This is a genomic window from Rhodococcus ruber, assembly GCF_027270735.1.
GTDB classification, from domain to species: Bacteria; Actinomycetota; Actinomycetes; order Mycobacteriales; family Mycobacteriaceae; genus Rhodococcoides; species Rhodococcoides rubrum_A.
In genome coordinates, this window is sequence record NZ_JAPWIJ010000005.1 from 287,634 (window position 1) to 344,383 (window position 56,750).

The following is a 56,750-nucleotide window of genomic DNA, read 5'->3' on the forward strand; positions in this document are numbered from 1 at the left end:
CTTCGAGCAGATCACGCCCATGCGGCCCGTCCCGACCGGACCAACCGATCGACGACGGTTCCCTGCACTTCACCGGAGGTGATCGCGACGAGCTTGTGATCGCGCCATTCACCGTCGACGTCCAGGTACTTGTAGAGCAGACCTTCTTCGCGGAAACCGACATTGCGGAGCACTGCCTGACTGGCGAGATTTTCCGGTCTCACCGTGGCTTCGACGCGATGCAAGCCGACGGGGCCGAAGCAGTGGTCGAGTCCGAGCGCGAGTGCCGCCGTAGCGACGCCCTTACCGTTGACGTCCTTGGACACCCAGTAGCCGATCCACGCGGACCGCAACGCGCCGCGCACGATGTTTCCGGTGGTGATCTGACCACAGAACTCGCCGTCGACCTCGATGACCATGGGCAGCATGTGCCCTTTGCGCGCCTCGGATTTGAGACCCGAACACAGGGTGGGCCAGGACGAGATGTGGTGCCGGGAATTCCAGCTGCCCTCGCCACTGGGCTCCCAGGGTTCGAGGTGGGCGCGGTCTTCGGTGCGAATCCGGCTCCACGCTGCCGCGTCTCGCATCCGTACAGGCCGTAGCGTGACGGTTCCGCCGGCCACTCTCACAGGACCCAATTTCGCCGGCCAACCTGGGTGGCTCGACCACGTTCGCGGCATCCGTCGATCGTATGCGCTACGCGCAGTGGTGCGCTTATGCGCCCCAGGCAGCACCTGCCCACGCCACTGGTGTCAGCCACGTTGAGCGAGGAACGAGACCTTCACTTCTTCGCCGGTACGGATTTCGGTGACCTCGGGATCGATGACGACCAGGCAGTTCGCCTCGGCGAGTGTCGCGAGAAGGTGTGACGACGATCCGGGCGCTCCCCCGAGCGCCTGAACCAGATACTCGCCGGTGCCCTCGTCGCGCATGAGTTGCCCGCGCAGGAATCCTTTGCGGTCCTCGATCGAGGTGATCGGCGCTACGGTTCGCGCCGTGACGGTCCGACGCATCGGCTGTCGTCGCCCGAGGGCGATGCGAATCAACGGACGCACCATCACCTCGAACACCACCAGGGCACTGACGGGGTTCGCCGGCAGCAAGAATGTGGGTACCTCGTCGCGTCCGAGTTGCCCGAACCCCTGGACCGACCCGGGGTGCATGGCGACTCGTTCGACCTCCATGTCGCCGAGCTCACCGAGCGCCTCCCGCACACCGTCCGACGCACCGCCGCCCACTGCCCCGGCGATGACGACGATCTCGGACCGAATCAGTTGGCCCTCGACCACCTCGCGCAGACGCTTGGGATCGGTGCTGACGATCCCGACGCGGTTGACGTCGGCTCCGGCGTCACGCGCTGCGGCGGCGAGTGCATAGGAGTTGACGTCGTACACCTGGCCGGGCCCGGGGGTCCGATCGGTGTCGACCAGTTCGCCGCCCACGGAAATCACCGACAAACGGGGACGCGGATGTACCAGCACCTTGTCGCGGCCGACCGCTGCGAGTAGCCCGACCTGAGCTGCGCCGATGATCGTGCCTGCACGAACAGCCACGTCGCCGGGTTGGACGTCGTCGCCGATCTTGCGGACGTAGTCACCCGAACGCACCGGGCGGAACACTTTGACGCGGGCTCGACCACTGTCGGTGCGATCCAGCGGCAACACCGCATCGGCCAATGTCGGCAGGGGCGCGCCGGTGTCGACGCGCACTGCTTGCCGTGGTTGCAGACGGATGGGTTGACGTGATCCCGCCGAGACCTCGCCGACGACGGGCAGGGTCAGGTCGATGCGCTCGTCGTCCTCGTTGCGCAGATCCGTACCGGCCGCTGCCACGTCCACGCTGCGCACTGCGTAGCCGTCGATCGCCGCCTGATCGAAACCGGGAAGGGGACGCTCGGTCACCACTTCTTCGGCACACAGCAGGCCCTGTGCTTCCGAGATGGCGACCCGAACAGGCCGTGGAGCCACCGCCGCGGCGGTCACTCTGGTCTGCTGATCTTCGACCGAGCGCATCTGGCCCTTCCTCTAATACATCGACCCGCGATGCTATTCGTACGTTGTCAGTTCCGGTGCCCAGCTGTCGCTCAAGCGTTCGTTCAGCCATTCACGCAGCGCTGGACCGTAGTCGTCACGTTGCAAGGCAAAGTCAACCGCAGCGCGCAGGTATCCCCCGGGATTTCCGAGGTCGTGTCTCGATCCACGGTGCACCACCACGTGGACGGGGTGGCCTTCTGCGATCAGCAACGCGATGGCGTCGGTGAGTTGCAGCTCGCCGCCTGCACCGGGTTCGATCCGACGCAGAGCGTCGAAGATGGCGCGGTCGAGCAGGTACCGGCCCGCAGCAACCAGGTTGGACGGTGCGTCCTCCTGCTTCGGCTTCTCGACCATCCCGGTGACCTTGAGAACGTTCGGGTTGACCGCATCGGGCACGATCTCGACGGAGAAGACGCCGTAGGACGAGACCTTGTCGTCGGGAACCTCGATGGCGCACAGCACCGTGCCGCCGCGCTTGGCGCGCACGCGAGCCATGACGTCGAGCACGCCCCGCGGCATCACCAGATCGTCGGGAAGCAGCACTGCGACCGAATCCTCGTCGTCGTCGAGGGCTTCTTCGGCACAGGCGACGGCGTGTCCGAGCCCGAGAGGTTCGTGCTGGATGACCGACTGCACGTCGAGGAGTTTGGGGGCGACGCGCACCTTTTCGAGCATTTCGAGCTTGCCGCTCGCTTCGAGCTTCTTTTCGAGAACGAGGTCCTCGACGAAGTGGGCGACGACACCGTCCTTGCCGGGCGACGTGACGATGACCAACCTTTGTGCACCGGAATCTGCCGCTTCTCCGGCGACGAGTTCGATACCGGGTGTGTCGACGACCGGAAGCAGTTCCTTCGGAACGGTTTTCGTGGCCGGCAGGAACCGGGTACCCATGCCTGCGGCAGGAACGATGGCCGTGCGGAAATGCACTGGCGTGGCGGCGGTCGTCGCGGTAACGGCTTCTGTCATGGTGCTCACCCTATCCATGGTTTCTGGTGATCTGCTCGCCGTGTGCTGCGTTTTACCCCCGAGTGCATATCGTTGAACGACTGCACACGAAGGGTGAGTGAACCGTTGTGAACGTTCCCGAATTTTCGGAGAACACGCCCAAGGATCGTTGGCGGGCACATGTCCTCGCCGAACGCCGACTGCTCGACGATGCGCAGCGCGCGGTGGAGTCCTCCGCACTCTGCCATGCCGTGGCCGAGTTGGCGGCCGAACACCCGTCGGTAGCGGCGTACGTGCCGGTCGGCAGGGAGCCGGGTTCGATCGAGATGCTCGACGCGATGGCCGCGGCCGGCTCCACCGTCCTTCTTCCGAGTGCGCACGAGCCGGGCCCCTTGCGGTGGGTGGCGTACTCAGGGAGCGAATCGTTGGTGACTGCCCCCTTCGGCCTGCGCGAGCCGTCCGGACCGATTCTCGATCCCGAGACCGTTGCGGCCTGCTCGCTGGTGCTGATTCCAGCGCTGGCCGTCGATCGGCGCGGCGTCAGACTCGGACGCGGTGCCGGCTACTACGACCGAACACTCGACCTGTGCGGCCCCGACGCGATGCTGGTTGCGGTGGTGCGAGACACCGAAGTGGTGGATCGACTACCGGACGAACCGCACGACAGAAGGGTGACGCACGCATTGTCCCCCGTCGGCGGACTCGTACGCTTGGGTACGGAATAACGTTCCGATTCGATTGGTTGGCACTCCTGACTGTAGAGTGCTAATGCTCTCCCCAGTTTCGACGAACAGATAAGACACCGGCGGTGTTCGGCCTCGGCTCGCAGAGCAGCCAATCTCCTCGGTGACCAGCGCGGAGGAAACACGATGCCCACATACTCATACGCCTGCACCGAGTGCGACAACCGCTTCGACATCGTCCAGTCCTTCACCGACGACACGTTGACGGTGTGCCCGGCATGCTCCGGCAAGCTTCGGAAGCTGTTCAATTCCGTCGGCATCGTCTTCAAGGGCAGCGGCTTTTACCGCACCGACAGTCGCGGTGGCTCCAGCACCTCGAGCGAGGGCGCAGGCGAGAAGAAGTCCGATGCGGCCGCCGCGAAGTCGGACTCGAAGTCCGAGTCCAAGTCCGACTCCAAGCCTGCCGAGAAAAAATCTTCCGATTCGTCCTCGTCGAGCTCCTCGCCTTCCTCGTCCACCACGAAAGCTGCTGCAAGCCAGTAGTTTTCCGCTTCATCCACAGGCCGGGCCGTTATCCACAGCCCGGCCTTTTCGGCGTTCGATGTGCCTTCGCCGGCGATAGCGTTCCAGCATGGCTGCTCGCAAGAACCGACTCGACTCGACTCTGCTCGATCGCATCACCCTGCGGCCGGCATGGGTCGGCTCCCCCAAGTTCCGGCGAGTGGCGGCAGGCGCATTGGTGGCACTTGCAGCGGTCTTGTTCGTCGACGACGCCGCGGGCGACGACCGAGTGGAAGTGATCACCGCCGGACGCGATCTGACACCCGGGACGGTACTCACGCCGGCCGATGTGGTCGTCAGCGACTGGGACTCCGGCAGTGTCCCGGAGGGCGCATTGATCGACACGGGCGCAGTGGACGGCCAGACGCTCACCGGGCCGGTGAGAGCGGGCGAATTGCTCACCGACGTACGCCTACTCGGATCTCGGACCGCCACGACGGCACTGGGGACCGATGCACGCGTCGTACCTGTGCATCTCGCGGACGCCGGAGTGAGCGACCTGCTGCGTGAAGGTGACCAGGTCGACGTGTTGACCGTCGAGGTGCAGGAAGACCCGAACGCCGTCCCCGCGGCCCGAGTGCTGGCGTCGGGCGCGGTGGTCGTGCTCGTCTCCGCCGACGCCGGGGGCAGCAGACAGCGAGATCGGGTGGTGCTGCTCGCGCTACCGACCGACGATGCGACGACGGTGGCCGCCGCGTCATTGGTCAGTGCACTGACGGTCACGCTGCACTGAAAGGCCCCGTTACTGGCGATTCACACCGGCTGCAGTACGACGATCTGGGTTAACGTCTGTCGAGACAGAACATACCGAGCGTTGGGAGAAGGGCTCATGCTGAAGGGCTTCAAAGACTTTCTATTGCGCGGCAACGTCGTGGACCTCGCAGTTGCAGTGGTCGTCGGCGCGGCATTCACCGCCATCGTCACCGCATTCACCACCAACATCATCAACCCCCTCATTGCCGCGGTAGGTGGCAGCAATGAACTCGGTTGGGGCATCAAGATCTTGTCGGAAAACGATGCGACGTTCATCAACATCGGCGCAGTCATCACGGCGATCATCAACTTCATCATCATCGCGGCGGTGGTCTACTTCGTGCTGATCCTGCCGGTGAACACCGCGAAGAAGCGTTTCGTGAGCAAAGCGGAGAAGGAGCTGAGCGACGTCGACGTGCTGGTCCAGATTCGCGACATCCTCGCCGGCGGAACCGCAGCGGGACAGAAACTGTCGACTGCCGCCGACACCACCGGTGGTAGCGGCGAGGCCAGTGACGCCACCCCGGACTTGGGCAAGCACTCGAAGGACTGACTCGCTCGCCCTCGCTTGGGCGGGCACCCATCGAATGAATGTGCCAGTCACGCACTCTGAGTGCGTGACTGGCACATTCATTCGTTGGTGGGGGTAGTGATGGGACAGGCCGAGAGGGCCCTCGGGCGATCAGTTGGTGAACGTCGACAGCGGAAGCGCGTCGAGAGTGATCGTGGTGCCGTCCGCCTCGCAGGCAGACTTCACGGCAGCGCCGTTATCGACAAATGCCTTACCGGATTGGCCATCGGGGGCAGACAGCTCGAGGGTGTCCGCGGGCAACGCGTCGGTGAACGTCGTCAGCGAGCTTGCAACGTCACCTGACGCAGTGCTGGGCAATGCTTTTACCTTGTCGATCGCGGCTTGCTTGTCAGTAGTCCACTTCTCGACGTTCTCGGCTGACCCTGGTCCAGCCGCAACCAGCTCGACGAAGGCGTTGTGGTCGGTGGCGAATGTGTTGCAGACGTCGGTGTTTTCACCGGATGCTGCAGCATCGTCGCTGCTACAACCGGCGGCGAGGCCGAGAGCAAGGACCGCTCCTGCGGCGACAACAATGGAACGGGCTTTGGAGTGCATCTCTTGTTCAGTGCCTCTCTGGAAAAGTCGATAGATACGTGCCGAACATAGTTCAGGCCCGTACGGAGTGATCCGTACGGGCCTGAACTGGTCTGAATCTTGGCGGGTAAAACTATCTCACCCAGCTACTCCTGATCGAAGATCAGTTGAAGCGAACCGGGACGCCGTAGGTGACTGCGACATCGCCCTGTGCGCTGGTGACTGCGACGTACGGACGAACCGAGACGTTGCCCAGGATGCCGGTGGCGGTGCCGTGCAGGTTCGCGACCTGGATGGAGCCGGAGTTGCCGACACCCTCGGAGCCGGAGCCGGTGACGCCGTCGTTGATCGGCAGTGCAGCGGACTCGGACTGCACGATTCCGGGGCCGTTCTCGAGGGCGATTGCACCCTTGGCCTGAGGAATGAGGTCAGCGTGGAAACCGAGGCCGGAGGTCGAGGTTCCGACTCCACCGAGGCTGACGGACGGCGGGTTCAGGACTGGTCCGCCGCCGGGGCCTCCTGGAATGGTGTTTCCATCGCCGTCGTCCTTCGGATCGATCAGCTTGATCTCTCCGGTCGACTCGTTGCCTGAGCCGATATCGAGGCCGAGGGTGGGCGATGCCCACTCGATGGAGACGGTGCCACCGATGCTGAGCGGGTAACCGATCTGGTAACCGATCTTGACGTCGCCCTCGAAGTCATCAGCAGACGGTCCGGTGACGTCCCAGCTTGCCTTGCCGTTGGCGAACCACTCACGGGTGAGCGGGTTTCCGTCGAGCGAAGGAACGCCCTGGATGAAGGTGTCGGACAGCGTCACCGTGATGGTGTTGCCGTCACGGTCGACGACCGTGTTGGAGCTGTCGACAGCGGCGGAAGCGGTTCCGGTACCGAGTACCAGGCCGACTACCGAAGCGCTGGCAGCAACTGCGACGCTCATGGACTTGAGTCCCCGGCTGCGCCGCGACTTCTGGATCTCCGTCATTTATTCCTCATCATGTTCAGTCCCAGCGCGGTGTCGCACGGGGAAGCTTGTGGCTTTCACCCTCGAACTAGATCGGCCGCAACGATGCGAACGAGCCCGAGCCGGATGGAGCCGTGAAGGCCACATCCTCGTTCAACTGTTCCGAGATGAAGGGCGCGGCACCGGTTGGTCCCACGCCCTGAATTCTTGGAAGCTGAGGGGAACATTAGAGGAGATGCCTGACCGTGACAATCCCTACGATCGGCCTTCAAACGTTGCCGACTCGTGATGTGTTTCGGCGGCGTGAACAACTTTCACAGCCGTGTTAGCGATAACCCGAGTCACACCATCTCGCGGAAGCATCAAACCGTTACATCCGTCTCATTCCAGTAAACCCACCCTGATGTGGGAATACTCCGACACGGCGATGTCCCGATCAGCCGAATAGTCCAGTCCGCCCAACGTCCGCAACGTCCGTTTTGGGCGTTGCCACCCGGAGCTACTACCGGGTAGCTCGCTAACGCTAGGTAAACGAGTAACTAACAGACTTGTCATTCCAGCCAACAAAATGTGTTGTGGATCACATCAAAAGTAATGAGGTGGTCGCTGCTGTTCCAACCATTCGTCCGACTTCGAACCGCTCGACCCCGCATCCGGACCGTCGTTTCGCTCGTCCCCGGTCGTCTCCGGCAGCACCTCACCGAAGATGCGAGCGAGCCGGGCCCGTTCTGCTCGGGCCCGGCTCGCTTCGTCTTCGGCCGATCGATCGTCGTTCGGCTCGTTCATCGGTGTCGCTACGCGTCCAGCCCCGACAGCTCGGCGATGACCTGGCTCGCCAGTGGCGTCAGCGTGGCCATGCCGTCGCGAATGGCCGCCCGCGACGAGGCCAGGTTGACCACCAGGGTGCTGCCGGAGACGCCGACCAAGCCTCTGGACAGGCCCGCATCCAGTGAGCCGGCTGCCAGACCCGACGAACGCAGCGCCTCGCTGATACCCGGGATCTCGCGATCGAGTACCTCCGCGGTGACATCGGGCGTCACATCGCGCGGCGAGACTCCGGTGCCACCGATGGACACCACCAGATCGACACCGCCGATCACCGCTGTGTTGAGCGCGTTTCGCACGTCCACTTCGTCGGCGGTCACTGCAACAACGCCGTCGACGAGAAAACCTGCCTCGGTCAACAGTTCGGTGACGAGAGGTCCCGTCGAATCCTTCTCGGTGCTGTGCGCAGTCCGGTCGTCCACGATGACGACCAACGCGCGCCCTGCCAGTGGTGCGTCGAGTTCCATACCGCTCACCGTAGTAGTAAGGCCTCCACCCGGCTCACGCTGTGCATAAATCGTTGCAACCGTCCCGTGCCTGCCCGCTTCCCGCAACATCAGCGACCGCCCGGGAACGACGGGATCTGGAAGGGCAACTGCTGTTCCTGCTGCTGCGTCTGAGGCTGCTGCTGAGCCGCGGCGGGATCTGCGGTTCCGAGCGTCACCTTCGCCGTCTTCTCGCTGCCGCCGTCGGTGTAGGTGACAGTGACCGAGTCTCCGGGGGCGTGCGAGCGGACCGCCGCGATCAACGCGTCACCGCTCGAGATGATCCGATCATCGAGCTTGGTGATCACCGCACCCTTCGGAATTCCCGCCGATGCCGCCGGTCCACCCTCGGTGGCCTCGACGACGGTCGCGCCGTTTGCATCGTCCTTCGACGGCACCTGGACCCCGATCATGGCCTGGGTCGCCTTGCCGGTGGTGGTCAACTCGTCGGCGATGCGCTTGGCCTGATCCACCGGGATTGCGAACCCGAGCCCGATCGAGCCGCTCTGCGCACCGGATCCCTCGCTGCCGCCGAGTGTGGCGATTGCGGTGTTGATACCGATCAGCTGGCCGTCGGTGTTGACGAGCGCACCACCGGAGTTACCCGGGTTGATCGCAGCGTCGGTCTGGATGGCGTCGATCACCGAGTTCTGATTGCCCGACTCACCGGAGGTCGACACCGGCCGGTTGAGAGAGGACACGATGCCCGTGGTGACGGTGCCCGCCAGGCCGAGCGGTGAACCGATCGCGACAACCTGCTGTCCCACTTCGAGATTCGACGACGAACCGAGTTCGATGGGCGTCAGGTTGGATTTGCCCTCGGCCTTGATGACGGCCATGTCCGACACCGAATCGGCACCGACGATCGTGGCGTCGGCCACCGAGCCGTCCGAGAATGCAACGGTGAGTTTGCCGTTGGCTCCCGCGCCCGTCGCAACGTGGTTGTTGGTGAGAATCAAGCCGTCGCTGCTGAGGATGACGCCCGAGCCCTCACCCTCTTCCTGCGAGCCCTTGACCTGAATCTGGACCACGCTCGGGAGCACCTTGTTCGCGACGGCCTGAACAGAGCCGTCGGGGAAGTTCGCAGCCGGTTGCGCGGCCGTGACAGTGGAGTTCAACGAGTTGCTGACTGCGCCACCGTTGCCGTTGGCGTTGTTGGTCGCGATCGCACCGACCGCGCCGCCGATTCCTCCGCCGACCAGGACGAGCGCGATGGCTCCGGCCACCAGCGCGGAGCGACCGGGCCGGGCCTTCACGGCACCCTGCGCCGAATTCGACTGCGGTGCAACGTGCTGCGGCTGAGCGTGGGCCTGTGTGGACGCCTGGGGATGACCTTGCTGGCCGTACGGGCCGTAGCCGGGCTGGTAGGCCCCCTGCCCGTAGCCGGCGTACTGCTGCGGGTAACCCTGCTGCGGCGGTTGCGCCCCTGCGTTGTGGGGTTGAGTCTGCTGGGACGGGAACTGCTGCGTCGGGTGCTGAGTGGAATCCTGCTGAACCGGATTCTGCTGGGTCGGATGCTGCTGGGCCGAGTAGTTCTGCTCGTCGCCGCCCGTAGCCCGGTTCGCCGGATGCTGCTCGGACCCGGCACCCTGTCCGGGCTGTTCGGATTCGTTACGGTCGTCACTCATCGTTGCTGCTTCCTTCAGTAGGGACCCAGAGGTCCGCCCGCCTTCTTGCTACTCACTGTGCAGGGCGGTACTGAGAGCGCGCTGAGATCCGGCTATCAGTTTGCCGAGAGTGCTGTCAGTTTTCCGAGAGTGCTGTCAGTTTTCCGAGAGTGACTGCGGATCCGGGGCACCTTCGCCCGGCAGCACGATCCGAATGAGCGCACCGCCGCGTTCGGATACCTCGACCCCGATGGTGCCGCCGTGCTTGACGACGACCTGTCGCACGATGGCGAGCCCCAGGCCACTTCCGGGCATCGAGCGCGACGCCGTAGAGCGGTAGAAGCGCTCGAACACCAACTCGCGATCTTCCTCGGGGATACCCGGGCCTGCGTCGTCCACCGTCAACTCGAGCAGACCATCACCGATCTGCCGCATGGCGATTCGCACCTCGCCGCCACTCGGACTCCATTTCGCCGCGTTGTCCAGCACGTTCAGCACTGCCCGCGACAGTCCTGCCTGGTCGCCGTAGACGAACCACGGCATCAGCGTTGCGTCGAAGTCGATCTCGTTGCGGCGTCGGCGTGCTCGTTCGAGGCTGCGTTCGACGGCATCGGCCAGGTCGACGCGTTCGAACACTGTCTCCGGTGCGTCCTCACGCGCCAGATCGACCAGATCTCCTACCAGCGTGGACAGTTCCTGAATCTGCGCCACCACGTCGGTGCGCAGCTCGGCCATGTCATCGTCCGGAATGGACGGCGCACCGGGGCGACCGGCCGCGATGAGCAATTCCATGTTGGTCCGGAGCGATGTCAACGGTGTCCGAAGTTCGTGGCCTGCGTCGGCGACCAATCTGCTCTGCCTGCCCCGAGATTCGGCGAGCGCACGGAGCATCGTGTTAAAACTCTCTGTCAGTCGTGCCAATTCGTCGTCACCGGTCACCGGGATCGGCGTCAGATCGTCGGTACGCGCCACTCGTTCGGCGGCGGCTGTCAGTCGTGCGATCGGTCGTAAACCGGTGCGGCCCACGGCCATGCCCGCTCCCGCAGCCAACACCACTCCACAGCCACCGACGATCAACAGAACCCACGCCAGACGATCGAGCACTTCTCCGGTGGGGAGCAGTCGTTGCGCGACGACGAGGGTGCTGCCGTCCTTGGTGCGGATGGCCAAGACTCGCTGATCGTCGAGCGTTCGCAGCGACGATTCCTGATCTCCGCGCACCACGGCGAGTTCGGCGTCGCCGATCGGGACCTTCGGCCCGGGCGGGTTGTAGCTGGACATGTCCGGATAGATCAGCGCCACACTCACGTCCGTGCTGTACAACGTGGCACCGGCAACGAAGCGAGGATCGTACGACACCAGGCTCGACTCCGCCAAAGCCGAAGCACGAGAACGCAATTGAGTGTCCACATCGCCGTACAGCGCCCGCGACACAACCGTGTACGCGGCAATGGCCATGACTGCCACCGCAATTGCCACGACCGACGCGGCAAGCAGCGTCACCCGCCAGCGCAACGACACCGACCGAGTCAGAGGAGTCGGCGGCCGCATTGCTGTCGGTGGCCGCATCGCGGTAGGGGAGCTGCCGCTGACGTCGGCCGTCTTGCGTCCGAAAGGAGCGCCCATCACGGGGGCGTTTCGCGTAGGACGTACCCGACACCGCGAACGGTGTGGATCAGCCGCGACTCCCCCTCCGCCTCGGTCTTACGGCGTAGATACCCGACATACACCTCGAGCGCGTTGCCCGACGTCGGAAAGTCGTAGCCCCAGACTTCTTCGAGTATTCGACTTCTGGTGAGCACTCGGCGTGGATTCGTCATCAGCATCTCGAGCAACGAGAATTCGGTTCGGGTGAGGCTGATGGAGCGTTCGGCACGCGAAACCTCCCGGGTGACCGGGTCCAGAGACAGGTCCGCGAACGTCATGGTTTCCGAGTCGATGCCCGCTTCCATCGCGGTACGCCGCAACAGCGCCCGCAGCCGGGCCAGTAGTTCTTCGAGCGCGAACGGCTTGGGCAGGTAGTCGTCGGCACCCGCATCGAGACCCGCGACGCGCTCGGACACAGAATCCCGAGCCGTCAGCACGAGAATCGGCAGGTCGTCGCCCACGCTGCGCAATCGCCTGCACACTTCGAGGCCGTCGAGCCGAGGCATCATCACGTCGAGTACCAACGCATCCGGCCGCCCCGCCGCCACCTGCTCGAGCGCGTCGAGACCGTCGACCGCCAGGTCCACGGTGTAACCGTTGAACGTCAGCGACCTGCGCAACGACTCACGCACCGCTCGATCGTCGTCGACCACCAATATCCGCATTCGTACAGTTTGTCCTGGTCGACTGAGATCTGTCTGAGAGGGGTACCAACTCCCCCTAGAGCACAGGAAGGTTCCGTGCGAGCGGGAGGTTCCACTTCCGCCACAGCGCAAGCAGACGCAACCCCGTCGCGAGCACTGTTCCCACGACGAGTCCCACGTTCTCCGGCAGTGCCAGAGCATCGGCGAACACGACCGTCGACGCACCGAGCAACGCCGGCAGGGCGTACAGATCCCGATGCAGCAGCAGGGGTACTTCGTTGACCAGCACGTCACGGATCACGCCGCCGGCCACCGCCGTGGTGGTCCCGATGAGGGCTCCCGACAGGGCGCTCCCGCCTGCACCCAACGCGATCGTCGCACCGGTCGACGCGAACAGTCCCATCCCGAACGCGTCGAGCACCAACACGCCGCGTCGTACCTTGCCCATCTGTCGATGAGCCACGAAGACGGCCAACGACGCAAAGAAGCCGACGGTGACGTTCGGCCACGTGTCCAACGACGTCGGCGGGTGGATGCCGAGAAGCAGATCGCGAATGATCCCACCGCCGATGCCCGTCGTGATTCCGACGACGCAGACCCCGAACAGATCCAACCGGCGGTGCACTCCGACCAACGCACCTGACGCCGCGAAGACTGCGATACCGATGTAGCCGAGGAGGTCGAGAAGCATCGGATCAGCATGTCATGGGGTTCAGTAGGGAAATTGTCGCGTGCGTCAGTGACCACTAGATAACGATTACGCACGGTGCTACTGCTAAGTAAAGGCATCGATATGCATCCGTAACCAACTGTCCGATCCGAAACGCGCACAGCCGCGACTCCGAAGCGAAATATGAGTGTGTCGGGCCACCTCGATCCAGGAGTCGAACATGCGCACATCGATCCGCAGATCAGCCCTAGTCTTTGCCGCTGTATCCGCATTGAGCGTGGGGTTGGTGGCACCAGCCAACGCTGGGACGGCACCCAACGTAATAGGACTACCAGGCACAGAAGCTCTCGCGGCATTCCAGGACGAAGGCTTTACGAACGTCTACCTCAGCATTCCCGGATCCGATAATCCGGTCCTGAGCACAAGCCTCCACCGTGGCTTCAGCGCACCCGACGACACCCACATTCTGATCCTGCTGAAATACATCCCGAGTTGGCAGGCGGACGACGAGTAGAGATCCACGAGTACTCAACCTGAACCGCACGGTTCTATCGCCGTCCCGTTTCGAGCAGCGGTGGGAGCCGTCCCAAGATCGATATGCTGGGCGATGAGCGGGACGTAATTTAACTTATGAACCAGAGGATTCGTTAGGCGGAGAAGTAGAAACAGCCCAGCGAGTAATACAATTTCTTCTTGGGCCACCGCGCCCGGAGACAGGGACGCTCGAGCACCGCCTCGCCGCCCGACCTCTGCGCAAGGAGCACGCCCATGAGCGAGGCCATGAAGTTCGGACGCATTGCGGCCACGATCCCCGTCACCGACATCCAGCGATCGATCGGGTTCTACCGCGACATGCTCGGTATGGCGGTCATCTTCACCAACGGCACGCCAACCGGATTTGCCATTCTGCGACGGGATGACGCCGAGCTGCACCTCACCGCGGTGACCGGCCATCGGGCCGGTCACCACAATGCGGCACACCTGATAGTCGCCGACGCCGCGGGCCTGTACACGCATTTGATCGACAGAGGCGTCCGCATCGTCAAACGCCTGCGCGACGCCGAGTACGGGCTCAGGGGCTTCGTATTCTGCGACCCCGACGGCAACAGGATCGACGTCGGGCAGCCGCTGTCGTAGGGCAGGTGCGCGAAATACACTCGCTGCTGCTTCGCCTCGCTGTTTCAGGCGATAGTCTCGATCGGGTGCCGTCCGGCACATTTCTTTCTCGAACCGAGGTGACCCGAAGTGCCGATCGTCGACAACGCCGTCTACGTGGAGGGGAAGCGAACCGCGAATCCCGAAAGCCTCGATATCACTTTCGAGTGCATGCGAGATCGCCACGGAATGGCATGGATTGGCCTCTACCGACCCGAGCTCAGCGAAATCAACGCTGTGGCAAACGAATTCGGGCTGCACCGACTGGCCGTCGAGGACGCCATTGCGGCCCATCAACGGCCGAAGCTCGAACGGTATGCCGAGCAGCTCTTCGTCGTACTGCGCCCAGCCAGATATATCGACGAGACCGAAAAGGTCGAATTCGGCGAATTGCACATTTTTCTCGGCGTAGATTTTGTGGTCACCATTCGCCACGCCGAATCACCCGAACTGGGGAAGGTGCGGCACCGGCTCGAGGAATCCCCCGAACTGCTCGGACTGGGGCCCGAAGCGATCCTGTACGGCATCCTCGACCAAGTCGTCGACGAATACGTTCCCGTCATGAAGGGCTTGCAAACCGACATCGACGAGATCGAGGATCAACTGTTCACCGGCGATCCGAGTGTGTCGCGCCGAATCTATTCACTGCTGCGTGAGGTATCCGAATTCGACCGCGCGGCAAAGCCTCTGGTCGAGATGATCGAATCACTCAAGCGTGGATCGGACAAGTATCACGTCGACGTCGAATTGCAGCGCAATCTTCGCGATGTGCTGGACCACGCGATCCGCATCTCGGACCGCATCGAGGCGTTCCGGTCCAATCTGCAGAACGCGATGACCGTGCACTCCACCATGGTGGCTCAACAGCAGAACGAAGAAATGCGCAACATGACCCAGGTCAGCCTGGAACAGAACGAACAGGTCAAGCGCATCTCATCTTGGGGTGCAATCCTTTTCGCGCCCTCGCTCATCGCCGCGATTTACGGCATGAACTTCGACGACATGCCCGAGTTGAAATGGCAGTTCGGCTACCCACTCGCGCTGATCGCCATGGTGATCTGTTCCAGCGCGCTGTACGTGGTGTTCAAACGCCAGAAGTGGTTGTAGTGCGCTTCGCACTAGGAGGAGCCGAACCTCGGACCGATCGGGATGTCGCGAGTGAAGGTCAACCTGTCGAACTCGTTGCCGTATTCGTCGATGGCACCGATGGCCATCGTGCTGGCCTTGATGCCCGGAATGCCCGGCACCACATCGACTCTGACGAACGAGTAGTTGAGGAATCGCACCCGAGACCAGGTGATGGACTCGGCCGACTTGGTACCGTCGGGTGCCCACACGTAGCTGTTCGGAACTGCCGTGTCGGGTAACTCGTTGCCTCGGTAGCTGACGCCCTCGCCGTCCTGGAATGTGTATCGGGGACGGCCGCCACCGCCCACGGTGTAATACACGGTGCCGTCGGTCTTTCCACTGACGGTCGCGTTGTCCCCAGCGACTCGCGTCGCGCGATTTCCGCGGATGGGATCGGTGCGCTCGAAGACATGATTGTGGGCCTGGAGCACCACATCCACCTCGTACTTGTCGAACAGTGACACCCAGGCGTCACGCACGCCTCCGTCGCTCGCGTGGGTGGACGTCGTCGAGTACGCGCAGTGATGGAAGAAGCAGACGATGAAGTCGATGTTCGGATCGGCACGGTATTGTGCGAGAGTCTGCTCCACCCAGGTGTTCTGGGCTCCCCCGCTGTACCCGGTATTGGCCTTGATCTCATAGCTGACGTCGTTCGCGTCGAGCGAGAGAACGGCGGTGTTGCCGTAGACGAACGAGTAGGCCGAGGGGCATCCCTTGGGCCCGGTGGTCGGCTGATCGAGTCGCGCCGCGTGGCCACCGTATCCGTTGGGGCTGTACAGCGCCTCCATGTCGTGATTGCCGGTGGCAAACAACCACGGAGCAGTGGAAGCACTGGCCTCGATCGCCTGAAAGTAGCCGTCCCAGACGAAGGGGTTGAACTTGTCGAACCCCTTCGGCGGCGTCTGGCCGTGCTTCGCGAACTGCGGCGGCAGACCGGCACCCGAAGGATCCGCGTACGCGATATCGCCGGCGAGAATGTGGAAGTCCGGACGCGACGCCTCGATCTGTCGATTGATGTTGCGCGCGTGCTTGACCGACGGTTCGTTGTCGGCCTTGTAGTACTGGTCGTCGTAGTCGCCGGCCACCAGACCCGCCGGCTGCGAGGGTGTTTCGTCGACGCCCTGATCGCCCATCATCGTGAACCGGAACGGAGCAATACGACCGGTCGGCAGCGCCGGGGACGCGCTCCTGATGTCGCTGACGAAGCCGTCCGCGGTACGCCAACGGTAGTAATGCGGCAGCTTGGGCGTCAGATTGTCGACGGGCACGTGCACGTAGTACTGCTCGGCCGACAGAATGCCGCCGTCGGTCTGCGGAACTTGGCTGATCAGGTTGCGCACCTCGGCGGACGTCGTCGCGCCCAGTGCCGGCGTGGGGCCGTGGTCGAGAAAGACTCCGGTGATCCCGGGATTGCGCGAGAGTTGAGCGGAGAACCGCAGCTGCGTCGCCGGGTCGTTTCCGAATCCCATGTGCCGCCCGGCCACGGCAAGCGGCGCGTCCTGCGCGTAGGCAGTGCGAGCGAAGACCGAGTTCCCGACGCCTACCGCGGCGGCCGTAGCCGCCGCTCCCACCAGGAAGTTGCGTCGACTGACCGGGTGCCGCCGCAGGAACGACCGATGCCAATCGTGCTGCTCTGCCATGGTCATGTTCTCGGCGAGCGTGCCCGGGATTCCGGTCGCGACAGTCTCGCCTGCGGGATTGAGCGTCATGCATCGATCGTGACGGTGGAGCCCCCTCCGGCGCTGAACAGAACGGAGCACTTCAGGTGAACAGACGGGGAACACCGATGCACAACGGGACGAACGCGGACAATCCCGTCGGCCGTCGCCAGGACTCCGTTCGCCGTGGTCCGTAAGGACTTACACTTTCGAAATTTTCGATTTACACTGAAGTATGACGATCCTTGCCGAGCAGACCGTAATGCCACCGACCGGAGCAGACGCTGTGGCCACACTCCGCGAGCTGGTCGAGTTGCTCGAGACGAGCCAGAATGTCGTTCTGACGGACGATGAGAATGGCACGCGTCATGTCCTCCCGGACAGCGTCCGCGACGTTCTTCGCAAATCCTTGGCCGCCATGATCGATCATCAGGCGGTGACTATCGCTGGCAGCAGTACTGTCCTCACGACTCAGGACGCCGCTGAACTGTTGGGAATCTCCCGCCCCACGCTCGTTCACCTACTCGAGACCGAAAAAATTCCGTACACCAAGCCCAGCCGACACCGCCGCATCCTCCTCGAAGACGTTCTCACCTATCAGCGGATGCTGGCGGAGACACGACGCAGAGGGCTCGATGCAATGGTCGCCGAGGCAGCCGAGGACGACTCGTACAGATCAGTCAACGGCTTTACTGCCACCCGCTGATCGGGCGGACCGATATGTCGTTCCGAGTCGTATTGGACGCGTGTGTTCTACTGCCGTACCAGTTGTGTGACCTCTTCCTCCGCCTGGCTGAGAGTGATATGTACGAGCCTCTGTGGTCCGACGACATTCTCAATGAGGTCGAACGCAACCTCGTCGCCAAGTTCGCCAAGACTCCGGCTCAAGCGAGCCGACGCGTCGGCCAGATGCGTGAGAATTTTCCTGTTTCCGCGGTAGACGGTTACCGCGATCTGATACCGACGATGACGAACCACCCCAAAGATCGCCATGTGCTGGCAGCAGCCGTGCGGGGAGGAGCTGCGCTGATCGTCACCGCGAATCTCACAGACTTCCGTCCGGATGCTCTGCTCCGCTATGACATCGAAGCCATTCACCCCGACGACTTTCTCCAGGATCAACTCGATCTCGATCCCGCCCGCACTCTGCGCTGTCTCGTCGAGCAACGGGATGCCTACACTCGACCGACATTCTCGGTCAACGAGTTCTACAGCTCCTTGGCCAAGACGGTCCCGATGTTCGCCGCCGAGGCTGCGCGGGCAGAAGCTGCGCACATCGACCCTGACGCACCACTTCCACTGGAAATAGTGTCGGGCGAGGACGCCATGCTGGCGTTCTTCCCTGATGGGAATCCGACCCCCGCAACTCCCCTCGGCGCAGCGTTTCTGTGGTGGCGGGCCCTGCTCAACATCGACGACTACATGGCAGTCCTCCAAAGCCTCAGCTCGAATCCACAAGATTGGGGGGACTACCGAGCAATCGTCGACACGCTTCGAGGGTGGTCGATCATGCAGTACGTCGAAACATGCACAGACGCGCCTGATTCCATTGCCTACATCAAATTCATGCCCGATTCCGGCCACCCAATGCGCGCGTTCGGTACCGTGCCGCTCACCCGGGTACAGGTCCTGACCGTCGAGAAGTGCCCGGATGGGTACTGGCGTGTGTGGGGACTGTCTGAAAACTACTTTCCGTCAGCTGCAAGGGTTCTGGACGGCACCGAAGACTGATGTCCGTCAGCAACGCGAAAGCAGACCGCCCAGGGATGCAGGGGAACGGGACTGAATGCACAAAAGTGCCGTACTCAGACGGGATCCCGTCGATGGGTCCCAATAGTGTGCAAGCCTGCCCAAGACGCCGGCCCCTACACTCCCCCACCGAATGCGAGTCCCAGCAGATATGTCGCCCCGGCCGCGCCGTAGCCGATAGCCAGTTGTCGCAGAGCACGTTTGACGGGCGGTCCACCGCTGAGCAGTCCCACCACCAGTCCGGTGCAGATCAAAGCGATTCCGACGAGGACTGCCGCAACGATGAGGGCAACGAAGCCTTCGAGACCGAAGAGGTACGGCAACACCGGGATGACAGCACCGGAGGCGAAGAAGCAGAAGCTGGCCCCGGCGGCACCGAGGCCGGTTCCGATGGACTCGTGCTCGTCCACGTCGGGTGCCATCTCGTCGTCGGTGGGCAACAGCCGCAACACTTCCGACGCTTTCGCGTCGGCCTCCTCGTGTGTCATTCCCCTGGCTCGATACACCAGCGCCAGCTCGTTGACGTCGACATCCAGATGCTGGACGGCATCACGCGCCGCGCTGTCCGGGGACGACGCCTCGAGCAACTCGCGTTGCGAACGGACGGAGACGTATTCGCCCGCACCCATCGACAGCGCACCGGCGAGCAATCCGGCCAGGCCGGTGACCAGGACGATGTGATTGGACACTCCGGATCCGCTGATACCCAACACCAGGGCGAGGTTGCTCACCAGCCCGTCGTTGGCACCGAACACTGCAGCCCTGAACGTGCCGGACAGCCGATTGCGCCCGCGCGCCGCGAGCGCTCTGATGACCTCGGCGTGGATCTGCTCGTCGGCCGTCATTGCCTCCGTTGCATCGGCGTCGGTGGCGTAGGGCGAGCGGGTCTCGGCTCGCTGCGCCAATGCGAGTACGAATACCGAACCGAAGCGACGCGCCAGGACACCGAGGATTCGAGTACGGATGTCGCCCTTGAGCGGCATGCCGACCCGCTCACCCAGCAGATTTCGCCAATGCTGCTCGTGGCGGCCTTCCGCATCGGCGAGTTCGAGCAGTATCTCTCGCTCCTCGCCGGTGCGTCGGCCTGCCAGATCGCGATAGACGGCGGCCTCGGCCCGCTCGTCGGCGAGGTATTGCCGCCATCGCTTCACATCTCGCGAACTGGGTCCATCGTTCATGATCGTCAAGATAGACCCGTGGGAGGTCAGCTCGGGTCGTACACCCCGGTCTGCACTGCTTTGATCAGTCTGCGTGGCACTCGAAACTCCTGGCCACCCACGCGCACCGTCACCAGATCCGGCGCGACGGCTTTCCACTGGGCGCGACGGCTCCGCGTGTTCGAGCGCGACATCTTTCGCTTCGGAACAGCCATGACTCAGACGTCCTTTCGGCTTCGGCGGCCGTAACGCTTCTCGAACTTCTCGACGCGTCCCTGGGTGTCCATCACGCGCGCGGCTCCGGTCCAGAAAGGGTGCGATTCGGACGAGACGTCGACGACGACCAGCGGGTAGGTGTTGCCGTCTTCCCACTCGGTCTCGCGAACCGACGTGACGGTCGATCGGGTGAGGAATTTGTTTCCGGTACTCGAGTCCTGGAACACCACCGGGTGGTAGTCGGGATGGATGCCTGGTTTCATTCTGTTGCCTCTCGTGATTGTTCTGCGTACGGGGATTCACTGCTGTCGCAGGGGTCTTCGTGCCACTGGCCGAACGGGTCGGTCCAGGTGGACCACACAGTGGGGTCGATCATCTCGTCGTCGGAGACCAACGCCCACTGCAGAGTGCGGTCGATCTCGGTGGGGTCGGCCTGATGGACCAGAATCACCAATGAGGTGTCTCGATCACCGAACTGCTCGTCCCACCGCAACGCGGCCATCGCTCGTCGGGTGGTATCGATGCGGTCCTGTTCCACCGGAGTCATTGCGACAAGCCACTTTCCGGCACTCGCCACCCGTAATCCGCCGCCGGCCGATTCGATCCACAGCGCCTCGTCGGGCTGCGTGGCAACCCAGGCTCGTCCGCGGGCAGTGACGACACCGTCGAGCAACACGTCGATGGCCTCGTGCAATCGCTCCGGATGGAACGGCCGGGTTGCGGTGAACTCGACGAGCGCGACGCCGCAGTCGACGGTCAACGGGGGCTGACCGCGCAACAGCGGCGAGTGGGCATCGGTGATCTCACCGCGCCGGGCGTCGGGGGGCACAGACGCCAGAAGTGCCGGGGCGTCGACCATGGCGTCCTGGGCCACCCAGACGACGGGTGCGTTCGGTGCCAACCGCGCAAGGACAGCGGCAAGCCGAGCACGTTCCCACGCGTCGACCTCGGGCCCTGCGGTGACGACAAGTGCGTCGGAGTAATCGACCTGCCCCACCACCAACTGAGCGACGGTTCGATCGTCGTCACCACTGGCGACGACGCCTCGATCGGCCAAGGCGTCGTCGCCGGTGGCGTCGGCCAACCAGGTTGCGGCGTCGAGGCAGCCGATCACGGCATCGATTCGCACATCCCGCGATGCCGGGCCGTCGATCTGCCCGACGATGCCGGCCACGACGACGTTCTCGACGGCCCAGCACAGCGCCTCGGGTTCGAGTGCGGGGTCCATCGCGAGCACGATGCGATCGACACTGCTGCGCGTCGACAGTGCGCGCAGCAGCGGCAGCAGGTCCTCGCGAAGCGTGCAGGACACGCAGCCGTGCGCCAGTTCCAGGATGGTCTCGCGGGGAGGCTCGCCCAGTACGCAGAGCGTGCGCCGCACCACTCCCTCGGTGACTCGGCTCAGATCGTGGCGGACTGCGACGGTCCCGGGCGCGAGCAGTGACGCCACCACGGCGTCCATGGCTCCGGTCCAGCCGGAGACGAGGACCATCGGGGTTCGATCGTCCAATGAGTTGTTCACGAGCACCCTTCTTCTCGACAACGATTTTCATTACGTGAGAAGTCACGCTACATTCGTGACAGCGCTTTGTCGAAAACGATTGTCATAACGATGAGAAGGGTCTGCTCATGTCAGCGCACTGCCAAGTCACCGGCCGTACCCCCGGCTTCGGAAAGTCCGTCTCGCACTCCCACGTGCGCACCAGCCGCAGGTGGGACCCCAATATTCAGCGCAAGACGTACTACGCGCCGAGCCTCGGCCGACGCGTCACCCTCACCCTCTCCGCCAAGGGCATCAAGACCATCGACCGCGACGGGATCGATGCCGTGGTGGCCAAGATCCGCGCACGTGGGGAGAAGATCTGATGGGCAAGAGCACCGACGTTCGGCCGATCGTCAAACTCAAATCGACTGCGGGTACCGGCTACACCTACGTCACCCGCAAGAACCGTCGCAACGACCCCGACCGACTGGTGATGAAGAAATACGACCCGGTCGTCCGCAAGCACGTCGATTTCCGAGAAGAGCGTTAGCCATGGCGAAGAAGTCCAAGATCGAGAAGAACGAGCAACGCAAGGTCATCGTCGCTCGCTGGGCAACGCGTCGCGCAGAGCTCAAGGAGACCATTCGCAAGCCCTCGAGCAGCGATTCCGAGCGTGCACAGGCCCAAGCAGCACTGCAGCGTCTGCCACGGGATTCGAGTCCGGTACGATTGCGCAATCGTGACGCTGCGGATGGACGTCCGCGCGGTTACCTACGGAAATTCGGGCTGTCCCGCGTGAAAATGCGCGAGATGGCACACCGTGGGGAGCTGCCAGGCGTCCACAAGTCGAGCTGGTAAGGGAAAAGGTAGAGATGGCAGTCAAGAGAGCACCGTCGAAGAAGGTCCGCGCAGAGGCGGGTCGTCGACCGAAGAAGAACCCGTTGAATGCCGCCAAGGTCACCACGGTGGACTACAAGGACATCAACCTTCTTCGTCAGTTCATTTCCGACCGCGGCAAGATCCGCAGCCGTCGGGTCACCGGGCTCACCCCGCAGCAGCAGCGCCAGGTCGCTGTCGCAGTGAAGAACGCTCGTGAAATGGCCTTGCTGCCGTTCACCAGCCGCTGAACAAGCTTTCGAGAAAGGCCACGTAGCCATCGGCTACGTGGCCTTTCTGTCGTTCCTAGCAAGAGATGAGCAGTTCGTAGATGTCCGGCGTTCTCGAAGGCTTCACCGTCATCTTCGTCGTCATCGCACTGGGTTACCTGCTCGCCCATCTGAAAGTGCTCGGTGAGCACGGCCAATTCGTCCTCAGTCGTCTCGTGTTCTTCGTCGCGACGCCGTCACTGCTGTTCGTCACATTGGCGAACTCGGACCTGTCGGTCATCCTCTCGCCGGTGTTGGCCGTCGCCGGCTCCACAGCACTGCTCGTCGGAGCCATCTACTTCGTCATAGCGAAACTCGCGTTGAAACGAGCCGTGCCCGACGCGACCGTCGGCGCTCTGGCAAGTTCGTACGTCAACGCCGCGAACCTGGGCATCCCGATCGCCGTGTTCGTACTGGGTGACGCCAACTTCGTCGCTCCCCTGCTGCTGTTCCAGATCATGATCTACACGCCGATCGCCGTGACCATCCTCGACATCTCCACCAAGATCGACGAGGTCTCACTGTTCAAGACCGTCACGACGCCGTTCCGAAACCCGATCGTGCTGGCCGGAGCCGCGGGGCTCGTTCTGTCGATCACGGGATTCGAGCTGCCCGAGGCGTTGATGCAGCCGTTCCAACTCGTCGGAAATGCGTCCGTACCCGGCGCATTGCTCGCCTTCGGTCTGTCTCTCTACGGTGCCCGAGTACTGCAGAAGGGCATCAGTCCCCGGCGGGACGTCGCCCTGGCGACGGTGTTCAAAATGGCGCTGCAGCCACTGCTCGGCTACCTCATGGCCCGGTTCGTCTTCGGTCTGGGCGGTCACGACCTGTTCGCCATCGTCGTCGTTTCGGCGCTGCCCACCGCGCAGAACGTGTTCGTCTTCGCCAGCCGCTACCAGCGCGGAGTGGTACTCGCCCGTGACACTGCGTTCGTGACCACGCTCGTATCGATCCCCGTCATCGCACTCGTGACGGTGTTTCTCGCGTGAGCCGAACACAAAGGTTCTCCTCAGCTCCCGGCGCTAGTTTGGATGCATGAGGTTTCTCGCTGCAGGTGTCATGTTGTGCCTGCTGCTGGCGGGCTGCAGTACGGCCACCGGTGGCGACGAGGACACAACGCCCACGGTCGGTTCCACCACACCCGTCGGCCACATCCAGCAGCCCAGCGCTCCTCCGGTTCCGCACGAGGTACCCGTCGGCGACGTCGGCACGATGTTCGAGCCGACTCCTGACCTGATCCGTGCCACCACCACTCCCTTCGAGTCGTGGAGCCAGGTTTCCCCCAACACCATCGCCGTGCACTTCGTGACCGGAACTCCGGAGTGCTACGGGGCCGACGCCACGGTGACCGAGACCGACTCGACGGTCACCGTCGAGTTACGTACCGGCACCAGGCCCGACGCTGCGGACAAGTCCTGCATCATGGTTGCCGTCTACGCCACCATGCAGATGACATTGGCATCGCCTCTCGGTAGTCGCACCATCCTGAATGCGGCCTGACCGCTACGCAGGTAGGGTCCGAGCGGTGAGCGATCAACTCCCCGACCGAGATCGAAGCCGAGTACGGGCCGCCGACGCAGACAGGAACCTCGTCGCGCAGTTGCTCAGCGATGCGTTCGCGAACGGCCAGCTCACCGTGAGCGAGTACGACGAACGCACAGCCGCGGTGTACCAGGCCAAAACCTACGGCGAGCTCGATCTGCTGACCGGCGATCTGGCCCTGTCTCCGCCTCCCGCGTCTGCACCGTCGGGTGGCTCCTCGAACGACCGCGTGATCGCCATCATGAGTGGTGCTGTGCGCAAAGGAGAGTGGACCGCCGCGTCGCGAATCGACGCGTTCGCCTTCTGGGGCGGCATCGAACTCGACCTGCGACGGGCCTCGTTCTCCGCAGCGGACACCACCATCAACTGCGTGGCCATCATGGGCGGCATCGAGGTCACCGTGCCGCCCGGCGTGAGCGTCGAAGTACGTGGCATGGGCATCATGGGCGGTTTCGAGCACGTCAGCGCTGCCCACCCCGGTGCACCTCGCGTCATCATCACCGGCTTCGCGTTCTGGGGCGGAGTCTCGGTGGACATCAAGGCAGCAGAGAAGTAACTAGGACCGCCGACGCTTCAGGTAGTCGCTCACCACCGCCGCACCCAGCCCGTCCAGGTCCGGCGCGATGACTCGCCCGCCTACTCGCTCGGCCATCTTGTCGACAACCCTGGCCAGGCCGGGATCGTCGCCGAGCCGGAAGATCGTCACCTGCGCACCGAGTTTCGCGACGGTATCGAGCTCGCGCACCGTCAATCCCAGCGTCTTCGACGACGGCGGGTAGTCGAAATACGCATGACCGTCCGGCTCGAGATGCGCGGTCGGCTCACCGTCCGTGACGATCAACACCACCGGCTGTGCGTTCGGATGACGCCGCAGATGACGTACTGCCAGCATCAGTGCGTGGTGCAGATTGGTGCCTTGATCGTAGGCACCGTCCAACCCCGCCAACTCCGACGCCGTCAGTGTCTGTGCGTGCCTGCCGAATCCGATCAGCTGCAGATCGTCCCCGCGGAATCGAGTGCTGACCAGATGATTGAGAGCCAGGGCGGTGCGCTTCATCGGCACCCAGCGGCCGTCCATCACCATCGAGAACGACGTATCGACCAACAATGCAACCGCAGCCTGCGTTCGAGTCTCCGTCTCGCTGATCTCCACATCGGTCACCTGCAGCTGCACCGGGAAGCCCGATCCTGTTGCCGCTGAACGCAGTACCGCATTGTTCACCGTGCGAGTCACGTCCCACGGTTCGGTGTCGCCGAACTCCCACGCGCGTGACGCTCCCGTGGGCTCGCCCATCGCACCGGCCTTGCGAGTGTCCCGCTCGCCGCCGCGTCGAGACAGCTTTCCCGCGACATCCTTCAGCGCCGACTGCCCAAGCTGACGCATCGCCTTGGGGGACAAACGCCATTGCCCGTCGGCACCCTTGTCCATGAAACCCTGCTGCTGCAGCGCCTTTTCGAGTTCCGAGAGCATCCGCGCGTCGGCCGCAGCCTCGGGCCCGAGTTGCTTCAGCAGAGCATCGGCATCGATGTCGTCGAGTGCGGCACCGTTGTACTGCTGCGAGAGCTGATTTCCCAGGTTCTCGAGATCTGCGATGTCCTGGAGCGCACCGGTACCGTCACCCAGCCCCATTCCGTTCTCGCCGCGGAAGTTCTGCGAGCCGTCCCAGTCCTCACCTGGTCGTGCCTGTTGCAAGTTCTGGTCGAGTTGATCGAGCTGGTTCAACAGGTTCGAGTCACCGAATGCCTGCTGCGCCAATGCATCCAACTCGGCCCGCTGCTCGGGGGTCAGAGAGTTACGCAGCCGCTGCGCCGCCGCGGCCCGCTGCGCGAGCGAATCCAACAACTCGTCGACGTTCTTCGGGTTCTCCGGGAAGTGCTGACCGTGCTTGTTCATGAACTCGTCGAACTGCTCGTCGGTGTCCTCGCCCTTGTTGTGGGCGTCGAGCAATTCGTTGAGGTCCTTCAGCATTTCGCTGATGGCCTGACGGTCCTCGTCGGTGGCGCCTTCGAGAGCCTGCTTCATGCCCGCAAAACGCTGATCGAGCATTTCGCGTCCGAGCAGGTCCTTGATCTTTTCGTAGTTCTCGCGCCCCTCCGACGAACGCCAGTCGTAGTCCGAAAGCTCTTGCACCGCCTGAGCAGTGGACGGTGAGAGATCGCCGATCTGCATCTCCTGGAACCGGGCGTCGTCGTCGAGGGCACGCGCAAGTGCCTTGCGTTCCTCGAGCACGGCCTTGTCCAGCAGCTCTCGCACTTCCTGCAGCGTTCCGTCGAGATTGTTCTTCTTCAACAGGTCTCGACGCCGTTTGGCGGCCTGCGCGGCGAGGTCGTCGAGCCCGCGCATGTTCTTCGTCCCGCGCCGCAGCATCTCCTGCAATGCCCGACGCGGCGACGCCCCCTCGAGCACGTCCTCACCGATGGCGTCGAGCGCTTCGCGCAGATCCACCGGTGGCGCAAGGGGATCCGGCCCGTCGTGATACCGCCCGTATCTGGAACGACGCATCAGCTGTACACCGTCTGACCGTCGTCGTCCGGGTCCTTCGAGATCCGGCGCGCGAGGTAGAGGCCTTCGAGTGCGAGTTCGACCGCGGCTGCCTTCTCGCCGTCCGAGGTAGCGTTCAGTCGCTCGTGAATGTCGCCGATGACCTCGACGTCGGGTAGCTCGTCGAGCAACGCCTTGGCGGTGATTCGGTCGCCGGTGACGATCGGCTCGCCGGTCTCGACTGCTGTCACCAGCGCGGCCAGGTTGATGCCGCCGAGATGTGCCCGGACGGTATCTGCGGTCGCGCGGCGCAGCATGTGTTCGAGCACCTCGATTTCACGGCCTTCTTCACCCGACTCGAACTCGACCTTGCCGCGCAGCACCTCGATGATGGTGCCGAGATCGACCGGCCGGGCCACGGGCTCGGCCTCGCCGAGAATTGCGGCTCGGTGAACGGCTGCGGCAGCGATGGTTTCGGCAGCTGCGATCGCGAATCGAGCGGACACGCCGGAGCGCTGGTCCACCGAGGGCGACTCACGCAGCAGTCGGGTGAATCGAGCGAGCACCTCGAGCAGGTAGGTCGGGACGGCGGCCTGAAGATCCGCTTCCTGATCGATGACGGCTACTTCGTCGTCCAGCTCAAGGGGGTAGTGCGTCCTGATCTCGGCACCGAAGCGGTCCTTGAGCGGGGTGATGATGCGTCCGCGATTGGTGTAGTCCTCAGGGTTCGCGCTCGCCACCAACATGACGTCGAGCGGCAGACGCAGCGTGTAGCCGCGAACCTGGATGTCGCGCTCTTCCATGACGTTGAGCAGCGAGACCTGGATACGCTCGGCGAGGTCCGGAAGCTCGTTGATCGCCACGATGCCGCGATGGCTACGCGGAACGAGCCCGAAGTGAATGGTTTCCGGGTCGCCGAGGCTGCGGCCCTCGGCCACCTTCACCGGATCGACGTCACCGACGAGATCGGCCACCGACGTATCCGGGGTCGCGAGCTTCTCCGCGTATCGCTCGCTGCGGTGCCGCCACTCGATGGGCAGGTCGTCGCCGAGTTCTCCGGCTCTACGAATACTGGCCGGCGTGATCGGCTCGTACGGGTGCTCCCCGAGTTCGGCTCCGACGATCACCGGGACCCACTCGTCGAGCAGCAGATTCAGGGTACGCAGCAGGCGCGTCTTGCCCTGCCCGCGCTCGCCGAGCAGAACCACGTCGTGACCGGCCAGAATCGCACGCTCGAATTGCGGCAACACCGTGGAGCCGAATCCGACGATCCCCGGCCACGGATCGTCGCCGTCACGCAATGCCTTCAGAAGATTCTCCCGCAACTCTTCCTTGATCGACCGCTGCCGATGTCCGGATGCCTTGAGTTCGCCGAGAGTGGAGATGCCAGGTTTGGTAGAGGTCACTTCTCCACGCTACGAGCGTTTGCCAATTGCTGCCATCGAGAGCTCCGCCGAGTTCGCACTTACGCTACGTGAACTGGACAATTCGCCCGCATAAGTGCGAGTTCGCTACACCGGGGCACCCGCCGCACGGAGCTTTGCCCTCACACGTGCCACAACATCGTGCGGTCGCAGCCGCATCTGCTCGGAGTTGACGCGCACGATCTGCCATTCGGCTCGATCGAGGTCCTCGAACCGCTCGATGTCACGGGTCCGCTGACGCTCATCGAGCCAGTGGTGAACTCCTTCGTACTCCACCCCTACCCGCCAACGACGCCACCCCAGATCGATGCGTGCCACGAACCTGCCCGAACGGTCACGAATTTCGATCTGTGTCTCGGGTTTCGGCAACCCCGCCTCGATCAGCAGGAGCCGTGTGCGCGTCTCTTGTGGCGATTCGGCACCGCGATCGACGACGTCGAGCGCGCTGAACAGGCGCCGGAAGCCTCGGGTGCCCGGTCGCTGCAGCGCATACGCACGTATGGCTTCCCTATCGACGCAGGTTGCGGCAAGTAGTGAGTCGAGAAAGACCACAGATAGTGGAGACGGCACCCAGCGCCCGATATCGAATCCGGTGCGCACGGGTGTCGACACCGCGAATCCCTGAGCGATCATGACGTCGTCGGTGTCGAACGCGTCGTGGTGGATACGCAGCCCGGGCAACTGGTGTGATCTACCGTTCGCCAGCACACTCGGAGGGGTGCTCGGATCGATCCACTTCGCGCCGTGGACTGCCGCCGCGGAGACCCCTGCAATCACGGCACCATCTCCGACGCAGACCGACGCAGCGTGGGCCAACGCTTGTGCATCCAGCGTGGTACCAGTGCGCACATAGGTGTCACGGAACACGCGAACGTAGTCGCGGCCCAGTTGGTGACGGCTCACCGAACCGGAATTTAGCGCCTCCGACCCCCGAAACGGCCCGACCTGAATCCCCATGGGTCGACACTGGCACGCCCGACACTCCGGAAACGGCCCACGATGCAATATGTGGATAACTTTCTGTCCATCCACAGATCGCCGAGTTCGCAGTTATGCGGCCGAAAATGAGGTATGGGCCTGCATAACTGCGAGTTCGGCGTTACGTCCTAGTGAGCGAAGTGCCGCGAACCCGTCAGGTACAGCGTTACGCCTGCGTCCTGTGCGGCAGCGATCACTTCGTTGTCGCGAACCGAACCACCAGGCTGCACAACGGCTTTGACGCCTGCGCTCATCAGAACCTGCAGGCCGTCGGGGAACGGGAAGAAGGCATCGGAGGATGCCACCGAACCGGCGGCGCGATCCCCGGCCCGCTGCACGGCGAGATGGGCGGCGTCGACGCGGTTGACCTGGCCCATTCCGACGCCCACAGACGCACCGTCGTGGGCGAGCAGAATCCCGTTGGACTTGACGGCTCTTCCTGCGCGCCAAGCAAATTCGAGATCCTTCAACGTCTGCTCGTCGGCAGGTTCGCCGGCTGCGAGAGTCCAGTTGGCCGGATTGTCGCCGTCTGCATCGAGAACGTCGCGCTGCTGCAGCAAGGTACCGCCGGAAATCGGCTTGAGCTCGACGCCGGACGTGGGCGGCGCCTCGGCCAACAGGACGCGAATGTTCTTCTTGCGCTGCAATACCCCGAGGGCACCGTCGGCGTAAGCCGGAGCGATGATGACCTCGGTGAAGATCTCGGCCACCTGCTCGGCCATCTCGACGGTGATCTCACGGTTGGCTGCGATGACGCCGCCGTAGGCACTCACCGGGTCGCAGGCGTGCGCCTTCCGATGCGCCTCGGCGATGCCCTTGCCGACAGCGATGCCACACGGGTTGGCGTGCTTGATGATCGCGACGGTGGGCTCGGCATGATCGAAGGCCGCCCGCCACGCAGCGTCGGAGTCGGTGAAGTTGTTGTACGACATCTCTTTACCGTGCAGCTGCTCCGCCTGCGCGATGCCCGTACCCGCAGGATCGACATACAGCGCCGCAGCCTGGTGCGGATTCTCGCCGTAACGAAGCACGGCCGCGCGGTCCCAGGTTCCGCCGATCCACTCGGGGAACGAGGACTCGGACTCGACCAGCACACTGCTCATCCACGACGCCACCGCGACGTCGTACGCGGCGGTGTGCTGAAATGCCTGCGCTGCAAGCGAAGTCCGCTCGGCGAGGGTGAATCCGCCACCTGCGACGGCAGTCAGGACGTCCTCGTAACGGTTGGGGTCGACAACCACGGCAACCGACGGGTGGTTCTTGGCCGCGGCACGCACCATCGAGGGTCCGCCGATATCGATCTGCTCGACGCATTCGTCGGGCGTAGCACCACTGGCGACGGTCTCGGTGAACGGATACAGGTTCACCACGACGAGCTCGAATGCCTCGATGCCCAGCTCCTCGAGCTGCGAAAGATGCTCGGGCTTACGGGTATCGGCCAGCACTCCGGCATGTACCCGAGGATGCAGCGTCTTGACGCGTCCCTCGAGGGTCTCGGGAAATCCGGTCAGGTCCTCGACCTTGGTCACCGGGATTCCGGCGTCGGCGATCTTGCTCGCCGTCGATCCGGTGGACACCAGAGCGACGCCCGCGCCGTGCAAGCCGGTCGCCAGTTCGATCAGTCCGGTCTTGTCGTAGACGCTGACCAGTGCGCGGCGCACTGCTTTACGTTCACTCATCGGATTATCTGAGCCTTTCGTCCATCGGAGGTGACACCTGTGGTGGCCACGGCTGCGATCACGTCGACCAGCAACCGTCGCTCGACAGTCTTGATGCGTTCGTGCAACGCGGCTTCGTCGTCGTCGTCGAGAACCGGAACGGCTTCCTGCGCCAGGATCGGTCCGGTATCGACGCCGGAATCGACCAGATGAACCGTCGACCCGGTCAGTTTGACGCCGTGATCGAGAGCATCCCGAACGGCGTGCGCACCCGGGAACGACGGCAGGAGCGCGGGATGAGTGTTGACGATGCGTCCGGCAAAAGCATCGAGAAATCGTCCACCGAGTATTTTCATGAAACCGGCGGTGACGATCAGATCCGGCTCGAAGCTCGATGCAGCATCGGTGAGCGCAACATCCCACTCGGCACGATCGGCATAGTCACGCAGCCCGATCCGAAAGTGCGGTATCCCGGCCTCGTCTGCACGCCGGGCTGCATCGCAGTCCCGATCGACTCCGACGGAGACGATGCGCGCGGGATAATTCTCGGACGCTGTCGCGTCGATGAGCGACTGCAGGAGCGAGCCGGTCCCCGACGCGAGGACGACGACCCGCGCGGGTGTCTCACGCAAGGCAGTCAGCGCACTTCTCCTGGTGTGTCGAGGGGGAACGTTCGAGCCAGCAGAAAGCCTAGTCGCTGCGCCCCACACCCCGACTACCGGGCAGGTCCGTCCGTGTCGCCGGGCGGGGCGACGATTTCGGCATCCAGGGGTTCGTCGTTATCGGCGTCCACCGCCGTCTCGTCGGCCGGCTTCTCCACCGGCTCGACCGTAGGTTCGTCCACGACTTCCGCCTCGACGACTTCCTCGACGTGATCGTCTGCCTTCCGCTCGGCGGGAGCGGCTTCGATCGCTACCTCGGCGGCGGGGACCACTGCCGAAGCAGGTTCGTCGTGTTCCAATTCGGGGTCTGCTCGACGCCACACGACGATGGCCGCGGATATCGTGCCGGCGACGGCCAGCCATGCAAATGTCAACAGGCCGAAGCTCCAGACGGTCACCTCGACGGTTCCGAAGGTGCCGAGGTTGCCGCCAGCCGCGTATCCGAACAGGGCTGCAAGTACTCCGGCTGCAGCTGCCACCGCCCACACCGAGGACACAGCGACCTGGATGTCGGCACTGCGGATGGCACAATCACGGCCGAGCAACAGACCCGCACCGATCGGTATCGCGAGCATGACGATCCAGATCGTCTGCGCAGGACCTTCTGGAAGGACGGCCAGGATCGGCAACGGCGGAAGCGGGCCGCCTGTCGTCGCGAACAGGCTCACCGACGCGTCGCCGAGACCAGCCGTGGATCCTGTCGCCACGGCGAGGGCACCGATCAGGACATTGGGGAGGTACAGCACCGACAGGACGGTCAGGCCGAGCATCCCGACGACATCACGGCCACCTTCGACCAGCGCGCCTGCGGTCTCCCAGGAGGCGAGCAGCGCGAGCAGAACCACGGCCCCACCGCCGGCGACGAGGATCGACAATGCGCGCACGAACGGTGCGACGAGGGCACGAACCCATTCCGGGACACCGCGGCGGAGTACCAGGGAATCCCAGCGCGCAAGGATCAACCCGGTTCCGGACGCAGCCGCGTGAACGCCGGCTACCCAGGAGAAGGCCGCCAGTGCATTGGGGCTCGACAGGCCGATGACGGTGGACGCGTCTCCAGCAACGGCCAAGGCGATAGCGGTGACGGCCAGCGGACCGGCCATCGAGGCGGCGAACACCCACCGAACCATGCGGCCTTCGGTGTCCGGATCCACCGCGCGGTGGACGGTACGAGCGACGGACCAGCCGATGATCAGGGTCGGCAGCAGTGGTGCGACGCCCAGGGAAGTCCCGCCGATGGTCAGGGGAACAAGATGCACGGCGAACCACGTGCCCGCGATCGCTCCGAGAGTTCCGGTGAGATCACTGTTCACCGAGACGAGAGTGAGCAGAACGAGGGTGGTGGCGATCAGCACCACCAGCCCGGAGGTCTTGAACGCCACGGCGGCGAGCATGCGCGACTGGTCCGGGGTGGGCCCGGTGCCGACCCGGGCAGTCCTCGCAGCCGCGCGTCGAGTGTCTCGGTTCAATAGATCGCTCATCGCAACGAGAGTCGCATCAACTTCGCGGCACGCCGGTCAGGCGCGCCGCGAAGTCGATTGTGATGCCTGAATCAGTCGCGCTTCTTGTCGTCTTCCACGGCGGGAGTGGCACCGAACGATTGTGTGGGCGCGCCGTACGGCGTCGACTGATCGCCCGTTGCGGGCTCCTCAGGCTTCACCGGGGGCTGGCCATAGCCCGACGGCTGACCGTACTGGTACTGATTCGGTGGGTACGCCTGCCCCGCGGCGGGAGTGCTCGGACCGGTGTAGGGCGGGGGTGAGTAGCCGCCCTGCGGCGACGTGTTGGGCGCAGATGGACCGCCGTACGCCGGCTGTCCACCCGGGTTGTACGAATGCTGACCCGACGCCTGTCCGCTCGGAGCCTGACCGTAGTTCGAGGGAGCTCCCGGAGCCTGCCCGTACGAGGGCGGATTGCTGTAGTTCTGGGGCTGTGACGGCCCGCCGAACGATGTCGTGGGAGCGTTGTACGGGTTCTGCTGTCCGTATCCGGCCTGCTGGTTCTGACTGTCGAAGCGTGCAGGCTTGGGTGCAGGTGCCTTGACGATGCCCGCGTCGAACAGCAATGCCACCACAGCGGCCGCGGCCTGAACGAAGCCGAGGACCAGCACCAGGATTGCGCCGATACCGAGCGAGCTGGTGGTGCTGGCGAACTCGTTGCCCTCGGCGCTCGGCAGACTGAACGACTGGAAGACCAGCACCAGGAAGCCGGTGATCGCCAGGGCGGCCACCACGGCCTGGTTCTTGGCATCCTTCTGCAGCAGCGACGCGCCGGCGATCAAGCCAGCTGCGAGGAGCAGCGCCACCGACACCGCGCTGCCACCGGAAGCGAAGAACGTGGTGCTGAACGACGTCTGGATGCTGCTCGGCAGTTCCTGGGCCGAGCTGACTTCGGCAGTGACGAGATCGAGCAAACCGAGCAGGAAGTTCACGATGCCGAGGCCGAGCACCACGAAAGTGAGAATCCTCGGCAGGTTCGTCAGGCCCGCTCCGGGCGACTTACGTTCGGGTGCAGCAGATCCGGGCGCTGACGTGCCGGGCGCGCCGGGTGCCGAGGTGCCCGGCACCGGAGGTCCGAAAGGATTTGACACCGACGGCTGATGGAACGGTTGGCCCTGACCGTGACCCTGCGCAGGTGACGGAGGCTGATTCGGCGACGATGACGGACCGTAGGACGGTCCGCTTCCGCCGTAGCCACCAGAGTTGGAGCTGCCCCCTGATTCAGGGCCGCCGGGCGAGTAGGTCATCACGTCTCCTCATCCTGATAATTACGTACCCAGGGTCGGTCGGGTCCTTTCGACTCACGCTACTGCACGGACCCGACCGATCCAGGTACTCCAGGTCAACGGGCCGCGACGAGCTCCTGGTCGTCGGCCTCGGCAGCCTCGAGTTCCCGAACCAGCGGCAGCACCCTGGCACCGAAGTACTCGATCTCCTCCTGGAAATGCAGGAAGCCACCGAGAATCAGGTCGACACCACGGCGACGGTAGGCAACGATCCGCTCCGCCACTTGCTCCGGCGTTCCGATCAATTGGGTCTTGAAGCCGTCGTTGTACTGCACGAGGTCCTCGAACGACGAGTCGGCCCACATACCCTTCTTGTCGCCCGTCGAATTCCCGGCCTGCTGCACCGCTCCCTTGAAGCCTTCGACGGCGGGCTTGTTCGCCTTCTCGATGATTTCGCGCAGCGTGTCTCGCGCTTCCCTCTCGGTGTCGCGGGCGATGATGAAGCCGTTGAGACCGAACTTGACCTCGCGCTGGTGATCACGAGCGATACGTCGAAGATTGTCGAGTTGCTCGGTGACGCCGTCGAAATCCTTGCCGTTGCTGAAGTACCAGTCCGAGTACCGACCGGCATTCTCCTGCGCAGCGGAGGAGTTACCGCCCTGAAACAGTTCGGGATTGGGCCGTTCCGGCGTGTTGAGCGGCTTCGGCTTGAGGGTGAAGTCATGGATCCGATAGAAGTCGCCCCGGAAGTCGACGTCGTCCTCGGTCCATATCTTGCGTAGTACCTGCAGGAATTCGGCGCTGCGACGGTATCTTTCGTCGTGCTCGAGCCACGGTTCACCCAGGTGGGTGAACTCGTCTTTGAACCAACCACTGACGACGTTCACTGCGAAGCGGCCGTTGGACAGGTGATCCGCGGTCGCGCCGAGCTTGGCCAGTACCGCCGGTTGCCACAGCCCCGGATGCACTGCCGCGATGACTTTGAGCCTTTCGGTGGCCAGCAGGAGCGCAAGCGAGAAGCTGGTCGATTCGTGCTGGAACTCCGCGCCGTAACTCGCTTCGTACCGCACCTGACTCAAAGCGTATTCGAAGCCGTTGTTCTCTGCCGTCTGCGCCAACTTCTTGTTGTACTCGTAATCCCAGCTGGTGCGTTGCTCGATGGTGCTGGTGACCAGACCACCCGAGACGTTGGGTACCCAGTACGCGAACTTGATTGCGTCGGCGATCTTTTCGGTGCTCACAGTGCTCCTCCTCCGAACGTGTTCTACGAGTACCAGGTGGGCTCGGGCAGCTCGCCGGTGAGAACCCAGCGGCCCACCTCACGACGCTTGTAGGCAACCGGATCGTGCAGGGTGTGGGTTCGCACGTTGCGCCAGAAGCGGTCGAATCCGTACTTGCTGGCCGTCGCACGCGCACCGAGCGCCTCGAACACCGTCGAGGTGATCTCGAGTGACACCTCGGTAGCGCGAGCCTTGACTGCGGCCACTCGCACCTCGTGATCACCGCGCTCCTCGGCGGTGACGTTCCAGGCGTTGTCGTGAATCTTCTGCCCTTCCAATGCAACTGCATCGGCGAGGGCTTCGACGGCCCACAGCTTGGACGTCAGGTCACCGTAGATGTCGATGATGTACGGCTCGTCGACTGCCTTGTCGACGGTACTGTGCAGCCACGCACGGGTCTTGTCCTTGGTGTACGACGCCGCCTCCTCGAGAGCACCCCTCGCGATCCCGAGGTAGAAGTTGACGAACACCAGTTGGATCGTCGGTACGTTGAGCGTGTTGTAGACGCGAGGCTGAAAGGCTTTGTCCACGAAGCCTGCTGCACTTGCCCAGTCGACGCGAACCTTGTCGATGGTGACGCTGCCGCTCTCGGTCTGGCGCTGGCCGATGTTGTCCCAGTCATCGTGGAAGGACAAGCCCTCGATGTTGGACGGCACAATCGCGAACACGTGATCGGTACTGCCCTCGAGAGCACCTTCGAGCACGGTCACGTCCGAGACGCGACTGCCGGTGGAGAAGGTCTTGGAACCGTCGAACACGATGGTGTCGCCCTCGTCGGTGACGGCAACGTCGTTGTCGCGGGGATTGACTGCACCGCCGAAGAACCACTTGTTCTTCGTGGCATCGGCCTCGACGGCCTCGATCTGCTCGGGGGTACCGACCAGACGCGCAGCCCAGAACCACAACAGGTGGTAGCCCAGCAGCTGGCCGATGGAACCGTCGGCTGCGGCGACCGTTCTGATCACCTGGTACGCCGTCGGCCAATCCTGTCCTGCGCCACCGTGTTCGACAGGGCCGAGCAAGGTGACGAGACCGGCGTCCTTGAGAAGCTGAACTTCCGCGGAGGGGGCCTCACGTCCCTTGTCACGGGCGACGGCATCGACGGCGAGGAGCTGAGCCACCTCACCGGCGCGAGAGATCCACCCAGCAGCGGTCGTGGGAGCGTCGGGCCAGTTCTTGGTGAGAGCACGATTTTCTGTGGTTGTCATGACGCACAGTGAAGTCCTGCGCCGAAGCAATGACCACAGTTCGGTTCATCGTGATTCCAACCCGATCGTCAGCTACGCAGAATCTTCGTCATTGCCTTGCCCTTGGCGAGTTCGTCGATCAGTTTGTCCAACAGCCGGATCTTCTTCATGAGCGGGTCCTCGACATTCTCGACGCGAATGCCGCAGACGACTCCGGTGATCAGTGTCGCGTTCGGGTTCAGGTTCGCCGCCGCGAAGAAATCCTCGAACGTCGTCTCGGCCTCGAGATGTCGATCGAGGGTGGCTTGGTCGAATCCGGTGAACCACCGGATGATCTCGTCGACCTCCGCTGCAGTGCGGCCCTTTCGTTCGACCTTCTTGATGTAGAGCCGATGGACCGTCACAAAGGCGGTGGTGAAGATGTTGTGCACGGGGGTCAATCTAGTCCACTGGTGTGCCCGCGAAATAGGCCCGCACGCGCGGAGTGAACAGCAGCAGTGCCACCGCCAGCAGGATCACCACTTGAATCGCCTGCACCACGTGGGTCCAGGGCAAATTCGGGGTGAAAATCAGATACGAGTAGGCGGCCACCCCGAAGATGCTCCAGCTCAGCAGGACTCGATACTGAGACGGGGTGCGCTCGGACAGCCGTCGGACGAGATACGAGTAGCCGAAGATCAGACTCACCACAGTGATCACCCGTAGCGAGTAGGCCCCGTAGACGATGGCCTTCGCCGACGACGGCAGCGAGCCGTCGTCCATGCCCTGCCGCTGCATCTGAAAATCGGCCAGAGATTTCGCCTGCACCACCGATGCAAGCGCATACAAGCACGAGACAACCATGGCCGCGATCATCAACCGGCCGACCGGTCGCACGGCGGGGTCTGCCTGCCATCCCTCCCGATGCAGGCGACGCAGAAACTCGGACATGCGCCCAGTGTCTCAACTTATTGTTACTTCGGCTATTGATATCCGTTTGACTCGACTTTAGAATCGAATTACCTTGCTGGACAGCCCTTTCGGTGCACAATAGAGTCAGTCCAGTGGGGAGGGAGATCATGACACGTAAGAGATTCGAGTACTTCAAAGTCGGCCTGTTCCTGATCTGCGCAATCTTGATGGCGTGGGCAGCCGGAACATTCGGGTCGATCTACTACGCCCTGATGTCGGCACTGTTCGGGGCGATGACCGTGTTCGTTCTGTGGCGAGTGGACAAGTTCGAGACCCAGTAGCGCCGCCCGGTCCGCGTGAATGTCACATTGCCGCGCCCAGACGTATGCAGTGGTCTGTTCACGCCGGCGCGAGCGCACAAAAAAGCCCGCCACCGGATTCGGTGGCGGGCTTCTTACGATGTGAAACTTACTTCACAGAAAGCGATTCCAGGATTTCGCGCGCGAGGGCAGCGGTCTCGGACGGCGTCTTGCCGACCTTGACGCCTGCGGCCTCGAGTGCGTCCTTCTTCGCCTGCGCCGTTCCCAGCGAGCCGGAGACGATGGCGCCGGCGTGGCCCATGGTCTTGCCCTCGGGAGCGGTGAAGCCTGCGACGTAGCCGACGACCGGCTTGGTCACGTTGGCCTTGATGTAATCGGCTGCACGCTCTTCGGCGTCGCCGCCGATCTCACCGATCATGACGATGATCTTGGTCTCGGGGTCCGCCTCGAACGCCTCGATGGCGTCGATGTGGGTGGTTCCGATGACGGGGTCGCCGCCGATACCGATGGCCGTCGAGAATCCGAAGTCGCGGAGCTCGAACATCATCTGGTAGGTCAGCGTGCCGCTCTTGGAGACCAGGCCGATGGGGCCGGTTCCCGAGATGTTGGCGGGCGTGATGCCGACCAATGCCTCACCGGGAGTGATGATTCCGGGGCAGTTCGGGCCGATGATGCGGGTCTTCTTGCCCTTCTCCACGTTGTAGGCCCACGCGTACGCGGAGTCCTGCACGGGGATGCCCTCGGTGATGACGACGAGCAGCGGGATCTCCGCGTCGATCGCCTCGACGATGGCGTCCTTGGAGAATGCCGGCGGCACGAACGCGATGGACACGTCGGCTCCGGTCTTCTCCATGGCCTCGGAAACCGAAGCGAAGACCGGCAATTCGATGTCGTTGCCCTGAGCGTCGACGTGCTTGACCGTGGTTCCGGCCTTGCGTGCGTTGACGCCACCGACGACCTGGGTGCCGGCCTTGAGCATCAGGGCGGTGTGCTTGGTGCCTTCGCCGCCGGTGATGCCCTGGACGATGACCTTGTTGTCCTTGTTCAGAAAGATTGACATTGTTTCCTCTACTTCGCTGCCAGCTCGGCGGCCTTGTCGGCGCCCTCGTCCATGGTTCCGGCGAGCGTCACCAGCGGGTGCGCGGCGTCGGCGAGAATCTTGCGGCCCTCTTCGACCTTGTTGCCGTCGAGACGGACGACCAGCGGCTTGTTGGCGTCGTCGCCCAGCTTCTTCAGCGCGCCGACGATGCCGTTGGCGACTGCGTCACACGCGGTGATGCCACCGAAGACGTTGACGAACACGCTCTTGACCTGCTCGTCACCGAGGATGACGTCGAGGCCTGCGGCCATGACCTCGGCCGAAGCGCCGCCGCCGATGTCGAGGAAGTTGGCCGGCTTGACGCCGCCGTGTGCCTCGCCTGCGTATGCGACGACGTCGAGGGTCGACATGACCAGTCCGGCACCGTTTCCGATGATGCCGACCTGTCCGTCGAGCTTGACGTAGTTGAGGTCGTTCTCCTTGGCCTTGGCCTCGAGGGGATCGGCTGCGTCCTTGTCCTCGAACTCGGCGTGGCCGGCCTGGCGGAAGTCGGCATTGGCGTCGAGCGTGACCTTGCCGTCGAGGGCGAGGATCTGATCGTCGGGGGTGCGAACCAGCGGGTTGACCTCGACCAGGAGAGCGTCTTCGTTGATGAAGACCTCCCACAGCTTCTGGATGGTCACCGCAGCGGCGTCGAGCACCTCGGCGGGCAGCTTGCCCTTCTCGGCGATCTCACGAGCGAACGCGAGGTCGACGCCCTTGACTGCGTCGACGGGGATACGTGCGAGTGCGTCGGGGTTCTCCTCCGCCGTCACCTCGATCTCGACTCCACCTTCGACCGAACACATCGCGAGGTAGGTGCGGTTGGTGCGATCGAGCAGGAAGGAGATGTAGTACTCCTCGGCGATGTCGGAGGCTTCTGCGACGAGAAGCTTCTTGACGACATGGCCCTTGATGTCGAGTCCGAGAATCGCTTCCGCGTTCTCGGTTGCTGCTGCGACGTCCTTGGAGTACTTGACGCCGCCGGCCTTGCCGCGGCCGCCGACCTTGACCTGCGCCTTGACCATTACTGGCTTGCCGATTTCTTCGGCAATCTGTGTTGCTCCGGCGACCGTGTCGGTGACACGACCGGCGGAGGTGGGTACGCCATGCTTGGCGAACAATTCCTTCGCCTGGTATTCGAAGAGATCCATCAGCTCACCGTCTCGTCTACGTTGACGCCCGCTCCAGGGGTGTGAGCGGGTCTGAGCATGGACTTTATCCAGGTGCCCCCACGGCGCATCGGGCGCATGGATGCTATGTGGTCTATCTCACCGCTGCGGTCGCAGTGAAACCGGCGTCACCGATCGGTGCGACGAGCCGAAAGTGCCGCCGCGACAGTGAGAACGACGATTCCCACCACCAACGGCAGAACGGCGGGCCCCATGACCGGATCTGCTGCACGCGCAGATGTCAGTGGCCACGAGGCGAGATGGACGATGCCGGCGACCGCCGCTGCCGCGAGCAGAACGCTGCCGCGCGCGGCCCGAGCACGCGCGGCGACGAGGGCTGCGACGACGACGCCGACGGCGAGCACCATCTGCCCCCAGGTATCCCAACCCCACGGAAATTCAGTGACGGTTGCAGCGGTGACGTCGCTGCCCCGGTACAGCGGCAGCGCCAGGCCGAACGCGAGGAGTACGGCACCGAACAACCCGATGCCCAGCACGACGCCGTCCGTCTTCACGTCTGCGGATGTGTCGACGTCGTCGCGTTCGGCCGATCCGGCGAACAGTGCCAGCAGTCCGGTGACTGCCGCTGCGAGGACGCCCGCGATGATCGCGAGAGCGCCGATGCCGGTGCCGACGCCGTCCACGTCCTCGGCGAGCACCACCGATTGCAATACCGAAGCCGCCGCCGACACCGCGCCGAGCCAGAACAGGGCCACGAACGGGCGTGCAGCAGAGGCGAATTCGGAGAACAGCAGCGGCACCGCACCCAGAATCATCACGAAGCCGGCCACCAACACCACCCGGGTGGCCAGGATCTGCGGGACGGCGATGCCCGAGTCGGTCTCGAGAATCGGCAGCAGCGATCCGACGACGAACAGCGCGCCGGCGAGGACGCCTGCACCGCCTGCTGCGGCATGCCACTTGTTCGATCCTGGATTGGTCGATCCCGGACCGGCGACGCCGCGGGCACCTCGCGCGCCCTTCTCGCGCTCCTGCGCTCTCTGCAGCGCGCGCCGGTCTCGGGCAGCGGCGACGGGTGCGAGCGCTGCGCCGCAGATCAGCAGTCCAATTCCGGCCGCCGTCCCCAGATAGGCCCCAAGACCGGCACTCACCCGAGCGCCGGTGCTCAGTCCGGCGAGCAGACCGACGCCGGCAAACCCCAGCACGCCGAGTCCGGCTCCGACGGCCGCGCCCGACGCCACCAGCGGCGACAGCGAGGCCAGCGCCGACGCAACCACCACGAGGGCCGCCACGCCGACGACGCCGGATCCCACCGCGACGAACACCGGCGACTCCACGACGGCGCTCACGATCACCACCGGGTCTTCCGAGCGATACAGCGACGAGAACGCTGCGACGGCCGCGAGCACACCGAACGCGCCGAGCAACGCCCCGAGCAGCGAACCGACCCGACCCGCCGACGCGCGCCCCACATGCTCGGAATACACCGAGTGGCCGTACCCGTCACCGAGCCCGGCGCGATGCACCGCGGACCATCCCGCAACGCCCGCCAGAACCGACGCTGCGTGACCGACGAGCAGAACTTGGGCACCGGCGGTGGCGTCGAGCATGGCGGCGCTCAGGGGACGGAAGAGCTCGAGCCGATTCGAGTCGATCGGATCCGACAGCAGGGCGATGTCCAGGAGTGCTGTTCCGAGTGCCACGGCGCCGTACCCGGCCAGAAGTGCCGCGGCGAGCTCGACGCGCTTGACGGCCACTCCCACGAGGGCACCTACAGCAATCAACACCGGGAGTGCGCCGGCCAGCACCGCAGCCTCGACAGCCCCGTCACCCACCGGCGAACCGTCGACGCTTCGGACGACGCCGATGAGTGGGGCAGCCACCGCAGACACTGCAGCGATCAGAGCGAATACGACGGCAGTGACGACTCTCGACGTGGGTGACGGATCGTCGGCCCTTGCTCCCGGCGCATCCGGCGGCTCGATTCGTTGCGGTTCCGCACGCTCGGAACCGCGGGCGGACGAGTCGTCGAAGGTGGGAGTCGGCATTCGGATCACGGTATCGGCTCGACCGACGCGGACACCGTTACTGTTGCTTCATGCGCTCCGGGTGTCCGATTACGGATGTGGCTCCTCACGACATAAACACTGGTGAGGCTGTGAGCCATCTCACATATGCTGTCAGTTTGGGCTGTTAACTTGCGCGCCCCGCAATCATTTCGTTACCGTCTGCCGAGTATTTCAGTAACGGCCAGGTCACGGATAACGGAGGTTGTAGGTCTTGCAGCAACACCGCGCGTCCTTCACCTCCAGCCGGTTCTCTCGACCTTCGGCTGAAGAAGCGACCACGGTCTACAGCTACGAGCCTGCCGACGACAACGGCGCATACGACGCCTACTCCTACCCCGCGTACCAGTACGCCGAGGCCGAGTTCGTCGACACCTCCTATGTCGCACCCGACGAAGCACCGACCGTCGTCACGACGCTCGCGACCACCGCAGACGCCGCCCCCGTGGCCCGTCGCGGCGGAGCACACAGAATCCCGCTTCCCCCCACCGCCCTCAAAGGCCGCGCTGCTGTTCTCGCCGTGGCTGCCGGTGCTGTTGTAGCTGCAGGCCAGGCCGTCATCAACGACGACTCGCCCGCCACGGTCGCCACCTCCGAGTACGCACTCGCCGCAGGTGAAGCACCCGCCGCCGCAGTCGCGGCCACCACCGCCCCGCAGACCGCCGAACTCGACGCAGACTCGTCGAGCGCAGCGCCTTCGCAGGCACCGCAGATCCTCAGCGTCGCGGCACCGGCCGATCTGAGCCAGTTCAACGACTTGCTCGCCAAGGGGCAGCGCTTCAGCGAAGAGCGCGCTGCACGTGAAGCAGCAGCCCGCCGGCCCCTGTTCGCCCTACCCGCGCAGGGCACCTACACCTCCAACTTCGGCACTCGCTGGGGCGTTCTCCACGCCGGTGTCGACGTTGCGAACGCCATCGGAACGCCGATCTACGCAGTTGCCGACGGCAAGGTCATCGACTCCGGTCCTGCCGCAGGCTTCGGCATGTGGGTACGACTGCAGCACGCCGACGGCACGATCACCGTGTACGGCCACATCGACAGCACGCTCGTCACCGTCGGCCAGGATGTCATGGCCGGCGATCAGATCGCGCGTATGGGCAACCGCGGCTTCTCCACCGGACCGCACCTGCACTTCGAGGTACACCTCCCGGGCGAAGTCAAGATCGACCCACTCCCCTGGCTCGCCTCCCGAGGAATCTCCCTCGGACCCGAAATGGACTGAGTTCTACTTCCGCTACTGCACAACAAGCCGGACCCCGCTTTCGCAGGGCCCGGCTTTCGCGTTGTCGGGGCTTCTACAGCTTGGTCATAGGGACGCCGCCGATGAGCATCATCTTGACGCGGCCGGCCGAGCCGAAGTCGATCAGGACCATCGCTTTGACCCCGGCACCGGTCGATTCCAGCACCGTACCCAGGCCGTATTTGTCGTGACTGACTCGATCCCCCACGGCAAGAACAAGATTGGAATTGCGCCCCTTGGCGGCACCGAAGCTGGGCGACGAGCTCTGGCCGCGTGACGAAGAGCCGCCGTAACTGTTCGAGCCGTAACCGCCGCCCGAGCCGTAACTGTTCGAGCCGTAGCTGCCGGATCTGCCACCCCCGATCGCACGGCCGCCTCCGGTGCCGGGATCCTCACGACGCCAATCGATCAGGTGTTGCGGAACCTCTTGCAGGAATCGCGATTCCGGGTTCGCGATAGGCTGGCCCCACGCCGACCGCATGATCGCGCGCGTGAGATAGAGCCGCTGCCGTGCGCGCGTGATACCCACGTATGCCAGGCGTCGTTCTTCGGACAGTTCGTTGGGGTCACCCAGTGCCCGCATATGTGGGAACTGGCCGTCCTCCCAACCGGTCACGAAGACGACCGGAAACTCCAGGCCCTTCGCAGTGTGCAGCGTCATCAATGTGACGACACCGGTGCCCGAGTCGGGGATCTGATCGGTATCGGCCACCAGGGAGACCCGTTCGAGGAACGCAGCGAGCGAACCCGGTTCGGCCAGCCCGTCGACGCCACCGTCGTCCTCGCTTCGGTCGTCGCCCGTCTCGAGCGCTTCTTCCGCCACCGCAGCTTGATTCCGCGCCTCGGACGTGAATTCCCTTGCCACGCTGACGAGTTCGTTCAGGTTGTCGAGGCGCGCACCGTCTTGTGGGTCGCTGCTGGCTTCGAGCTCGGCGCGGTATCCGGTGCGATCGAGAACGGCTTCGACGACATCGCCGATATCCGCGATGTCGTTTCCGTCGCCGTCGGTCGCGGTGAGTACGGCGCGCAGTTCGTCGAGCAATTCCATGAACTGTGCGATCAACTTCTGCTGTCGCGAGTTGAGCAACGCCACCTTGCCCGCGGCCGCGTCGTGCAGGGCGCGCGAGAAGCTGATGTCACGTTGCTCGGCGTGGACGGCGACACACGCCTCGGCACGATCGCCGATACCTCGGCGCGGGGTGTTGAGGATGCGTCGCATACTGACCGTGTCGTCCTCGTTGGACAGCACCCGCAGGTACGCCACCAGGTCGCGAACTTCCTTGCGCTCGTAGAACCGGACGCCGCCGACCACCTTGTAGGGCAGACCGAGTCGGATGAAGATCTCTTCGAGCGCGCGCGAGGAATTGTTGGTGCGATAGAACACAGCCACCTCGTCGAAGCGCACATCTCCGCCGTCGACGAGACGGTCGATCTCCGAGGCCACGAACGACGCTTCGTCGTGCTCGTTGTCTGCGACATAGCCGACGATCAGCTCACCCTCGCCGGTGTCGGTCCACAACTTCTTCTCGCGTCGACCGATGTTGCGGGAGATCACGGCATTGGCGGCCGAGAGGATGTTCTGCGTCGAACGGTAGTTCTGCTCGAGCAAGATGGTGCGAGCGTCGGGGTAGTCGCGCTCGAATTCCTCGATGTTGCGGATGGTCGCGCCACGGAAGGCGTAGATGGACTGATCTGCGTCGCCCACCACACACAGCTCCCCCGGAGCGACGGTGCCCTCGAGTGCTCCGTCGGCATCGGGAGTGCCCACCAGCTCTCGCACCAGCATGTACTGAGCATGGTTGGTGTCCTGATACTCGTCGACCAACACGTGCCGGAACCTACGGCGGTAGTACTGGGCCACCTGCGGGAAGGCCTGCAGAATTCCCACCGTCTCGCCGATGAGGTCGTCGAAGTCCATGGCGTTGGCCGCGCGTAGACGCTGCTGATAGATGCGATAGACCTTCGCGACGAGTCGAGGCAGTTCGGCAGGGTCGCCGTCTGCGTCCTCCACCGCCTTGTCGGGGCCGATCAGCTCGTTCTTCAAGTTCGAGATCGCCGTCGACAACAGTCGTGCCGAGAACTTCTTGGTGTCGATCTGCAGATCCTTGGAGATCATCGTCAGCAATCGGCGTGAGTCGTCGGCGTCGTAGATCGAGAAGTTCGAGTTCAGACCCGGCAGCAGTGCCGCTTGTGCCCGCAGGATGCGCACACAACTCGAGTGGAACGTCGACACCCACATTGCATTCGCGCGAGGTCCCACCAGCCCGGCGACTCGCTCGCGCATCTCCGCGGCGGCCTTGTTGGTGAACGTGATGGCCAGAATCTGACCGGGCGACACACCTCGTTCGGCGAGCAAGTACGCGATACGACGGGTCAGCACCGCGGTCTTGCCCGACCCGGCTCCGGCCACGATGAGCAGCGGCGATCCGGTGTGCACAACGGCCTCACGCTGCTGAGGATTGAGCCCCTCCAGCAGCGCATCGGACGCAGCGTTCTTACGGGACGCGAGGCCTTGGAGGAATGTGTTCATCGTCAGGTCAGGTTACCGGCCCATACCGACACTCCATCACACGATCCCACGGACTACCACTGCCCTGATACCGTGCCGATGTGAACCGGAGGGGGTCGCTCAGCTCGTCGCTGTATCCACCTCTCGGTTTCGTGACGTCGAGGTGGCCGTGGCGTGCGCTGCTGTACTGCCTTTCGACGGTGGTGGTCGGTGGGACGGTGTTGGTTTTCTCGATTCCACTGCTGATCGTGATGTCGATTCCCGGCTGGCGCGACGCGGCGGCACGGACGATCGTGACCGCCGAGGTGTCGCGTCTAGCCGTCATCGAACCTGCGAAGGCCAGGGAATGGAAACAGAGCAACACCGCTCTACTACGCCATGCTTCGTACTCGCTGGTGGTCGCGGCTGTCCTCGCTCCTGTCGCAACCGCGGTGCTGGCGGGTGGAGCAATCGCCGTCTCGATCCTGGTTGCCGCACCGGTTCTGGTCCGCAGCGACCCGATCAGTGTGTTCTCACTCCAGATCACGACTGTGCCCGCTGCATTGGCCTTGCCGGTGATAGCGCTGCCGACGGCTGTACTGATTCTCTACCTCTGCGCAGCGATAAGTACCGTCAACAGCGAACTGGCACACACGGTTCCGTTGCGGTCCGCAGAGGAACTCGAGGTGGAAGTCGACCGTTTGCAGACCTCGAGAACCGGACTTCTCGACGCTTTCGACACCGAGCGAGCCCGGATCGAGGGGATGCTGCACGACGGTGTCCAGCATCGGTTGGTCGCCGTCGGTCTGAGCATTGGGCTTGCCGAGGAGTCGGCCCGCGACGACCGAACCCGAGAACTGCTCGAAACGGCTCATCGCCAGGTCGACGAGTCGATGCGTGAGCTCAGACGCACCATCCGCGGAATTCTGCCGCAGGCCTTGACCGAGTCGGGATTGCTCGCAGCCACCGAAGATCTCCTCGGCGAGCTTCCCGTCGACGTCAGTCTCGACCTCCCTTCGGACTACCGGCCGCCCGCTCGCATCGAGCAGGTGTCGTACTTCGTCATCAGCGAAGTACTCACCAATTCGATAAAGCATGCACAGGCCGACGCGATGTCGATCACCGCTGCGGTGATCGACGGCACGTGGCGACTCGTGATCTCCGACAACGGAATCGGCGGAGCCGACCCCAACTCCGGGCGAGGCCTCGTCGGATTGTCACACCGCGTCGATGCGCTCGGTGGCACGGTCTCCGTGTCGAGTCCGCGAGGCGGAGGAACGACAGTGGAGATGAGATGCCCCGTCCCAGCCTGAAAATTGTTCTTGCAGAAGACCTTCCATTGCTTCGCGAAGGAATCGCTGCGGTCGTGGAATCTGCGGGCCACACAGTGTGTGCATCGGTGTCGAGCGTCGCCTCCCTGCACGACGCGGTGTCCGCCTACGACCCCGACCTGGTTATCACCGATGTCCGCATGCCACCGACGTTCACCGACGAAGGCCTGGCTGCGGCGGTCGAATTGCGGAAGAAGAAACCGGGTTTGAGCGTTTTGATCCTCTCGCAATACACGTCGGTCGCGTACGTTTCCGACCTCATCGACAACCCGGCTCCTGGCGGCATCGGGTATCTCGTCAAAGAACGCGTCGGACACGTCCGCGAGTTCGTCGAAGCGCTGGAGAAAGTGGCGGAGGGTGGAACTGTCATCGATCCGGAAGTCGTACAGGCGTTGGTAGGTAGCTCGCGGCGGCAGGGATCGCTGGCCGTCCTTACCGCGCGCGAACTCGAGGTGTTGTCACTGATGGCAGAGGGGCACACCAACGCGCGCATCGCCGAAACACTTGTCGTGTCCAACGCTGCGGTGCGCAAACATATCGGCAACATTTTCGCCAAGCTGCCGCTCGGATCCGACACCGACCGTCGAGTAACAGCCGTCCTGACGTACTTACGCGGGGTCTCCTGACAGCGGCGATGGTGGCGCACGCGCTACCTCAGAAGTAGCCTCCAGCCTACTGATCCATGTCGCCGGACGGGCTTCTATCGGTACATGCCCTCCAACACGCGCTACGAACGTGAAGTCCGATCGTCTCGAGGCATGACAGCCTCACAAGGATTGGTGAAACGATTCGGCAAGGAGTCGGTGCCGGTCCTGAGCGGTATCACTCACAGCTTCGCGCCGTCGTCGTGGACGGCGATCATGGGTTCGTCCGGTTCGGGTAAATCGACTCTGCTCAACTGCCTGAGCGGACTGGAGCGGCCGGATGAAGGCATGGTGACTCTCGACGGAATCCCGCTCGGCGGGCTCGACGACGACCAACTCGCCGAGCTCAGACGCGACCGCTGCGGCTTCGTCTTTCAGGACTACAACCTATTCGAAGCACTCGATGTCGCGGAGAACGTCGCTCTACCGGCACGGCTCGCGGGCGCACATTCCGAAATCGATCGAGTTCGTGAAGTACTGGGCAGAGTCGGTCTCGCCGATCGGGCACGAGATTCGATCGACACGTTGTCCGGCGGGCAACGTCAACGCGTGGCAATCGCGCGGGCCATGTTGAACCAACCGTCAGTGGTGTTCGCAGACGAGCCGACCGGGGCACTCGATGTGCGCACAGCCCACGATGTCCTGGCTCTGCTTCGTCAAGTCGCATCCCAGTTCGGTTCGACCGTATTGATGGCGACCCACGACGCGTGGGCGGCGGCGTGGGCGGACGAAGTGATCGTTCTGGCAGACGGAGTTGTGGTCGAACGGCTACCCGGCGGGAATGTGGACCGCGTCTTGCGCGGAGTGAACACTGTGCACGAGAACACCCGCCGGAAAATCCGGTGAGCGCGATGATGAGCTTCGCCACGGCGAACCTTCGATATCACCGAGGCCTATTTCTCGGCGCGTTCGCCACCATGGTCGTCGGCGCAGCGATGATCGGCGCGTGTGCTCAGCTTCTGGTCACGGCGGCAGTGGCACCAGATGAAGGATTCGACGTCACGATCAGCGGTTCGGGTGTCCTCGATGGAGACGGTGCACCCACGACCGCGATTGAGCACTACACCCCGCTCGGATCCGGCACCGAGGATCTGATGTCCGTGGCGGGGACCGTGGGTGTGATCGCATGCCTTGTTACGGCGGTCACCGTATCGACTGCGGTGGGCTATGTAATCGCCGCACGGAGGCGTGAGCTCGGCATTCTCAGACTTCTCGGCACCACAACCCCGATCTTGCGTCGCTTGCTCGTCAGGGAGGTCGTGGCCCTCGCGGGCATCGCAGGATTGGTTGGCGCTGCGTTGTCCCTTCCTGTTGCGCCCATGATCCTCGGCACCCTAATCGACACCGGGTTCGTCTCGGAAAAGTTCGATGTCAGCGGTCGAGCGTTGGCGCTGGCACCCACTGTCGCCGCAACGATTGCAACCGCGCTCGTCGGCGCGCGGGTCGGATCCAAGCGGGTCCTGTCCGTGTCCCCGCTGGCGGCCACAGGTTCCATCACCGTCGATCATGCAATTCGCGCTCGCCGGTGGGCGCTGTCCAGTGCCGCACTTGCACTGGCACTGCTGATCGGAGCCCTCGGTGCAGGCACATCCGGAGACGGGGCGGTGGGACTCGGGCTGATACTTCCCATGCTTTTGTGCGGCGCGATTGCCGCTGTTGCTCCGATCCTGATCCCGGCTGTCGTCGGACTGATCTGTCGAACTGTAGATCTGGTTCTGGGAGGGCGAAACGGTGTTGTCCACTTGGCCACACGCACGGCACGCTCTGCACGAGAAGCGACGACCGTACTGGCCGTACCGACTCTGCTTCTCGTGGGTATTGCGGGGTCGGTTTTCGTGACTATCGGAGCCGGCAACACGGCGGTCTCTCAGGCGACCCGGGACGAAGTCCGTGCGGACTACGTGGTCACGAATGCACCACAGGACACCGACTGGGCGGCCGTGCCCGGTGGCCTCGTGGACGTGTCGTTGTCCACCGAGTTGACAGCCACCGACCGCGACACGGCGATCGGGCTGGACGCTGCGGGAATCGACCCGGTCGCGTTCTTGGCAGCCCGCTCGGTCGACGTGGTCGACGGACAGTTGGAAGATATCGCGAACGGGCCGATTCCCGGCGTCGCACTCAGCGCACAGGCCGCATCCGACGACGGCTACGCAGTGGGGCAGGATCTGCGATTCACCACCGGGGACGGCATCGCACACATGCTGCCGATTGTCGCGATCGTCGAGGGAAGTCCAGCTTTGGTCTCCTCGATTCTTTTGCCTCGCGACTGGCTCGCCCAGAACGCTCCCGACGCCGTATCAGGTGACGCATTCGTATCGGCCATTCCCGATTTCGATACAGAAACGCTCGCGACATCGCTTCGCTCGGCCGTACCCGATGGGCAGGTGCTCACCGTCTCCGACTGGCTGTCGACATCAGAATCGGACTACGCAGCTGACAGCTTCGCCGGAGTCATCGTGGTGATACTGCCCGCGGGGCTGTTCTGTTTCCTCGCGATCGTCAACGGCACGCTGATGTGGTCGACGACCCGAGCCGGAGTTCGAGACGGGCTTCGCAAGCTCGGCGTCTCGTCGCGCCAGGTGCTGAGCGTCGAGTTGCTCAGTAGCCTCTTGTTGATGTCGGGTGGCCTCCTGCTGGGCGTGACCGTTGCTTGCATCACCGGCGTCATTGTCGGTACGTCACTTCTCGGAAGTCCATTCGCGGCATTGACGTCACTACCCGTGTTGACGTTGGCGATCGTCGTTGTGGTGCCGCTGGTCGCGGTGACGGCACCTCTGGTGTCCGCGCATCAGCCGAGAGGTCGCCGCGGTGCTGCGACAACGTCTGTCGCGCCCTGAGAGTTCGGGGAAACGGCCGTCCCGGCCCAGGCGGACGACTTTTCAGGACGGTCGGCCCGTGGCACACTGGATCGGTGATCGAAAAAACCGTACGTCATCGCCTACGTCGGGTCGGCCGCTCCTCGGCCACGCGTGCAGGAGCCTGTCGATAGACGCAAAGCCCCTGGTTCCGCGAGACGGAACCCAGCGACAGGCGATGCAGTTCCGAATACGAAAGGCGTAACGGTGACGGACGACGCAGCGATCCAAGATGTGACCCGAGGAGAGACGATGGCCATGACGACGAAGATCGACTCAGAGATTGCAGTGCCTTCCAGCGAGGCCGAGATCAACGATTTGCGCCAGGAAATCGACCGCCTCGATGCCGAGATCCTGACGGCCATCAAGCGTCGTTCCGAGGTTTCGCAGATCATCGGCCGCACCCGCATGGCGTCCGGCGGCCCGCGCCTGGTGCACAGCCGCGAAATGAAGGTCCTCGAGCGTTTCAGCAGCCTCGGTCAGGAAGGCCACACTCTGGCCATGCTCCTGCTCCGCCTCGGTCGCGGTCGCCTCGGCCACTGACCGACCCCGGTTGGGCGCGCGGATGCACGCCCAACCGACGTTCTACTTCAATGCGATGTACTTGGTCTCGAGGTATTCCTCGATGCCCTCCGATCCGCCCTCGCGGCCGAATCCGGATTCTTTCACTCCACCGAACGGCGCTGCCGCGTCCGAGATCACTCCGCGGTTGACGCCCACCATTCCGCTGTCGATGGCGTCGGCCACCCGTAGCGCCCGGTCCAGGTTCTCCGTGTAGATGTACGACGCCAGGCCGTACTCGGTGGCGTTGGCCGCGTCGATACCTTCCTGCTCGGTGTCGAAGCCGACGATGGGAGCGACCGGGCCGAACACTTCCTCTTTCAGGATCCTGGCCGTCGCCGGAACGTCGGTGAGCACGGTCGCGGGGTAGAAGTATCCGTCTCCGCCCGGTGCGCTGCCGCCGAGCGCAACCGTTGCGCCCTTCTGCACTGCGTCGTCGACGAGGTCTTGCACCGTCTCGAGCTGGTCTGCGTTGATCAGTGGGCCGAGCTTGGTGTCGGGGTCGACGCCGGGTCCGAGTTTCATCTCGGACATCTTCGCCACCAACTTGGTGGTGAACTCCTCGCGAACGCTGTTGTGCACGTGCAGCCGGTTCGCCGCGGTGCAGGCCTCGCCGCCGTTGCGCATCTTCGCCAGCATCGCGCCGTCCACTGCGTCGTCGATGTTCGCGTCGTCGAACACGACGAACGGAGCATTGCCACCGAGTTCCATGGATGTCCGCAGCAACCTCGTCGCAGATTTCTCGACGAGCGACTTCCCGACTCCCGTCGAGCCGGTGAACGTGAGCTTCCGCAACCGTGGGTCTTCGAGCAGCGGTCCGGTGACGTCGCCGGACTTCGACGTCGTCAGCACCGACAGCACACCCTCCGGTAGACCGACCTCGGAGAAGATCTGCGCCAGCAGGAGCATCGTCAGCGGGGTCTCGCGGGCCGGCTTGACCACGATGGTGCAGCCGGCTGCCAGGGCAGGCCCGATCTTCCTGGTCCCCATCGCCAACGGGAAGTTCCACGGGGTGATCGCCAACACCGGACCGACCGGAGCCTTGGTGACGAGAATCCGACCGTTGCCCGCGGGCGCGGGGGTGTAGCGCCCGCCGATGCGTACCGCCTCCTCGGCGAACCAGCGGAAGAACTCGGCACCGTACTTCACCTCGGCTTTGGACTCCGCGAGAGCCTTACCCATTTCCAGAGTCATCAACAGCGCGATGTCGTCGGCGCGTTCGGTGACCTTCTCGAAGGCTGCTCGCAGAATCTCACTGCGCTCGCGGGCAGGCGTTGCCGCCCAACTCTTCTGCGCCGCAGCGGCGGCGTCGAGAGCCTTCATCGCGTCGGCGGGCGACGCGTCGGCGACCTCGGTCAGGGGCTTGCCGGTCGCCGGATCGTTCACCGCGAACGTCTTGCCTCCCTCCGCGTCGACGGCCTTGCCGCCGATCCACAGTTTCGCCGGAATCGATTCGATCAATGCACGTTGGTCCATACCGTCCATGATGCCTCCGTAGCGCCTGATGCAAACGACGAACGCCGCGCGCGTGACTCGGCGCCGCATTACTGTTGGTTCGTATGAGCGTCGATATCACCGGCACGGATGCCTGGCAGAAGCTGACCGATCACCACTCCACGATCGCCGATACTCATCTTCGGACGCTGTTCGCCGAGGACGCCGACCGAGCGAGCACGTTCACCCTCGACGCCGCCGATCTCCATATCGACTACAGCAAGCACCGGATCACTCGCGAGACCGTCGAGTTGCTCGTCGAACTCGCCCGCACCGCCGATGTGGAAGGCAAGCGCGACGCGATGTTCTCGGGCGAGCACATCAACACCTCCGAGGACCGCGCCGTTCTGCACACCGCGTTGCGTCTACCGGCCGACGCGTCGTTGACCGTCGACGGCCAGGACGTCGTCGCCGATGTGCACGAAGTCCTCACCGCGATGGGTGAATTCACCGATCGGGTGCGTTCGGGCGAATGGGTCGGTGCCACCGGCGAAAAGATCTCCACCGTCGTCAACATCGGCATCGGCGGGTCCGATCTCGGACCGGTCATGGTCTACAACGCGCTCCGTCACTACGCCGACGCGGGGATCTCCGCGAAGTTCGTCTCCAACGTCGACCCCGCCGATCTCGTCGGTGCACTCGACGGACTCGACCCGGCATCGACGCTGTTCATCATCGCGTCCAAGACGTTCTCCACCCTCGAAACATTGACCAACGCGACCGCAGCCCGTCGCTGGCTCGTCGACGCACTCGGTGAAGACGCCGTCGCCAAGCACTTCGTCGCCGTGTCCACCAACGCCGAGCGTGTCGCGGACTTCGGTATCGACACCGCCAACATGTTCGGCTTCTGGGACTGGGTGGGCGGACGCTATTCCGTAGATTCGGCAATCGGCCTATCGGTCATGGCCGTCGTCGGCAAAGAGGCGTTCGCCGAATTCCTCGACGGCTTTCATCGCATCGACGAGCATTTCCGGTTGACACCGCTCGCCGAGAACGCGCCGGTTCTACTCGGCCTCATCGGCCTGTGGTACAGCTCCTTCTTCGGCGCGGAAACCCGTGCGGTGCTGCCGTATTCGAATGACCTCTCGCGCTTCGCGGCCTACCTGCAGCAGCTGACGATGGAGTCCAACGGCAAGTCCGTCAAGGCCGACGGCTCCCCGGTCACGACGCCCACCGGCGAGATCTTCTGGGGCGAGCCGGGCACCAACGGCCAGCATGCCTTCTACCAATTGCTGCACCAGGGAACACGTTTGGTGCCCGCCGACTTCATCGGATTTGCCGAGCCGACCGATGATCTACCCACCCGCGACGGCACCGGCTCGATGCACGACCTGCTGATGAGCAACTTCTTCGCCCAGACCAAGGTTCTCGCCTTCGGCAAGACAGCCGAGGAGATCGCCGCCGAGGACACCCCGGCAGATGTGGTGCCGCACAAGGTGATGCCCGGCAATCGTCCGTCCACCTCGATTCTCGCGTCGAAGCTCACGCCCTCTGTGGTCGGCCAATTGATCGCCCTGTACGAGCACCAGGTGTTCGTCGAAGGCGTCATCTGGGGCGTCGACTCCTACGACCAGTGGGGGGTCGAACTCGGCAAAACCCAGGCCCTCGAGCTGACACCGGTGCTCACCGATTCCGAAGCTCCTGCTGCGCAATCGGATTCATCGACCGACGCACTGGTGCGCTGGTACCGGGCGCAGCGGGGTCGTTCGGCCTGAGGTTGGTCGGTGGATCTACGACCCTGGTAGGAATCGACACACCCCGCAGGCGGTGCAGATCCCCGTACGGGCCGTAGATTGCGCTCAGCGGATCCAAATAGGTCAGCCGTGCGTCCAAGCCAGCATGGACTTCGACCAACGAGCGCTCTTCACCCGTGCCGATGCGCTCGCGTCGGGCTGCACCGATGACGACCTTCGCCGTGCACGCGCACACAGGACCATCGTTGCAGTCCGAAGAGGCTGGTTCGTTCGAGGGGACGTTTTCGCGACACTGAACTCGGCGCAGCAGCATGCCCTCCTGGCTCAGGCGACCTATACCGATTCCGGCGACGACGTCGTGCTCAGCCATGTGTCCGCAGCGGTGGTTCTCGGACTGGACGTGTGGAACTTGCCGCTCGACACGGTGACGATGACCACGACTCGCGGCCACTCGGGCAAGCGCAGTCGACGCCGTTTCCTACACGGCACCGAACTACTCGACGACGAGTGGCTCCATATCGCCGATATGCGTGTCACACGCCCAGCGCGCACAGTCGTCGACATTGCCAGGACTCATCCACTCGACGTCGCAGTGTGCCTCGGCGATCGGGCATTGCACCACGGCCTCACCACAATCGAGGAACTCGAGAAAACCTGCGACGCAGCTCAACACAGAAGTGGTGCCGGACGCGCCCGACGTGCTGTCGGCGCGATGAGTGCACGCAGCGACAGTGTCGGCGAAAGTCGATCGCGACTGATCCTGCAGACAGTGTCGACTCCGCTGTCCAATCAGACGATCTTCGACGAAGGCGGTCGACGCATCGCCCGTACCGACTTCCTGTTTCCCGACCTATCCGAGGTGATCGCCGAGTTCGACGGGGAAGACAAGTACGGTCCGCAGCCGCGGAAAGCAATCATCGCAGAGAAGAATCGCCACAACCGACTCGCTGAGCAGGGCAGGACCGTATTCAGATTCGACTGGCGGGACTTGTCGACTCCGCACGTCATCATCGACCGGCTTCATGCTGCCCATCGGCGCGCGGTGGTCCTCGGCCCGCCGAGCGGACGGTATGCCGAGCTCCCCCTCCCCTCAGCTACGGCGCTCGTGGGAATTTGCGCACCCTACAGGCGCTGCGGATTCCCACGAGGGGCGTGAATCCCCAGCCGATCCGACCCGCTACACCCGCGTCAACACCGCCGCCGTGTCGACTCCCGTCGGCAGGGTGCCGAAGGCGATGCCCCAGTCGCGGTCGAGTCGAGTGGCGCAGAACGCATCGGCCACAGCAGGATTGCCGTGCATCACCAGCTGCGCACCCTGGAAGGTCAGAGCCATCAGTTCGACGACTCGTCTGGCCCGGTACTCCATGTCGGAGGTGTCGGAGAGTTCTTTGCCGACACGGCCGATGGCGTCGTCCAGTCGAGAATCCACGCCCGACGCCTGGCCGATCTCACCGAAGAAGGCCTCGACGCTGTCGGGCTGCCGCGCCAATGCACGCAGAGAATCGAGTGCAGCGACGTTGCCGGAGCCTTCCCAGATCGACATCAACGGCGATTCGCGGAACAACCGAGGCATACCCGATTCCTCGACATAGCCGTTGCCACCGAGACATTCGAGGGCCTCGGCGGCATGCGCCGGTGCCCGCTTGCACACCCAGTACTTGGTGATGGCCAACGCGATTCGGCGCAGTGCGCTCTCCTGCTCGTCGCCGCGGGCGGAACCGTCGGTGGCCTGCGCCAGACAAATCATGGCGGCGGTGGCGGCCTCCGATTCGATGGTCAAGTCTGCCAGCACGTTTCGCATCAGTGGCTGATCGATCAGCTGAGCACCGAACGCTGCGCGGTGACGGGCATGATGAACCGCACGGACAGTGGCGTTGCGAATTCCCGCCGCCGACCCGATGACGCAGTCCAGCCTGGTCATGTTGACCATCTCGATGATGGTGCGCACTCCACGGCCCTCTTCGCCGACGAGCCAGCCGGTGGCCCCGTGGTATTCGAGCTCGCCGGATGCATTCGACTTGTTGCCCAGCTTGTCCTTCAAGCGCTGCAGCATCATTCGGTTGCGGGTGCCATCGGGCAGTACGCGCGGCAGCATGAAACACGACAGCCCGCCCGGTGCCTGGGCCAGGGTGAGGAACATGTCCGACATCGGCGCAGAGGTGAACCACTTGTGGCCGGTGATCGAATAGGTTCCGTCCGACGACGGTGTGGCCGTGGTGGTGTTGGCGCGGACATCGGATCCGCCCTGCTTCTCCGTCATCGACATACCGGCGATCAGTCCACGTTTCTCGGACGGGACACGCAGACCGAAGTCGTATTCCCGCGAGGCCAACAGCGGCTCGTATTGCGCTGCCAGAGAGGGGTTGTGCCGCAATGCCGGTACGACGGCGTAGGTCATCGAGATGGGGCACATATGGCCCGCCTC

General features: G+C 63.9%; 57 protein-coding genes (1 of these 57 only partly in view). 25 read left to right on the top strand and 32 right to left on the bottom strand.

Annotated features, from left to right (window positions below; genetic code table 11):
* Positions 1-11: 11 nt before the first annotated feature.
* The 3 genes from O4220_RS13775 to O4220_RS13785 form a co-directional block, all read right to left on the bottom strand.
* Positions 12-659 (bottom strand): GNAT family N-acetyltransferase, encoded by a 648-nt coding sequence (locus O4220_RS13775; protein WP_269605047.1) that lies wholly within the window; start codon positions 657-659, stop codon positions 12-14.
* A gap of 72 nt (positions 660-731) precedes the next feature.
* Positions 732-1,991, bottom strand: coding sequence for a gephyrin-like molybdotransferase Glp (gene glp, locus O4220_RS13780; protein WP_032395737.1), 1,260 nt, complete (start codon positions 1,989-1,991; stop codon positions 732-734).
* A gap of 33 nt (positions 1,992-2,024) precedes the next feature.
* Positions 2,025-2,978 (bottom strand): UTP--glucose-1-phosphate uridylyltransferase, encoded by a 954-nt coding sequence (locus O4220_RS13785; protein WP_269605049.1) that lies wholly within the window; start codon positions 2,976-2,978, stop codon positions 2,025-2,027.
* A gap of 107 nt (positions 2,979-3,085) precedes the next feature.
* Between O4220_RS13785 and O4220_RS13790 the strand changes: the two genes are divergently transcribed.
* The 4 genes from O4220_RS13790 to mscL all read left to right on the top strand — a co-directional run bounded on the left by O4220_RS13790 (position 3,086) and on the right by mscL (position 5,507).
* Entirely contained in the window at positions 3,086-3,682 is a 597-nt protein-coding gene (locus tag O4220_RS13790; protein ID WP_269605051.1) for a 5-formyltetrahydrofolate cyclo-ligase, read from the top strand.
* Positions 3,683-3,826: 144 nt separating this feature from the next.
* Complete coding sequence (locus O4220_RS13795; protein WP_269605053.1) at positions 3,827-4,183, top strand: FmdB family zinc ribbon protein; 357 nt, start codon at positions 3,827-3,829, stop codon at positions 4,181-4,183.
* A gap of 88 nt (positions 4,184-4,271) precedes the next feature.
* Positions 4,272-4,934, top strand: a complete 663-nt coding sequence (locus tag O4220_RS13800) for an SAF domain-containing protein (protein WP_269605055.1) — start codon at positions 4,272-4,274, stop codon at positions 4,932-4,934.
* A gap of 96 nt (positions 4,935-5,030) precedes the next feature.
* Positions 5,031-5,507 (top strand): large conductance mechanosensitive channel protein MscL, encoded by a 477-nt coding sequence (gene mscL, locus O4220_RS13805; RefSeq protein ID WP_269605058.1) that lies wholly within the window; start codon positions 5,031-5,033, stop codon positions 5,505-5,507.
* A gap of 129 nt (positions 5,508-5,636) precedes the next feature.
* Here mscL and O4220_RS13810 read toward each other — a convergent pair whose 3' ends face one another.
* The 7 genes from O4220_RS13810 to O4220_RS13845 all read right to left on the bottom strand — a co-directional run bounded on the left by O4220_RS13810 (position 5,637) and on the right by O4220_RS13845 (position 12,919).
* Positions 5,637-6,080 carry a hypothetical protein gene (locus tag O4220_RS13810; RefSeq protein ID WP_269605060.1) on the bottom strand — a complete coding sequence of 148 codons (444 nt, stop codon included), beginning with the start codon at positions 6,078-6,080 and terminating at the stop codon, positions 5,637-5,639.
* 142 nt (positions 6,081-6,222) lie between these two features.
* A complete protein-coding gene (locus O4220_RS13815; RefSeq protein ID WP_269605062.1) occupies positions 6,223-7,041 on the bottom strand; it encodes an MspA family porin in 819 nt (272 codons plus the stop codon).
* A 773-nt stretch (positions 7,042-7,814) separates the two neighbouring features.
* Positions 7,815-8,312 (bottom strand): MogA/MoaB family molybdenum cofactor biosynthesis protein, encoded by a 498-nt coding sequence (locus O4220_RS13825; protein WP_032377304.1) that lies wholly within the window; start codon positions 8,310-8,312, stop codon positions 7,815-7,817.
* Between the two features lie 89 nt (positions 8,313-8,401).
* Positions 8,402-9,958: a S1C family serine protease gene (locus O4220_RS13830; protein ID WP_269605067.1), complete on the bottom strand. Its 1,557-nt coding sequence runs from the start codon at positions 9,956-9,958 to the stop codon at positions 8,402-8,404.
* A 135-nt stretch (positions 9,959-10,093) separates the two neighbouring features.
* Positions 10,094-11,563 carry a HAMP domain-containing sensor histidine kinase gene (locus O4220_RS13835; protein ID WP_269605069.1) on the bottom strand — a complete coding sequence of 490 codons (1,470 nt, stop codon included), beginning with the start codon at positions 11,561-11,563 and terminating at the stop codon, positions 10,094-10,096.
* Positions 11,563-12,249 (bottom strand): response regulator transcription factor, encoded by a 687-nt coding sequence (locus O4220_RS13840; protein WP_032377306.1) that lies wholly within the window; start codon positions 12,247-12,249, stop codon positions 11,563-11,565. Before O4220_RS13840 ends, O4220_RS13835 begins: the two co-directional genes overlap by 1 nt.
* Before the next feature lie 55 nt (positions 12,250-12,304).
* Positions 12,305-12,919, bottom strand: a complete 615-nt coding sequence (locus O4220_RS13845; RefSeq protein WP_269605072.1) for a trimeric intracellular cation channel family protein — start codon at positions 12,917-12,919, stop codon at positions 12,305-12,307.
* A 199-nt stretch (positions 12,920-13,118) separates the two neighbouring features.
* On the opposite strand from O4220_RS13845, the gene O4220_RS13850 reads away from it, so the two are divergent.
* The 3 genes from O4220_RS13850 (at position 13,119) to corA (ending at position 15,160) form a co-directional block, all read left to right on the top strand.
* Positions 13,119-13,412, top strand: a complete 294-nt coding sequence (locus O4220_RS13850) for a hypothetical protein (protein ID WP_269605074.1) — start codon at positions 13,119-13,121, stop codon at positions 13,410-13,412.
* 254 nt (positions 13,413-13,666) lie between these two features.
* Positions 13,667-14,035, top strand: coding sequence for a VOC family protein (locus O4220_RS13855; protein WP_269605076.1), 369 nt, complete (start codon positions 13,667-13,669; stop codon positions 14,033-14,035).
* A gap of 108 nt (positions 14,036-14,143) precedes the next feature.
* Positions 14,144-15,160, top strand: coding sequence for a magnesium/cobalt transporter CorA (gene corA, locus O4220_RS13860; protein WP_269605077.1), 1,017 nt, complete (start codon positions 14,144-14,146; stop codon positions 15,158-15,160).
* An 11-nt stretch (positions 15,161-15,171) separates the two neighbouring features.
* On the opposite strand, the gene O4220_RS13865 is transcribed toward corA, so the two are convergent.
* Positions 15,172-16,890 (bottom strand): metallophosphoesterase family protein, encoded by a 1,719-nt coding sequence (locus O4220_RS13865; RefSeq protein ID WP_269605079.1) that lies wholly within the window; start codon positions 16,888-16,890, stop codon positions 15,172-15,174.
* Between the two features lie 184 nt (positions 16,891-17,074).
* Here O4220_RS13865 and O4220_RS13870 point away from each other — a divergent pair, with 184 nt between their 5' ends.
* Together O4220_RS13870 and O4220_RS13875 are read left to right on the top strand one after the other, a co-directional pair.
* Positions 17,075-17,545: a helix-turn-helix domain-containing protein gene (locus O4220_RS13870; protein ID WP_269605081.1), complete on the top strand. Its 471-nt coding sequence runs from the start codon at positions 17,075-17,077 to the stop codon at positions 17,543-17,545.
* Positions 17,546-17,559: 14 nt separating this feature from the next.
* Complete coding sequence (locus O4220_RS13875) at positions 17,560-18,570, top strand: PIN domain-containing protein (protein ID WP_269605083.1); 1,011 nt, start codon at positions 17,560-17,562, stop codon at positions 18,568-18,570.
* A gap of 134 nt (positions 18,571-18,704) precedes the next feature.
* On the opposite strand, the gene O4220_RS13880 is transcribed toward O4220_RS13875, so the two are convergent.
* Genes O4220_RS13880 through mrf form a run of 4 tightly spaced genes read right to left on the bottom strand, consistent with a single transcriptional unit; the run spans position 18,705 to position 21,471 of the window.
* Entirely contained in the window at positions 18,705-19,766 is a 1,062-nt protein-coding gene (locus O4220_RS13880) for a VIT1/CCC1 transporter family protein (protein WP_269605085.1), read from the bottom strand.
* A gap of 26 nt (positions 19,767-19,792) precedes the next feature.
* On the bottom strand, positions 19,793-19,960 hold the full coding sequence (gene rpmF / locus O4220_RS13885; RefSeq protein ID WP_269605087.1) for a 50S ribosomal protein L32: 168 nt from the start codon (positions 19,958-19,960) through the stop codon (positions 19,793-19,795).
* A 3-nt stretch (positions 19,961-19,963) separates the two neighbouring features.
* Positions 19,964-20,224 carry a type B 50S ribosomal protein L31 gene (locus O4220_RS13890; protein WP_269605089.1) on the bottom strand — a complete coding sequence of 87 codons (261 nt, stop codon included), beginning with the start codon at positions 20,222-20,224 and terminating at the stop codon, positions 19,964-19,966.
* A complete protein-coding gene (gene mrf, locus O4220_RS13895) occupies positions 20,221-21,471 on the bottom strand; it encodes a ribosome hibernation factor-recruiting GTPase MRF (protein WP_269605413.1) in 1,251 nt (416 codons plus the stop codon). Before mrf ends, O4220_RS13890 begins: the two co-directional genes overlap by 4 nt.
* 119 nt (positions 21,472-21,590) lie before the next feature.
* On the opposite strand from mrf, the gene rpmB reads away from it, so the two are divergent.
* The 7 genes from rpmB to O4220_RS13930 all read left to right on the top strand — a co-directional run bounded on the left by rpmB (position 21,591) and on the right by O4220_RS13930 (position 24,687).
* Complete coding sequence (rpmB, locus tag O4220_RS13900) at positions 21,591-21,827, top strand: 50S ribosomal protein L28 (protein WP_032404320.1); 237 nt, start codon at positions 21,591-21,593, stop codon at positions 21,825-21,827.
* Positions 21,824-21,994, top strand: a complete 171-nt coding sequence (gene rpmG, locus O4220_RS13905; RefSeq protein WP_170944568.1) for a 50S ribosomal protein L33 — start codon at positions 21,824-21,826, stop codon at positions 21,992-21,994. Before rpmB ends, rpmG begins: the two co-directional genes overlap by 4 nt.
* Before the next feature lie 2 nt (positions 21,995-21,996).
* Positions 21,997-22,302, top strand: coding sequence for a 30S ribosomal protein S14 (gene rpsN, locus O4220_RS13910; RefSeq protein WP_032377315.1), 306 nt, complete (start codon positions 21,997-21,999; stop codon positions 22,300-22,302).
* Between the two features lie 14 nt (positions 22,303-22,316).
* Positions 22,317-22,571 carry a 30S ribosomal protein S18 gene (gene rpsR / locus O4220_RS13915; protein ID WP_008719028.1) on the top strand — a complete coding sequence of 85 codons (255 nt, stop codon included), beginning with the start codon at positions 22,317-22,319 and terminating at the stop codon, positions 22,569-22,571.
* 80 nt (positions 22,572-22,651) lie between these two features.
* Positions 22,652-23,578 (top strand): AEC family transporter, encoded by a 927-nt coding sequence (locus tag O4220_RS13920; RefSeq protein WP_269605093.1) that lies wholly within the window; start codon positions 22,652-22,654, stop codon positions 23,576-23,578.
* A gap of 46 nt (positions 23,579-23,624) precedes the next feature.
* Positions 23,625-24,089, top strand: coding sequence for a hypothetical protein (locus O4220_RS13925; protein ID WP_269605096.1), 465 nt, complete (start codon positions 23,625-23,627; stop codon positions 24,087-24,089).
* A gap of 25 nt (positions 24,090-24,114) precedes the next feature.
* Positions 24,115-24,687 carry a DUF1707 SHOCT-like domain-containing protein gene (locus tag O4220_RS13930; protein ID WP_269605098.1) on the top strand — a complete coding sequence of 191 codons (573 nt, stop codon included), beginning with the start codon at positions 24,115-24,117 and terminating at the stop codon, positions 24,685-24,687.
* On the opposite strand, the gene O4220_RS13935 is transcribed toward O4220_RS13930, so the two are convergent.
* The 11 genes from O4220_RS13935 to O4220_RS13985 form a co-directional block, all read right to left on the bottom strand.
* The gene (locus O4220_RS13935; RefSeq protein ID WP_269605100.1) at positions 24,688-26,634 is read right to left on the bottom strand and encodes a vWA domain-containing protein; all 1,947 of its coding nucleotides are present in this window, start codon (positions 26,632-26,634) and stop codon (positions 24,688-24,690) included. It lies immediately after the preceding gene.
* Positions 26,634-28,019 (bottom strand): ATP-binding protein, encoded by a 1,386-nt coding sequence (locus O4220_RS13940; protein ID WP_269605102.1) that lies wholly within the window; start codon positions 28,017-28,019, stop codon positions 26,634-26,636. Before O4220_RS13940 ends, O4220_RS13935 begins: the two co-directional genes overlap by 1 nt.
* Before the next feature lie 105 nt (positions 28,020-28,124).
* Positions 28,125-28,940 carry an endonuclease domain-containing protein gene (locus tag O4220_RS13945; protein WP_269605104.1) on the bottom strand — a complete coding sequence of 272 codons (816 nt, stop codon included), beginning with the start codon at positions 28,938-28,940 and terminating at the stop codon, positions 28,125-28,127.
* 203 nt (positions 28,941-29,143) lie between these two features.
* Positions 29,144-30,694 (bottom strand): bifunctional phosphoribosylaminoimidazolecarboxamide formyltransferase/IMP cyclohydrolase, encoded by a 1,551-nt coding sequence (gene purH / locus O4220_RS13950; protein ID WP_269605107.1) that lies wholly within the window; start codon positions 30,692-30,694, stop codon positions 29,144-29,146.
* On the bottom strand, positions 30,691-31,314 hold the full coding sequence (purN, locus tag O4220_RS13955; RefSeq protein WP_332112823.1) for a phosphoribosylglycinamide formyltransferase: 624 nt from the start codon (positions 31,312-31,314) through the stop codon (positions 30,691-30,693). Before purN ends, purH begins: the two co-directional genes overlap by 4 nt.
* Positions 31,315-31,388: 74 nt before the next feature.
* The gene (locus O4220_RS13960; protein ID WP_269605111.1) at positions 31,389-32,816 is read right to left on the bottom strand and encodes a DUF6350 family protein; all 1,428 of its coding nucleotides are present in this window, start codon (positions 32,814-32,816) and stop codon (positions 31,389-31,391) included.
* A gap of 71 nt (positions 32,817-32,887) precedes the next feature.
* Positions 32,888-34,081, bottom strand: a complete 1,194-nt coding sequence (locus O4220_RS13965) for a DUF5336 domain-containing protein (RefSeq protein ID WP_269605113.1) — start codon at positions 34,079-34,081, stop codon at positions 32,888-32,890.
* 95 nt (positions 34,082-34,176) lie between these two features.
* Positions 34,177-35,301: a dimethylsulfone monooxygenase SfnG gene (gene sfnG, locus O4220_RS13970; protein WP_269605115.1), complete on the bottom strand. Its 1,125-nt coding sequence runs from the start codon at positions 35,299-35,301 to the stop codon at positions 34,177-34,179.
* 23 nt (positions 35,302-35,324) lie between these two features.
* Entirely contained in the window at positions 35,325-36,548 is a 1,224-nt protein-coding gene (locus O4220_RS13975) for an acyl-CoA dehydrogenase family protein (RefSeq protein WP_269605117.1), read from the bottom strand.
* 68 nt (positions 36,549-36,616) lie between these two features.
* Complete coding sequence (locus O4220_RS13980) at positions 36,617-36,958, bottom strand: DUF2200 domain-containing protein (protein ID WP_269605119.1); 342 nt, start codon at positions 36,956-36,958, stop codon at positions 36,617-36,619.
* Positions 36,959-36,968: 10 nt separating this feature from the next.
* Complete coding sequence (locus tag O4220_RS13985; RefSeq protein ID WP_269605121.1) at positions 36,969-37,457, bottom strand: hypothetical protein; 489 nt, start codon at positions 37,455-37,457, stop codon at positions 36,969-36,971.
* Positions 37,458-37,585: 128 nt separating this feature from the next.
* Between O4220_RS13985 and O4220_RS13990 the strand changes: the two genes are divergently transcribed.
* Positions 37,586-37,759 carry a hypothetical protein gene (locus O4220_RS13990; RefSeq protein WP_155292698.1) on the top strand — a complete coding sequence of 58 codons (174 nt, stop codon included), beginning with the start codon at positions 37,586-37,588 and terminating at the stop codon, positions 37,757-37,759.
* 127 nt (positions 37,760-37,886) lie between these two features.
* Here O4220_RS13990 and sucD read toward each other — a convergent pair whose 3' ends face one another.
* The 3 genes from sucD to O4220_RS14005 all read right to left on the bottom strand — a co-directional run bounded on the left by sucD (position 37,887) and on the right by O4220_RS14005 (position 41,997).
* Positions 37,887-38,798, bottom strand: a complete 912-nt coding sequence (sucD, locus tag O4220_RS13995) for a succinate--CoA ligase subunit alpha (protein ID WP_032371251.1) — start codon at positions 38,796-38,798, stop codon at positions 37,887-37,889.
* 8 nt (positions 38,799-38,806) lie between these two features.
* Positions 38,807-39,970: an ADP-forming succinate--CoA ligase subunit beta gene (sucC, locus tag O4220_RS14000; protein ID WP_032377331.1), complete on the bottom strand. Its 1,164-nt coding sequence runs from the start codon at positions 39,968-39,970 to the stop codon at positions 38,807-38,809.
* Between the two features lie 146 nt (positions 39,971-40,116).
* A complete protein-coding gene (locus O4220_RS14005; protein ID WP_269605125.1) occupies positions 40,117-41,997 on the bottom strand; it encodes a hypothetical protein in 1,881 nt (626 codons plus the stop codon).
* A gap of 232 nt (positions 41,998-42,229) precedes the next feature.
* Between O4220_RS14005 and O4220_RS14010 the strand changes: the two genes are divergently transcribed.
* A complete protein-coding gene (locus O4220_RS14010) occupies positions 42,230-43,237 on the top strand; it encodes a M23 family metallopeptidase (RefSeq protein ID WP_269605128.1) in 1,008 nt (335 codons plus the stop codon).
* 73 nt (positions 43,238-43,310) lie between these two features.
* On the opposite strand, the gene pcrA is transcribed toward O4220_RS14010, so the two are convergent.
* Positions 43,311-45,785, bottom strand: coding sequence for a DNA helicase PcrA (pcrA, locus tag O4220_RS14015; protein WP_269605130.1), 2,475 nt, complete (start codon positions 45,783-45,785; stop codon positions 43,311-43,313).
* Between the two features lie 80 nt (positions 45,786-45,865).
* On the opposite strand from pcrA, the gene O4220_RS14020 reads away from it, so the two are divergent.
* From O4220_RS14020 to O4220_RS14040, 5 genes are all read left to right on the top strand, one after another.
* Positions 45,866-47,056, top strand: coding sequence for a sensor histidine kinase (locus O4220_RS14020; RefSeq protein ID WP_269605132.1), 1,191 nt, complete (start codon positions 45,866-45,868; stop codon positions 47,054-47,056).
* Entirely contained in the window at positions 47,038-47,700 is a 663-nt protein-coding gene (locus O4220_RS14025) for a response regulator transcription factor (RefSeq protein WP_269605134.1), read from the top strand. Before O4220_RS14020 ends, O4220_RS14025 begins: the two co-directional genes overlap by 19 nt.
* A 132-nt stretch (positions 47,701-47,832) precedes the next feature.
* Complete coding sequence (locus O4220_RS14030) at positions 47,833-48,564, top strand: ABC transporter ATP-binding protein (RefSeq protein WP_269605136.1); 732 nt, start codon at positions 47,833-47,835, stop codon at positions 48,562-48,564.
* Between the two features lie 5 nt (positions 48,565-48,569).
* Positions 48,570-50,558: an ABC transporter permease gene (locus O4220_RS14035; protein WP_332112824.1), complete on the top strand. Its 1,989-nt coding sequence runs from the start codon at positions 48,570-48,572 to the stop codon at positions 50,556-50,558.
* A gap of 270 nt (positions 50,559-50,828) precedes the next feature.
* Positions 50,829-51,119: a chorismate mutase gene (locus O4220_RS14040; RefSeq protein WP_032378292.1), complete on the top strand. Its 291-nt coding sequence runs from the start codon at positions 50,829-50,831 to the stop codon at positions 51,117-51,119.
* A 42-nt stretch (positions 51,120-51,161) separates the two neighbouring features.
* Here O4220_RS14040 and O4220_RS14045 read toward each other — a convergent pair whose 3' ends face one another.
* Complete coding sequence (locus O4220_RS14045) at positions 51,162-52,613, bottom strand: NAD-dependent succinate-semialdehyde dehydrogenase (protein ID WP_269605415.1); 1,452 nt, start codon at positions 52,611-52,613, stop codon at positions 51,162-51,164.
* An 83-nt stretch (positions 52,614-52,696) separates the two neighbouring features.
* Between O4220_RS14045 and pgi the strand changes: the two genes are divergently transcribed.
* Together pgi and O4220_RS14055 are read left to right on the top strand one after the other, a co-directional pair.
* A complete protein-coding gene (gene pgi / locus O4220_RS14050; protein ID WP_269605140.1) occupies positions 52,697-54,346 on the top strand; it encodes a glucose-6-phosphate isomerase in 1,650 nt (549 codons plus the stop codon).
* A 124-nt stretch (positions 54,347-54,470) separates the two neighbouring features.
* Positions 54,471-55,481, top strand: coding sequence for a hypothetical protein (locus O4220_RS14055; RefSeq protein WP_269605142.1), 1,011 nt, complete (start codon positions 54,471-54,473; stop codon positions 55,479-55,481).
* Between the two features lie 21 nt (positions 55,482-55,502).
* On the opposite strand, the gene O4220_RS14060 is transcribed toward O4220_RS14055, so the two are convergent.
* Positions 55,503-56,750, bottom strand: partial view of an acyl-CoA dehydrogenase family protein gene (locus O4220_RS14060; protein ID WP_269605144.1) — the 3' portion only. It continues 369 nt past the right edge of the window; only the last 1,248 of its 1,617 coding nucleotides appear in the window; its start codon lies off the right edge, out of view — the gene reads right to left on this strand; its stop codon occupies positions 55,503-55,505.

Excerpts from the sequence above, each read along its gene's own strand:
- purH (WP_269605107.1), bottom strand. The coding sequence starts at position 30,694 with ATGAGTGAACGTAAAGCAGTGCGCCGCGCACTGGTCAGCGTCTACGAC.
- O4220_RS13960 (WP_269605111.1), bottom strand. The coding sequence starts at position 32,816 with ATGAGCGATCTATTGAACCGAGACACTCGACGCGCGGCTGCGAGGACT.
- O4220_RS13875 (WP_269605083.1), top strand. The coding sequence starts at position 17,560 with ATGTCGTTCCGAGTCGTATTGGACGCGTGTGTTCTACTGCCGTACCAG.
- O4220_RS13830 (WP_269605067.1), bottom strand. The coding sequence starts at position 9,958 with ATGAGTGACGACCGTAACGAATCCGAACAGCCCGGACAGGGTGCCGGG.
- rpmB (WP_032404320.1), top strand. The coding sequence starts at position 21,591 with ATGTCAGCGCACTGCCAAGTCACCGGCCGTACCCCCGGCTTCGGAAAG.
- O4220_RS13850 (WP_269605074.1), top strand. The coding sequence starts at position 13,119 with ATGCGCACATCGATCCGCAGATCAGCCCTAGTCTTTGCCGCTGTATCC.
- O4220_RS13965 (WP_269605113.1), bottom strand. The coding sequence starts at position 34,081 with ATGACCTACTCGCCCGGCGGCCCTGAATCAGGGGGCAGCTCCAACTCT.
- O4220_RS14025 (WP_269605134.1), top strand. The coding sequence starts at position 47,038 with ATGCCCCGTCCCAGCCTGAAAATTGTTCTTGCAGAAGACCTTCCATTG.
- rpmF (WP_269605087.1), bottom strand. The coding sequence starts at position 19,960 with ATGGCTGTTCCGAAGCGAAAGATGTCGCGCTCGAACACGCGGAGCCGT.
- rpsR (WP_008719028.1), top strand. The coding sequence starts at position 22,317 with ATGGCAGTCAAGAGAGCACCGTCGAAGAAGGTCCGCGCAGAGGCGGGT.
- O4220_RS13975 (WP_269605117.1), bottom strand. The coding sequence starts at position 36,548 with ATGACAACCACAGAAAATCGTGCTCTCACCAAGAACTGGCCCGACGCT.
- O4220_RS13785 (WP_269605049.1), bottom strand. The coding sequence starts at position 2,978 with ATGACAGAAGCCGTTACCGCGACGACCGCCGCCACGCCAGTGCATTTC.
- O4220_RS13925 (WP_269605096.1), top strand. The coding sequence starts at position 23,625 with ATGAGGTTTCTCGCTGCAGGTGTCATGTTGTGCCTGCTGCTGGCGGGC.
- sucC (WP_032377331.1), bottom strand. The coding sequence starts at position 39,970 with ATGGATCTCTTCGAATACCAGGCGAAGGAATTGTTCGCCAAGCATGGC.
- O4220_RS13835 (WP_269605069.1), bottom strand. The coding sequence starts at position 11,563 with ATGGGCGCTCCTTTCGGACGCAAGACGGCCGACGTCAGCGGCAGCTCC.
- O4220_RS14005 (WP_269605125.1), bottom strand. The coding sequence starts at position 41,997 with ATGCCGACTCCCACCTTCGACGACTCGTCCGCCCGCGGTTCCGAGCGT.
- O4220_RS13935 (WP_269605100.1), bottom strand. The coding sequence starts at position 26,634 with ATGCGTCGTTCCAGATACGGGCGGTATCACGACGGGCCGGATCCCCTT.
- pcrA (WP_269605130.1), bottom strand. The coding sequence starts at position 45,785 with ATGAACACATTCCTCCAAGGCCTCGCGTCCCGTAAGAACGCTGCGTCC.
- rpsN (WP_032377315.1), top strand. The coding sequence starts at position 21,997 with ATGGCGAAGAAGTCCAAGATCGAGAAGAACGAGCAACGCAAGGTCATC.
- sucD (WP_032371251.1), bottom strand. The coding sequence starts at position 38,798 with ATGTCAATCTTTCTGAACAAGGACAACAAGGTCATCGTCCAGGGCATC.
- O4220_RS14040 (WP_032378292.1), top strand. The coding sequence starts at position 50,829 with ATGGCCATGACGACGAAGATCGACTCAGAGATTGCAGTGCCTTCCAGC.
- O4220_RS13840 (WP_032377306.1), bottom strand. The coding sequence starts at position 12,249 with ATGCGGATATTGGTGGTCGACGACGATCGAGCGGTGCGTGAGTCGTTG.
- O4220_RS13865 (WP_269605079.1), bottom strand. The coding sequence starts at position 16,890 with ATGACGCTCAATCCCGCAGGCGAGACTGTCGCGACCGGAATCCCGGGC.
- O4220_RS14055 (WP_269605142.1), top strand. The coding sequence starts at position 54,471 with ATGGACTTCGACCAACGAGCGCTCTTCACCCGTGCCGATGCGCTCGCG.
- O4220_RS13815 (WP_269605062.1), bottom strand. The coding sequence starts at position 7,041 with ATGACGGAGATCCAGAAGTCGCGGCGCAGCCGGGGACTCAAGTCCATG.
- O4220_RS13890 (WP_269605089.1), bottom strand. The coding sequence starts at position 20,224 with ATGAAACCAGGCATCCATCCCGACTACCACCCGGTGGTGTTCCAGGAC.
- glp (WP_032395737.1), bottom strand. The coding sequence starts at position 1,991 with ATGCGCTCGGTCGAAGATCAGCAGACCAGAGTGACCGCCGCGGCGGTG.
- O4220_RS13985 (WP_269605121.1), bottom strand. The coding sequence starts at position 37,457 with ATGTCCGAGTTTCTGCGTCGCCTGCATCGGGAGGGATGGCAGGCAGAC.
- O4220_RS13990 (WP_155292698.1), top strand. The coding sequence starts at position 37,586 with ATGACACGTAAGAGATTCGAGTACTTCAAAGTCGGCCTGTTCCTGATC.
- O4220_RS13825 (WP_032377304.1), bottom strand. The coding sequence starts at position 8,312 with ATGGAACTCGACGCACCACTGGCAGGGCGCGCGTTGGTCGTCATCGTG.
- O4220_RS13855 (WP_269605076.1), top strand. The coding sequence starts at position 13,667 with ATGAGCGAGGCCATGAAGTTCGGACGCATTGCGGCCACGATCCCCGTC.
- pgi (WP_269605140.1), top strand. The coding sequence starts at position 52,697 with ATGAGCGTCGATATCACCGGCACGGATGCCTGGCAGAAGCTGACCGAT.
- O4220_RS13845 (WP_269605072.1), bottom strand. The coding sequence starts at position 12,919 with ATGCTTCTCGACCTCCTCGGCTACATCGGTATCGCAGTCTTCGCGGCG.
- O4220_RS13775 (WP_269605047.1), bottom strand. The coding sequence starts at position 659 with ATGCCGCGAACGTGGTCGAGCCACCCAGGTTGGCCGGCGAAATTGGGT.
- O4220_RS14030 (WP_269605136.1), top strand. The coding sequence starts at position 47,833 with ATGACAGCCTCACAAGGATTGGTGAAACGATTCGGCAAGGAGTCGGTG.
- O4220_RS13920 (WP_269605093.1), top strand. The coding sequence starts at position 22,652 with ATGTCCGGCGTTCTCGAAGGCTTCACCGTCATCTTCGTCGTCATCGCA.
- O4220_RS14045 (WP_269605415.1), bottom strand. The coding sequence starts at position 52,613 with ATGGACCAACGTGCATTGATCGAATCGATTCCGGCGAAACTGTGGATC.
- O4220_RS13880 (WP_269605085.1), bottom strand. The coding sequence starts at position 19,766 with ATGAACGATGGACCCAGTTCGCGAGATGTGAAGCGATGGCGGCAATAC.
- O4220_RS13800 (WP_269605055.1), top strand. The coding sequence starts at position 4,272 with ATGGCTGCTCGCAAGAACCGACTCGACTCGACTCTGCTCGATCGCATC.
- O4220_RS14035 (WP_332112824.1), top strand. The coding sequence starts at position 48,570 with ATGATGAGCTTCGCCACGGCGAACCTTCGATATCACCGAGGCCTATTT.
- O4220_RS13870 (WP_269605081.1), top strand. The coding sequence starts at position 17,075 with ATGACGATCCTTGCCGAGCAGACCGTAATGCCACCGACCGGAGCAGAC.
- O4220_RS13810 (WP_269605060.1), bottom strand. The coding sequence starts at position 6,080 with ATGCACTCCAAAGCCCGTTCCATTGTTGTCGCCGCAGGAGCGGTCCTT.
- mscL (WP_269605058.1), top strand. The coding sequence starts at position 5,031 with ATGCTGAAGGGCTTCAAAGACTTTCTATTGCGCGGCAACGTCGTGGAC.
- O4220_RS13795 (WP_269605053.1), top strand. The coding sequence starts at position 3,827 with ATGCCCACATACTCATACGCCTGCACCGAGTGCGACAACCGCTTCGAC.